The sequence below is a fragment of the Chromobacterium sp. FG89 genome (assembly GCF_057808735.1).
Genome location: NZ_JBMDIQ010000004.1, coordinates 225,336 through 283,006 on the forward strand (window position 1 = coordinate 225,336; position 57,671 = coordinate 283,006).

Consider the following 57,671-nt stretch of genomic DNA (forward strand, 5'->3'; position numbering starts at 1 on the left):
GGCGGTGTTCAGCACCACATTCGCCGTTTTGCGGCCGACGCCGGGCAGCGCCTCCAGCGCCTCGCGGGTTTGCGGCACCTCGCCGCCGTGCTTTTCCAGCAGCAGGTGACAGGTGGCGATCACGTTCCTGGCCTTGGTCTTGTACAAGCCTATGGTCTTGATGAAGTTGGCCAGCGATTCCTCGCCCAGCGCCAGCATGGCCGCCGGCGTATTGGCCACCGGATAGAGCCGGCGCGTGGCCTTGTTGACGCCGACGTCGGTGGCCTGAGCCGACAGCAGCACCGAGATCAGCAGTTCGAACGGGCTGCTGTATTCCAGCTCGGTGGTGGGATGCGGATTGGCGTCGCGCAGGCGGGTGAAGATTTCTTTGCGTTTGACGGCGTTCACGGCTTGTCCTTGTCTGCTTGTTCGCGGGCGGCGCGCATGGCGGCGGCGCGCTCCATCGCCTTGCGGATCAATTCGTTCTTGTCGGCCGCCGGCGCAGGCGCGGCGGAAACGGTCGGCGCGGCGGCGGGGGAGGCCGGCGCCGCGTTCACCGCCGCGCGCTCGGCCAGGCGTCTGGCCTTGTCCGCCTGATCGCGCGCCTTGCGCGCCTGCCGCCGTTCATAACGGACGCGGGCCTGGGCGGCGCGGGCCATGAGTCGCTCGCGCTCGCCGTCGGCCGGGTCGGCCACCGGCTCCAGGTCGATGCAGTCCACCGGACAGGGCGCCAGGCACAGTTCGCAGCCGGTGCATTCGGCGGCGATGACGGTGTGCATCTGCTTGGCGGCGCCGACGATGGCGTCCACCGGACAGGCCTGGATGCACAGGGTACAGCCGATGCAACTGTCTTCGCGTATCACGGCCAGCGCGCGCGGCTTGGGCTGCGGGCCGTCGGCGGCGAAGGGAATGATGTCCCGGCCCAGCAGTTCCGCCAGCGCCCGGATGCCGTCGTCGCCGCCCGGCGGGCAGCGGTTGATCGGATCGCGGCCTTCCGCCAGCGCCTCCGCATACGGGCGGCAGCCGGCGTGGCTGCATTGTCCGCACTGGGTCTGGGGCAGTAGGGCGTCTATCCTTTCGACGAGTGTGATCACGGGCATGCTGTGGGATTCCGCTTCAAAAACCGCTAATTATCGACGCTAGGGGCCGCGGCTTCAACTCCCGGCGCGGACTAGGCTTCGGGAGGTCCTTGCCGGCGCGCGCGCTTGAAGCGGGGAATCCGGCGTCGCCGGGGGCGCGGCGCGCGATTTTCGTAAAAAACAAAGCGGCGGGGCTTGGAGCGGCGCGCGGGTGCGCTATGGTGAAAATACTCACTTTTCCGGACCGTCCGCCATGAAAATCGCTCACAAAGCCGGCCTGATTTCCGCGCTGGTGCTGGCCGTGACCTTGTCGACCCTGTCCTGGATGCAATACCTGAGCGTTGCGGACAGCATACGCGCGGGCAAAGAGCAGGAAGTGACCCAGACCAGCCAGGTGCTGGCCGAGCAGATCGCCAATTGGCTGAACGGCAAGCTGGCTCAGATCCAGCTGATGTCGGAGACCATAGACGCCGGTTTCAGCAACGAGCGCATTTTGGAGGTTTTCCAGCGGCCCATGCTCAAGAACGAGTTCAAGCTGGTGTTCGGCGGCTTGGACAGCGACGGCAAGAGAATCTCCAACGATCCGTCCTGGAATCCCCCGCCCACCTGGGACGCCCGCAAGCGGCCATGGTATCCGGTGGCCAAGGCGGCCGCTGGCGTCGGCCTGACCGATCCCTATCCCGACGCCGCGTCCGGCGAGATCCTGATTTCGGCGGTGGCCAAGCTGACCGACAAGGGCGCGTTCAAAGGTGCTTTCGGCGGCGACCTCAGCCTGAAGTCGGTTTCGGACGCGCTGAACACCGCCACCTTCAACGGCGCGGGCTACGCCTTCCTGCTGTCCGCCGACGGCAAAATCATCAGCCACCCGGACGCCAAGCTGAACGGCAAGAGCGTTGCGGAGTTGTTCGGCGGCAAAGCGCCGGCCCTGGACGGCAAGGTGCAGGAGGTGGAGGTCAACGAGCAGCGCCTGATGGTGGCGTTTCAGCCGCTGTCGCATCTGCAGCCGGCCAAGTGGCTGGTGGGCGTGGTGCTGGACGAGGGCAAGGTGATGGCCGAGGCCAAGCAGATAGGCTGGCGCGGCTTTTGGGGCGCGGTGATAGGCGTGCTGCTGAGCATGGTCATCCTCAGCACCCTGATGCAGCAGATCCTGCGGCGCCCCTTGCAGCAGCTCAAGCAGTCGCTGACCGAGCTCAACAGCGGCAACGGCGATCTGACGCGGCGCATAGACGAAAGCTCCCGCGACGAATTCGGGGAGGTGGCGAAGGAGTTGAACCGCTTCATCGCTTATCTGCAGCGGCTGATCGGCGATATCCGCCAGATTTCCACGCGCGTCCACCACGGCGCCGAGCAAAGCGCGGAAGAGGCGCAACAGAGCAGCGGCGAGGCCAGCCGTCTGCAAAGAGAGCTGGAGCAACTGGTGGCGTCCATCGGCCAGATGGCGGAGGCGTCCGGCGAAATGACGTCCAACGCCGGCGCGGTGGCCGAGGCCGCGCGGCAGGCGCACGAGGAGACCGGCAGCCGGATGGCGCTGGTGACGCAGTCCAGTCAGGCGATACGGCGTTTGGCCGACACCCTGGAGCAGACCTCGCTGTCCATGAACGAACTGGCCGAATTCAGCAAGAACATCGAATCCATCGTCAGAGTGATCACCGGCGTGGCCGAGCAGACCAATCTGCTGGCGCTGAACGCCGCGATCGAAGCGGCGCGGGCGGGGGAAATGGGACGCGGCTTCGCCGTGGTGGCGGACGAGGTGCGCAAGCTGGCTTCGCAAACCCAGGAGGCGACGCAGGAAATCCGCAGCATGATTGAGCAACTGCAGCGCGGCGTGAACGAGGCCCGGGACAAGATGGACGAAAGCCGCGATTGCGCCAGCAACACGGTGAAGGACGCCGAGCAGATCAGCGAGATGCTGACGCGCATCCGGGACGTGATCTCCGACATCAACGCCAAGAACAGCGACATCGCCGGCGCGGTGAGCCGCCAAAGCCAGATGACGCGGGACATCAACGACAGCGCGGGCAGCATTCAGCACATCGGCCAGCGCGTCAGCGACGCGGCGCAAGTGCAGTTGCGGCATTGCCAGGGCACCGCCGCCGACGTGGCCGAACAGGACGAGATGATCGCGCGCTTCCGGCTGGAGTAGCGCTGGGACGGATAGGCGGGAGGCATGAAAAAGCCGGAGCCGCATGGCGGCCCCGGCGCGGCGAAGCCGGCGTTTATAGCGGCTGTTGCAGCTGTTGCAGGATTTGCGGGTTTTCCAGCGTGGACACGTCTTGGGTGATTTCCTCGCCCTTGGCGATGGAACGCAGCAGGCGGCGCATGATCTTGCCGGAGCGGGTCTTGGGCAGGTTCTCGCCGAAACGGATATCGTCCGGCTGGGCGATCTTGCCGATTTCGTGCGCCACCCAGTTTTTCAGTTCGGCCGCCACTTTCTTGGCTTCCTCGCCCTGAGGGCGAGCGCCCTTGAGCACCACGAAGGCCACCACCGCCTCGCCCTTGACCTCGTGCGGCTTGCCGACCACGGCGGCCTCCGCCACCAGCGGATTGGCCACCAGCGCGGATTCTATCTCCATGGTGCCCAGGCGGTGGCCGGACACGTTCAGCACGTCGTCGATGCGGCCCATGATCCAGAAATAGCCGTTCTCGTCGCGGTTGGCGGAGTCGCCTGCCAGATAGTATTGGCCGTTGAACTCTTCCGGGAAATAGGTTTTCTTGAAGCGTTCCGGATCGTTCCAGATGGTGCGCACCAGGCTGGGGAAGGGCTTCTTGATCACCAGGAAGCCGCCGCGGCCCGGGTCCACCTGAGCGCCGGACTCATCGACGATGTCGGCCATGATGCCCGGCAGCGGCAGCGTGCACGAGCCGGGTTTGGTGGCCACCGCGCCCGGCAGCGGCGAGATCTGGATGGAGCCGGTCTCGGTCTGCCACCAGGTGTCGACAATCGGGCAGCGGCCGCCGCCCACGGTTTCGTGATACCAGATCCAGGCCTCGGGGTTGATCGGCTCGCCCACGGTGCCGAGCAGGCGCAGGCTGGACAGATCGTGCTGCTTGGGCAGGTCCGCGCCCAGCTTGATCAGCGAGCGGATGGCGGTGGGCGCGGTATAGAAAATGCTGACCTTGTGCTGTTCTATCATGCGCCAGAAGCGGGAGGCGTCCGGATAAGTGGGCACGCCCTCGAAGATGACCTGGGTGGCGCCGTTGGCCAGCGGGCCGTAGCAGATATAGCTGTGGCCTGTGATCCAGCCCACGTCGGCGGTGCACCAGAACACGTCGTTGGGCTTGTAGTCGAACACCCAGCGGAAGCTGTTGGCCGCGCCCAGCAGATAGCCGGCGCTGCTGTGCTGGATGCCCTTGGGTTTGCCGGTGGAGCCGGAGGTGTAGAGGATGAACAGCGGATCCTCGGCGTTCATCCACTCCGGTTCGCATTGTTCCGGCTGGCCGCTGACCAATTGATGCCACCACACGTCGCGGCCCTCGCTCCAGGCCACCTCGTTCTGGGTGCGCTGGTAGGCGACCACGTGTTTGACGCTGTCGCAGCCGTCCATCGCCAGCGCTTCGTCCACCGTGGCCTTCAGCGGCACGCTCTTGCCGCCGCGCAGGCCTTCGTTGGCGGTGATCACCAGCTTGGCGCCGGCGTCCTGGACTCGGTCGCGCACCGCGCCGGCGGAAAAGCCGCCGAACACCACGGAGTGGATGGCGCCGATGCGGGCGCAGGCCTGCATCGCCACGACGGCCTCGATCACCATCGGCATGTAAATCACCACGCGGTCGCCCTTGCTCACGCCCAGGCTCTTCAGGCCGTTGGCGAACTGGCAGACGCGGCGGTGCAGCTCGGCGTAAGTGACGCGGGTGACCGCGCCGTCGTCGGCTTCGAAAATCAGCGCGATGCGGTTGGCGTTGACCGCCAGGTGGCGGTCCAGGCAGTTGTAGGAAACATTGAGCACGCCGTCGTCGAACCACTTGAAGAACGGCGCCTGGCTATCGTCCAGCACGCGGGTGAACGGTTTTTTCCAGGAGATCTGATCGCGCGCCAGATCGCCCCAGAACGACAGGTAATCGGCGTCCGCCTGCTCGCACAGCGTGTGGTACGCCTCGATGCCGGAGATCGTCGCCTTTTGGCGGAAATCGTCGGAAGGCGGAAAGCTGCGGGTTTCCTTGAGGACGGATTCTAGCGTGGACATAAACTTCTCCTGGATTAACGGTGTAGCGATGCCGCCGCTCCGGAACCGCTGGAGCGGCGCGGTGGGTTGTAAAGGCAGGCCGACATCCTCGGCCCGGCCTTATGTCATTGTCAATGTTTGGAGGCGCCGGACGCGCCGATGCCGGTCATCGCGCGCACGAACTGGGCTTCGAACTTGGCTTTTTCCTCGTCGGCCTGGCGGGACTTGTCCAGCACCGAGATCAGCCAGGTGGAAACGAAGGCCAGAGTCATCGAGAAGATGGCCGGGTTCTTGTACGGGAACACCGCGTGCTCGTGCTTGAGCACCTCCACCCAGACCGTCGGGCCCAGCACGATCAGCACCACCGCCGACAACAGGCCGATGAAGCCGCCGATCACCGCGCCGCGCGTGGTCAGCCCCTTCCAGAACATGGAGAGGAACAGCACCGGGAAGTTGGCCGAGGCGGCGATGGAGAAGGCCAGGCCCACCATGAAGGCGATGTTCTGTTTTTCGAACACCAGGCCCAGCACGATGGCCACCACGCCCAACACCACGGTGGTGATCTTGGACACGCGGATCTCGTCGGCCTCGTTGGCCTTGCCCTTCTTGATCACGCTGGCGTACAGATCGTGCGACACCGCCGACGCGCCGGACAGCGCCAGGCCGGCCACCACCGCCAGGATGGTGGCGAAGGCCACCGCGGAGATGAAGCCCAGGAACATGTCGCCGCCCACGGCCTCGGCCAGGTGCACCGCCGCCATATTGTTGCCGCCGATCAGCTGGGTGACGGATTTGCCGTTCTTGACCACGGTTTCCATCATGCCCGGCTGGTTTAGCACCAGCATGATGGCGCCGAAGCCGATGATGAAGGTGAGGATGTAGAAATAGCCGATGAAGCCGGTGGCGAAGAACACCGATTTGCGCGCTTCCTTGGCGTCGGACACGGTGAAGAAGCGCATCAGGATGTGCGGCAGGCCGGCGGTGCCGAACATCAGCGCCAGGCCCAGGGAAATGGAGTCGATCGGATCGGCCTTGCCCGGCGCCATGATGGCGACGCCCTTGCTATGCGCGGCCACCGCTTTTTCAAACATGACTTCCGGGCTGAAACCCACGGTGGCCAGCACCATGATGGCCATGAAGGTGGCGCCGGAGAGCAGCAGCACCGCCTTGATGATTTGCACCCAGGTGGTGGCCAGCATGCCGCCGAACAGCACGTAGCACACCATCAGCACGCCCACCATCAACACCGCCGAGCTATAGCTCATGCCGAACAAGAGCTGGATCAGCTTGCCGGCGCCCACCATCTGCGCAATCAGGTAGATGGCGACCACCACCAGGGTGGAGGTGGCGGCGAAGCTGCGCACCGGCGTCTGTTGCAAGCGGTAGGAGGCGACGTCGGCGAAAGTGTATTTGCCCAGATTGCGCAGGCGTTCCGCCACCAGGAACAGGATGACGGGCCAGCCCACCAGGAAGCCCATCGAATAGATCAGGCCGTCGTAGCCTTTTTCGAACACCATCGCGGAAATGCCGAGGAAGGACGCGGCGGACATATAGTCGCCGGCGATGGCGAGACCATTCTGGAAACCGGTGATGCCGCCGCCGGCCGCGTAAAAGTCGCTGGCGGACTTGGTGCGGCGCGCGGCCCAATACGTGACGCCCAGAGTGAAGGCCACGAAGAGCAGGAACATGATGATGGCGTGCCAGTTGGTGGCCTGTTGCTTGACATCGCCCTCAATGGCCCCGGCCGCCATGGCCAAGGAGGGCAGCAGAAGGCCGGAGACGCAGGCCAGTTGCAAGACGCGTTGCTTCATTGTTTGGACTCCTCGACGATTTGCTGGTTGAGCAGATCGAACTCGGTGTTGGCGCGGCGCACATAGATGCCGGTCAGCGCGAAGGCCGAGACGATGATCAGCACGCCGATGGGAATGCCCACCGTCATGGTGGCGCCCGCGCTGACGGGATGGCCCAGCGTGGCCGGCGAGAACGCCAGCACCAGGATGAAACCGTAGTAGATGACCAGCATGACTAGGGTGAGCTGCCAACCCAGGCTGGTTTTCTTGTGCACCAGTTCCTTGAATTTGGGGTTGGACTGCACTTTCTTGAGTATGTCCTCGTTCATTGCATCCTCCTTTGTGGTCGCGACTTGGGTTGTCGCTGCTGAAAACATAAGGGAGGTGACGGAGGCGAATCTAATCGCTTTTTTTGATGCGGAAAATTATTCAGGCCGATGATGCAGTGCAAAAAACAAATAAAATCAATAACTTGAATTAGAATTTTTGCTCTTAATTCGGCGGCGAAATAGGGCTGATCGAACCAAAAAATCCAGGCCCGGACCGGGCGTCGCCGCCGCGTCGCGCCTTGCCGCAAATGCTTGGCGGGGCCGGCGGCGGGGCATAAAGCGCTTGTTATTTAGCCGGCATTGCGCCGAAAATGGCTCGCACAAGAGAAAACCATCATCGGCCGGGCTTAGCTCAGGCCGCCGCATCCGTCGCAGACCCGCCATCATGCCGCCCATGCCTGCCGCGTACGGCGATCCGGCCCGCCGCCAAGCATCCAAGTCAGGGGAGAACATGGAAATCTATCAGTTGCGCACCTTTGTCACCGTCGCCCAGCAAGGGCACCTGACACAGGCCGCCGAATTGCTGCACCTGTCGCAGCCGGCGGTCACCGCGCAAATCAAGGCCCTGGAAGAAGAAGTGGGCATGCAATTGTTCGAGCGCAGCGCGGGCGGGGTGTCGCTGACCCGGACCGGCCAGGAATTGCTGCCGCAGGCGCAGGCGATACTGGGCGCGGCCAGCGGCATCATCAACCACGCGCGGCAATTGAAGGGCCAGCTGTCAGGCAAGGCGCGGATAGGCGTCACCCTGACGCCGGACACCTTGAAGATCGGACCCTGGGTGGCGGGCCTGGTGGAGCGTTATCCCTTGCTGGACATCCAATTGCGCCACGGCGTCACCGTGGACGTGCTGAACCTGGTGCGCAAGAAAGAACTGGACGCCGGCTTCTATCTGGGCAAAAACCCCTATGTGAACGTCTCCACCGTCAAGCTGGCGGAATTGCCGTTCCGCATCGTCCTGCCCGTCGGCTGGGCGTCGCGTTTGGCCGGCGGCGGCTTGAGGGAATTGGGCAAATTGCCGTGGATAGGCATTTCGCAGTTTTCCAGTCTTTCCAAAATCACCGCGGAGTTGTGGCGAGAACTCAACATTTCGCCTAAGAAGGTAGCGGAGTGCGATCATCTCGACGCCATCCTTGAATTGGTGGCCTCCGGGGTGGGGGTGGCGCTGGCGCGGGAAGAGGCGGCGCAGGCCTGGCAAGACGCCGGCAGGTTGACAGTGCTGCCGGATGTGCGCAAATTGGCCGAGTTGCAATTCGTCTACCCGGCGGACCGGGCGGGCGATCCCGTGTTGGAAACCTTGTTGCAAGAATTGCTGCAGGTGTGGCGTTTGCCCGCCGTTGCGGCTTAGAACCTGCTTGTGATCCGCTGCGCGTCTTCAGGGCCGCGGCGCCTTCCTTGCAAGCAGGCGCTTAGGGCGGCTGCCGCGAGATGAGGCGGCCCGCCGGGTTTGATCGAGGAGTGGCAATGACCCGTAGTTGGTTGATCGGCGCGATGGAGAGTTACCGCAGCGCAGTGGAGCGCGGCCAGCAGCGCATGCTGGACGCCCAGCACGAGGCCTGTATCGTCTGGTGGTCGGCTTTTGCGCCGGCGTATCCGATGTCCCAGGGCGATTTGGAGCGCAGGCTGGACGATACCCTGTTGGTGGGCGCCAATCTGGTGCAGGCGCAAGCGGATACTCAGCGCGATTGGATGTTGCTGACCGAGCGTTGGCTGTCCGAGATGAACCGCGACGTGCAGGCCAGGCTGGACGCCGCCAGCGACGACGCGCCCTCGCTGCACCCGCTGTGTCGCGCCTGGCAGGTGGGCAGCCTGTCCGGCACCGCCTTGTCCAAGGTTTCCCGCCAAGTGGGGCATTTCGCCGCCACCAGCCTGTCGTCCACGCCCTTGCGCGCCGCTTGCGACGCCAGGCGGGTGTGGAAGCGACAACGCTCCTGATTCTCTTTCCCATAACACTAGCGCACGCCATGCCTCGATATCCATCGAGGCATTTTGTTTTTATATCGAGTGGGGCGCTGTCTGATTTGAAGTCGGGACTGCATGGAGTGCGTGGCCTGGCTGTATTTGGTTTGATTTTTAATATTAATTAGAGTTTTATTTAAGAATTTAATTTTTTAATTCATAGGGCGTTTTGTTGGTTTATTGCTTTGTTTTTCAGTTGAAAATTTAGAGCGGGTTTTCAGGTATATTCAAGCGGTATCAGTGGTGGAACCTGTTCAAAGCTTTGCGAAGCGCGGCAGACCTTGAAACGCTTCGCGAAATTGGACAGCGCCGATTTTCAAGGAGCGGGCGATGGCGGCGGAAATGCGCGGCGTATTTAAAACATACCGGATGGACCAAGTGGAAGTGCCGGCTTTGCACAATGTGGAATTGAAAGTGGCCGCCGCCCGATTCACTGTTTTGGCCGGGCCGTCCGGCAGCGGGAAAAGCACGATCTTGCATTTGCTGGGGGGCGTGGACAGTCCCGACCGCGGCGAGGTCGTCGTCGCCGGGCAGAGCATGGCGGCCTTGAGCGACGACGCGCTTAGCGATTTTCGCGCTCGCCACCTGGGCTTTGTGTTTCAAAGCTTCAATTTGCTGCCGGTGCTGTCCGCGCTGGAAAACGTGGAATATCCGCTGCGGCTGCAGGGCGCGCCGGCGGCGCGGCGCAAAGCGCGGGCGCTGGAGATGCTGGCGGCGGTGGGCTTGGCGGACAAGGCGGCGCACCGGCCCGGCCAGTTGTCCGGCGGCCAGCGCCAGCGGGTGGCGATTGCGCGCGCGCTGGTGCACGAGCCGGCGCTGGTGTTGGCCGACGAGCCCACCGCCAATCTGGACAGCGGCACCGGCGCCGCCATCCTGGCGCTGCTCAGGCAGTTGCAGCGCGAGCGCGGCGTGGCGGTGGTGTTCTCCTCGCACGATCCGCTGGTGATCGCGGCGGCGGACGAGCGTTATCGGGTCAGCGACGGTCGGGTCCGCGCGCTGGCCGCCGGGGAGGCGCCGGCATGAATGTTCTGCAACTGGCCTGGCGCAATCTATTGCGCAATCGCCGCTGCACCTGGGCAAGCGCTTTGACCATGGCGGTGGGCATGGCGGGCGTGCTGTTGTTCGGCGGCTATCAGCGCGCGGTCCAGTACGGGCTGGAAACGGCTTTTGTCCGCAAGCTCGGCCATTTGCAGGTGCAGCATCGCGATTATCTGCAATACGGCAGCGGCAACCCGGCCGCTTACGGCATCCGCGACTACCGGCGCATCCAGCGCGAGATCGAGTCGGACCCGGAACTGAAGGACATGTTGGCGGCCGTCACGCCGACCTTGACGCTGGGCGCCATCGCCGGCCATTACGCCAGCGGCACGTCGCGCACGGTGCTGGCGCAAGGCAGCGAGCCCGAAGGCCAGAACCGCTTGCTGCGCTGGGACGCGCGCGGTTTGCGCCAGGCGGCCAAGCCGATGGCCTTGACCGGCAGCGACGCCAACGCCGCGGTGCTGGGCGGCGGCGTCGCCAAGACTCTGGGGCTGTGCCTGTCCGACGGCGACCGGGCTTGCGCGGCGGCGGCGGCGGAAGGCGAGGGGCTGCCGCCGGACCTGGCGGCCTTGACCGGGCCGGCGCGCGCGGCGGACGGCAAGCGGATCGAACTGTTGACGGCCACCGCCGCCGGCGCGCCCAACGTCGCCCGCTTGCGGGTGTTGGGCGTGGAGCGGCAGGGCGCCCGGGAATGGGACGACGTCTATGTGGGCCTGCATCTGTCGCAGGCGCAACGGCTGCTGTACGGCGAGGGAGAGCCGATGGCGACGGCGATCTTGCTGCAGCTGAAGAGCAGCGGGCAGATCGAGGCCGCGCGCCGGCGGCTGCAGCAGCTGTTTCAAGCCGGTTTGAGCGCGCAGCCGCTGGCGGCCCACGATTTCGCCGCGCTGCAGCCGCTGTACGAGCGCATCGTCGACATGTTCGGCGCCATTTTCGGCTTCATGGCGGCGCTGATCGCCAGCGTGACGCTGTTCACCACCGGCAACACCATGAATATGGCGGTGATGGAGCGCACCCGTGAAATCGGCGCGCTGCGCTCCATCGGTCTGAGACGCGGCGGCGTCCAGCGGCTGTTCTTGTGCGAGGGCGCCCTGCTGGGCGTCATCGGCGGTTTGGGCGGCCTGCTGCTGTCGCTGGGCCTGGCCTGGCTGATCAACCGCGCCGGCCTGAGCTGGCTGCCTCCGGGCGTGGTGGATCCCAGCCCCATCCTGATCCGGGTCTGGGGCGAGACGCCGCTGCTGGCTTCGTGCATGGGTGGTTTGATGGCGGTGGCGCTGCTATCGTCGTGGTGGCCGTCGCGCCGGGCGGCGCGCTGGAACATCGTCGACGCCTTGAGGCAGGCCTGAGCCGGCATGGTGGATGAGGGAAGGGAGCGGAAAATGAAGCGCGCGCGCATATTGGGCTTGGTTTTGCTGGGCTGGCCGGGTTTGGCCTGGGCCGCGCCGGACGCGCAGCAGATACTGGCCTGGAGCGACGAGGTGCGCAATCCGGGCAAGTCTTTCAGCCTGAAGGTCGACCTGCTCAGCTATAAGCAAGGCAAGCCTAGCGAAGCCAGCTCGCTGGTGTTGTATTCGCGGGCCGATCCGCGGCGCGGCCAGTTTCGCAGCCTGTTGCGCTTTGTCAGCCCCAGCCGCGACGCGGGCAAGCTGACCTTGAAAAGCGGCAAGGATTTATGGGTGTTCGACCCGGCAAGCCAGGCCAGCGTGCCGATTTCGCCGCAGCAACGGCTGCTGGGTCAGGCGGCCAACGGCGACGTGGTGACGGTGAACTGGACCCTGGACTATCGGGCCACCCTCGCGGCGGAGGAAACGGTGATGGACGGCGACCGCCAGCCGCGCGCCAGCTACAAGCTGCGGCTGAGCGCGAGGCGGCCGGACGTGACTTATCACGCCATCGAGCTGTGGGTGGATCGCGACGGTTACCGCAGCCGCAAGGCGCAGTTCTACGCCGCCAGCGGCGAGTTGCTGAAAACGGCTTATTACCGCGGCTACCGCCAGGCCCTGGGCCGGGACCGCCCCACTGAAACCGTCATCATCGACGGCCTCAATCCGCAGTGGGTAACCGTGATGCGCAAGAGCGGTTTCGCTTGGCGCGAGGTGCCCGAGGCCTGGCTGCAGCGGGATTATCTGCCGCGGTTCCGGGTGGAGTGAGTGGCGGCAGCGGCCCGCTTAAATCCGCAACAAGGCGTCGCTGTCCTCCGCGTCCATGGTGTGCGGCTCGCCCACCAGCAGCGGATCGGCCGCTCGGGCGACGCGCGCGTCCTTGTCCGGGTAGTCCAGCCGGGACAGGAAGTAGCGGATGCAGTTGAGGCGGGCCCGCTTCTTGTCGTCGGATTTCACCACCGTCCACGGCGCGTCGCCGGTATGGGTGTGGAAGAAGGTCGCTTCCTTGGCCGCGGTGTAGTCGTCCCATTTGTCCAGCGACTGTATGTCTATGGGCGACAGTTTCCAGTGCTTCAAGGGATCGTCGCGGCGGGAGATGAAGCGGCGCAGCTGTTCCTCGCGGCTGACCGAGAACCAGAACTTGAACAGACGGATGCCGCTGTTGACCAGCATGCGCTCCAGTTGCGGCGTCTGGCGCATGAACTCCAGATATTCGTGCGGATGGCAAAAGCCCATCACGCGCTCGACGCCGGCGCGGTTGTACCAGGAGCGGTCGAAGAAGACGATCTCGCCGGCGGTGGGCAGGTGTTCGATGTAACGCTGGAAGTACCATTGGCCGCGCTCGCGGTCCGACGGCTTTTCCAGCGCCACCACGCGCGCGCCGCGCGGGTTCAGGTGTTCCATATAGCGTTTGATGGTGCCGCCCTTGCCGGCGGCGTCGCGGCCTTCGAACAGGATCACGATCTTCTGGCCGCTTTCCTTGACCCAGTTCTGCACTTTCAACAGTTCGATCTGCAGAGCCTGCTTCTGCAACTCGTACTCCGGGCGGCGCATCCGCGTGCGGTAGGGGTAGCTGGCCGGCAGTTCGGCGCTGACGCTGTCCTCCGCGCTGCCTTGCGGCGCGGCGGCCACTTGCAAGGCCACCGGCTGCTGACTGACGGTTTCGATGGCTTGCACCGATTCCTGGTGCGCGCGCTCCACATTGTTGCGGCGGTGGCTGGCGGTTCGGCGCGGCGGCTTGACGGCCGGCGGCTGGGCGTCGGCGTCCGCTTCCGCGGGCAGGGGGGCTTGGGGCGGGTTTGTGTTTTGTGTCATGCAAGCTCCTTTGCGAGGGATAAAACCATGCTACTCCCATGGAAAACCGGTGTCGATGCGCGCGCTTTGGCGCGGCCGGAACACCGTTGGAGTCCGCAATGGGCGTTTTGTCACAAGGCAAAGCTTTTCATGCCGATTTCATGCATATTCATGCCATTGTGTTTTGACGGCGGAGCGGACTATGTGGGCGGTTGAGGTGAACGGGGTGTCGAAGAGCTACTGGATGGAGCAGGTGAGGGTGCCGGCGCTGGCCGATGTCAGCCTCAAGATCGCCGCGTCGCGCTTCACCGTGCTGTCCGGCCAGTCCGGCAGCGGCAAGACCACGCTGCTGAATTTGATCGGCGGCATAGACCGCGCCGACGTTGGAGAAATCGAGGTGGCGGGACAGGCGCTGAACCGTTTGAGCGATGACGCGCTCAGCGATTTTCGCGCGCGCCACATTGGCTTCATCTTCCAGAACTTCAATCTGATGCCGGTATTGTCGGCTTTCGAGAACGTCGAATACCCGCTGCAATTGCAAGGCGTGCCGGCGCGGCAGCGGCGCGAGCGGGCGCTGGAGATGCTGGCGGCGGTGGGCTTGGCGGACAAGGCGGCGAACCGGCCCGGCCAGCTGTCCGGCGGGCAGCGCCAGCGGGTGGCGATTGCGCGCGCGCTGGTGCACGAGCCGGCCTTGGTGCTGGCCGACGAACCCACCGCCAATCTGGACAGCCAGACCGGAGCGTCCATCCTGGCCCTGTTGCGCCAATTGCAGCGAGAACGCCGAGTGGCGGTGGTGTTCTCCTCGCATGACCCGCAGGTGATCGCGGCGGCGGACGAGCGTTACCTGGTCAGCGACGGCCGGGTCGGCGTCTTGAACGCGGGGGAGGCCTTGGCGTGAACACCTTGAAACTGGCTTGGCGCAATCTGCTGCGCAACCGTCGCCGCACCTTGGCGACCTTGTCCACCATGATCATAGGCCTGGTGGCGGTGCTGCTCTTCGGCGGCTACAACCGCACGGTGCAATACGGCTTGCAAACCGGCATGGTGCGCGCCGGCGGCCATCTGCAGGTGCAGCACCGGGATTACTTCCTGTACGGCAGCGGCAATCCGGCCGCTTACGGCATCCGCGACTACCGCGCGGCGATGCGGCTGATCGAGAACGATCCGGTGCTGCGGCCCATGCTGACCGTGGTCACGCCCACGCTGAGCCTGGGCGGCATCGCCGGTCATTATTCCGCCGGCGCCTCGCGCACGGTGATTGCGCGCGGCAGCGAGGTGGACGCGCAGAACCGCTTGCGGCGCTGGGACGATTACGGCTTCAACGACAAGCGCAAGCCGGTGGCGCTGACCGGCACCGCGCCGAACGCGGCGGTGATAGGCACCGGGGTGGCGCGGGTGCTGCAACTGTGCGCGGCCTTCCAGCTCAAGGATTGCGCGCCGCCGCCGGCTCCGCCGGGCGGCAAGGATCTGCCGGCCGATCTGGAGGCCTTGGCCGCGTCGGCGCCGCCGGCCAGCGTCCGCGACGATCAGATCGAACTGCTGGCCGCCACCGCCGCCGGCGCGCCCAATGTGGCCCGCTTGCAAGTGGCCAAGGTGGAGAGCCAGGGCATCAAGGAGCTGGACGATATGTATGTCGGCCTGCATCTGCGCCAGGCGCAACAGCTGGTGTACGGCCAGGGCGAGCCGATGGCCACCGCCATCGTGTTGCAGCTGCGGCACACCGCGCAGATTCCGGAGGCCGAGGCGCGTTTGCGTCAGCTGTTCGCCACCAGCTTGCGCGGCCAGCCGCTGGCGGCGCACGACTTCGCCACGCTGCAGCCGCAATACGGCCAGATCACCGGCATGTTCGGCACCATTTTCGGCTTCCTGGCGGTGTTGATCGCCTGCGTGGCGCTGTTCACCATAGGCAACACCATGAATATGGTGGTGCTGGAGCGCACGGTGGAGATCGGCACGCTGCGGGCGATGGGCCTGCGCCGCCGCGGCATCCAGCGGCTGTTCCTGTGCGAAGGCTGGCTGCTGGGCCTGGGCGGCGGGGTGCTGGGCATCGCGCTGGCGCTGTTGCTGGCCTGGCTGATCAATCACGCCGGGCTGACCTGGCTGCCGCCGGGGCAGGTGGACCCCAGCCCCATCCTGGTGCGGGTATGGGGGGAGTGGCGGATGATGGCGGTGACCGCCGGCGGTTTGATGGCGATGGCGCTGCTGTCGTCGTGGTGGCCGGCGCGGCGGGCGGCGGCGGCCAATATCGTGGAGGCTTTGCGTCATGCGTGAAACGTTTGGAATCTCTACCGGCATGAAGACGACACGCTGGGCCGCGTTGAGCGTTGCCCTGTGGGCGGCGTCGGCGCTGGCGGCGCCGGACGCGCAGACCATCCTGGCCAATAGCGACGCGGTGCGTAATCCGGAACGCTCTTTCGGGCTGGTGGTGTCCTTGGTCAGCTATAAGGACGGCAAGCAGAACGAGGCCAGCGCGCTGGCGGTGTATTCGCGCGCCGATCAGAAAAGCGGCCAGTTCCGCAGCCTGCTGCGTTTCATCAATCCCAAGCGGGACGCCGGCAAGCTGATGCTCAAGAGCGGCAACGATCTGTGGTTTTTCGATCCGGCGAGCAAGGCCAGCGTGCCGATTTCGCCGCAGCAGCGGCTCTTGGGCCAGGCGGCCAACGGCGACGTGGTCACCGTCAATCTGGCGCTGGACTATCAGGCGGCGCTGGCCGGCGAGGAAACGATACAGGATGGGGACCGCCAGGCGCGACTTTGCTACAAGTTGCGGCTGAGCGCGCGCAATCCCGGCGTCACCTACCACGCCATCGATCTGTGGGTGGACCGCGACGGCTACCGCAGCCGCAAGGCGCAGTTCTACGCCGAAAGCGGCGGTTTGCTGAAGACGGCGTATTACCGCGCTTACCAGCCGGTGCTGGGACGCGAGCGCCCAACCGAGACCGTGATCATAGACGGCCTCAATCCGCGCTGGATCACCGTGCTGCGCAATAGCCAGTTCGCCTGGCGCGAGGTGCCGGAAGCCTGGCTGCAGCGCGATTATCTGCCGCGCTTCCGGGCCGAATGACGATGCGGCGGCTGGCGTTTGGGCTGGCGCTGGTCTGCGCCGCCGCGCGGGGCGCAGACGCGCCGCCGGAGGAGGATGCGCTGCGGCTGGCCGATCAGACCCGGATGGAGGATGACAAGCCGCGGGATCTGAAGCTTCAACTGGAGGCCGCCGCCTTGTCGCCGCGGCCGGGGGAGGACGGCCAGCGGCTGTCCTTCGATCTGCGCTGGGACGGCCGGCTGAGCCCGGCCTGGCGCGGTGTGCTGGCCAACCGGCTGGATTGGCGCTTCGCCGGCTCGCCGCGGCGGGACCACGGCGTCAACACCTTGAAGGAAGCGTATCTGAGCCGCGAGTTCGGCGTCGAGACGATGATGGACCTGGGGCGTATCAATACCCGCTACGGCGTGGCCGTCGGCTACAATCCCACCGATTTTCTCGGCGCGGGCACCGTGCGCTCGGTAGTGTCCGCGGACCCGGACAGCCTGCGGCAAAACCGCTTGGGCAACGCCATGTTGCGCTGGCAGAAACTGTGGGACCGCGGCTCCTTGACCGCGATCTGGTCGCCCAAGCTGGGGTCGGGGCCGAATCCGGACGGCGCCAGCCTGGACTGGGGCGCCAGCAATCCCCGGCAGCGGCTGCTGTTGGCCGGCAGTTATCGCTTTGCGGAGAACCTCAATCCGCAATGGCTGCTGTTGCAGGAGCAAGGCCGTTCGCCTCAGCTGGGCTTCAATCTGTCGCGCGTGCTCGGCAACGCCACCGTGGTCTATCTGGAATGGGCCGGCGGCCGGCAGCGGACCGATTGGAGGCAAAGCCTGGGACGGCCGGATTCGGCCTGGCGCAATCGCCTGTCCGGCGGTTTGAGCTGGACCGGCGCCAACAAGCTGAGCCTGACGCTGGAGGGACAGCAGGACGGGGCGGCGCCGGACCGGGACGAATGGCGCGCGCTGCGCGCGAGGCCCGCGCTCTACGCCGCCTATCGGGCGGGGGTGGGCGCCGGCGGCGGCCTGCCCACCCGGCGCGCCGCCTTGCTGCGCGCGCATTGGCAGGATGCGCTGGTGGACGATCTGGATGTGACCGCGATGCGCAGCTTCGACCTGGTGGACCACAGCGGCATGAACTGGGCGGAGGCCCGCTATCACCTGGGGCCGGCGGATCTGGCCCTGCAGTGGCAACGCTTCGACGGCGCGCCGGACAGCCGTTACGGCGCCAGCCCGGCGCGGCGGGTCTGGCAAGTGCTGTTCGACTATTTCTTCTGAGCGCCTGTTCACGATCCGCCGCGCTGCGGCGAAGCCTTGCAAACCCCTTCGAAATTCCCGTGCCTCGTACGGCTATTCCATTTTCTCCGCCGCAGCGCCCTGTCTCGTCCCGGCTCGCGACCGCGCGGACAGCCCTGAGTCGGCGCGCGCGATGACCGCCGCGTCGCGGGAAGGCATGGCGAGCGGCGGGGAAAGCAACCATAGTGATCTGTGGGCGACGCGATGTCGCTAGGCGTCGATAGGATCCTGACGGAGGGGGACGGGCATGGGCATGAACACGGCGGCCGCTTTGCAAACGTATCTGCGTTCCTGGAATACGGCGGGCTGCCTGCACGGCGTGGCCGCCGTCTCGCTGGCCGACGGCGAACGGGTGGCGGTGGCCGGCGGCATGGCCGATCCCGGCCTGGGCGTGGCCAACGAGAAGGACACCGTGTTTCGCATCGGCTCGCTGAGCAAGAGCTTCACCGCGGCCGCCTTGCTGCAGCAGGTGGCCCAGGGGCGGCTGGAGCTGAGCGACAGCCTGGAGCGCTTCTTCCCCGATTTCCCCAATGCGGCGGGCATCAGCCTGCATCAATTGCTGAATCACAGCGCCGGCACCGCCAATTTCACCAGCGCGGCCGAGTATTGGCCGACGCGGATGCGGCTGGCGCACCGGCCGCAGGAACTGCTGGACTGGGCGCACGCCTTGCCGCCGGCCTGCCCGCCCGGCATCGCCCACGCTTACAGCAATACCGGCTATTTGTTGCTGGCGGCCATTGTGGAGCGGGTCGCGGATCAGGACTTCGCCAGCTATCGGCAGCAATACCTGTTCCGGCCGCTGGGCCTGGAACGCACCTATGTCGACGACGGCCGCGTCATCCTGCCGCAAGCCGCGCGCGGCCTGCATCCGGGAGCGCCGTGGCGCTACGCGGAACCTATGGACATGTCGGTGGCCTGGGGCGTTTACGATCTGGCCTCCAGCGCCGGCGATCTGTGCCGCTGGCTGGAGGCCCTGCAGCGGGGAGAGGCGTTGCCGGCCCGGCTGGCGGCCTTGATGCTGGACGTGGGGGCCTTGGAGTACGCCTACGGGTTTTACGGCGAGGACTGGACGCTGGCCGGCCGCCGGCAGCGGCTGGCCCAGCATTTTGGCGACGTCAACGGCTTCTTCGCCTTCATGAGCGTCTTGCCCGGCGGCGGCGGCGTGGTGGCGCTGACCAACGCCTTCGGCTCGCCGGTGGAGCGTTTGGGCAGGGATTTGGCGCGCATCGCCAGCGGAGAAACGCTGGAAGCGCTGCCGCCGCCGGGACGGCAGCAGCCGGACGAGCAGTTGTTCGTCCCCGGTCGCTATGAGAACGGGGAAGGGGCGTGGCTGGAGTTGTTTTACAACGAGCACGGCTGCTATGCGCGCAGTCCGCGCCGTTACGACCTGCCCATCGCCTACCCGTTGACGGTGACGGCGCAGACGCCGCAACTGGCGCGCGCCGCCGTGCTGCCGGAGACCTTGTTGATAGAGGAAGGGACCTTGCAATGGTGCGACGCGGAGGGGGTGACCAGGCGTCTGCGGCGGCAGTAGGTGGTTTGTCCGGCGGGATGGCGTGGTCTATCGTGAGAACAGACAAAACCAAGCCAGCTTTCGAGTCGAGGCCGAGAATTGACGGACTTTAAACAAGGGGCGCGGGGGTGGCGTTTCCGGGCCTTCCTCGCTGTCTTTCCATGGCGCGCGTGCGGGATGGGGGTTCTGGTGCCCTTGCTGGCCCTGTCCGCGCAATGGCTGTTGTGGGACTGGGTCCGCCCTTACGCCTGGTTCCTGTTTTATCCCGCCGTCTTCCTCTCCGCCATGCTGGGCGGGCTGGCCGGCGGCCTGGTGGCCACCGCCTTGTCGGTGCCGTTGGTCTGGTATCTGTTCATCCCCCCGCAATGGAGCTTCGCCATCGCCCGGCCGGCGGATGCCGCCTCCATTGTCCTGTTCGCGCTGTGCGGCTTGATGTTGAGCCTGTTCAGCCAGCGCCTGATCAGCCGCCGCTCGCGCTGGGCGGAGAGCGAACTGACGCGTCAGCAGGCCTTGTTGCACGCCATCATCGACAACTCCACCGCGGTGATTTTCGTCAAGGACATGGACGGCCGCTATTTATTGGTCAACCAGCGCTATCCCGAGTTGTTCCATATCAGCGCGGAGGCCATGCGCGGCCTGCGCGACGAGGATCTGTTCCCGCCGGAGGTGGTGGCCAGTTTGCGCAGCGCCGACTTGGAGGTGTTGAGCAGCGGGCAGGCGCGCGAATACGAGGAGACGGTGCCGCAGGACGATGGCCCGCACACCTATCTGGTGTACAAGTTTCCCCTGCGCGACGCCAAGGGGCGAGCCTACGCGGTGTGCGGCATCGCCTCCGACATCAGCGCGCGCAAGCGCGCCGAGGCGGAACAGAGGCAGCGGGAGGAGTGGCTGCGGGAAATGAGCGCCATCGCCCGGGTGGGCGGGTGGTGGTTCGATCCCGCCAGCGGGGACGGCGGCTGGACCTCGGAAGTGGCCCGCATTCACGATCTGCCGGCAGACGAGCCGATCAACACCCGCATTGGACTGAGTTTTTTCCACGGCGAAGACAGACAGCGCATCGAGGAGGCCGTGCGCCGGGTGGTGGAGGAAGCCGAACCCTATGATCTGGAGTTGCAACTGCTGAGCGCAAGCGGCCGGCGCAAATGGGTGCGCGTGTCCGGCAGACCGGTGCTGGCGGACGGCAAGGTGGTGTCGGTGCGCGGCGCGATGCAGGATGTGTCCGAGCGCAAGGCCATGGAAAACGCCTTGCTGGAGAGCGAGGAAAGACTGTCGCTGTTCATCGAGCACGCGCCGGCGGCGCTGGCGATGTTCGATCGCGACATGCGTTATCTGGCCGCCAGCCGCCGCTGGCTCGACGATTACCGTTTGGACGGCGAGACGCTCATCGGCCGGTCCCACTATGAGGTGTTTCCGGAGGTCCCCGCCGTCTGGCGGGAGGTGCATCGGCGGGCGCTGGCCGGGGAGGTGATACGCGAGGAGGAGGACCGCTTTCTGCGCCTGGACGGCGCGGCGCAGTGGCTGTGCTGGGAAGTGCGGCCATGGCATGCGCGCGACGGCGCCATCGGCGGCATCGTGATCTTCACCGAGGACATCACCGTCCGCAAATCCATGGAAGAAGAGCGCCACCGGCTGGCGGAAGCGCTGGATCAATCGGCGCAACCGGTGGTGATGACCGACGCGGCCAAGAACATCTTGTACGTCAACGCCGCGTTCGGCGAACTGATGGGTTATCCGATGGGCGATTTGCTGGGCTCGTCGATCTCCCGCTTCATCCCGAACGACCCGGCAAGGAGGACGGAACGGGCGGCGCTGGAACGGCAGGTGGTGGAACAAGGGCGCTGGAGCGGCGAACTGGCCCGCGTCGCCCGCAACGGCGAAATCATCCCGGTGTACGCTTCCGTCACCGCCATGCACGATCTGTCCGGCGCGTTTTGCGGCTTTTTCGGCACCTATAACGATTTACGGCCGTTGCGTGAAAAAACCCAGGCGCTGGCCAGCGCCGAAGCGCGGTATCGCAGCGTGCTGGATCATGCGGCCGACGCGGTCTTGGTGGCGGACGCGGAAGGGCGTTATCAGTACGCCAATCTGCAAGCCTGTCAGCTATTGGGCTATGAGGAAGCGGAAATCCTGGCGATGCGGGTGGGCGATTTCAGCGTCGACTCCGCCGCGGGCGACGCGCAGTCCTTGTTCCGGCGCCTGCTGTCCGACGAGCAGCTGAGCGCCGAGATGCTGTTGCGGCGCAAGGACGGCGCCGAGGTGCCGGTGGAAGTGAACGCGATCCGCCTGCCGGACGGCGGGGTCTACGGCGCTTTCCGCGACATCACTCTGAGACGGCAGGCGGCGGAACGGATACGCCAACTGTCGATGGCGGTGGAACAGAGCCCGGAGAGCGTCGTCATCACCGATCTGGAGACGCGGATCGAATACGTCAACGAAGCCTTTGTCCGCAATACCGGCTACAGCCGGGAAGAAGTGATGGGGCGAACGCCCAATCTGCTCAAGTCCGGGCTGACCCCGGCGGAAACCTATGCCGAACTCTGGGAGGCGCTGCGGGCCGGCAAGCCGTGGAAAGGCGAGCTGTTCAACCGGCGCAAGGACGGCAGCGACTATGTGGACTTCGCCCATATCTCGCCTATCCGTCAGCCGGACGGCAGAATCAGCCATTATCTGTCCTTGCAGGAGGATATCAGCGAGAAAAAACGCCTGGGCCTGGAACTGGACCAGCATCGTCATCATCTGGAAGAGTTGGTGGCGATGCGCACCGCCGAGGTGCGCGCCACCAGCGCCAAACTGCAAACGACCCAGTTCGCCATGGACAGCGTGGGCATAGGCATACATTGGGTGGACGTCGCCAGCGGGCGGCTGATCTACGTCAACCGCTACGCGGCGCAATTGCTGGGCTACGACATCGAAGACATGCTGCGCCTGAACGTGTCCGACATCGTGCCCGACACCACGCCCGACCTTTACGCGCGCACCGTGGAGCGCCTGCGGCAACAGAGCCGGGCGCAGTTCGAAACCTGGCAAAGAACGCGGGACGGGCGGCTGGTGGCGGTGGAGATGATTTTGTACTATTTGCCGGACACGCCGGGCGCCTCGGACACAATCATCGGTTTCGTCACCGACATCACCCGGCGGAAGGAAACCGAGCAGGCCCTGGTGCGCGCCAAGGAGGACGCGGAAGCGGCCAATCTGGCCAAGAGCGCCTTCGTCGCCAATATGAGCCATGAAATCCGCACGCCCTTGAACGCCATCATCGGTTTCACCCACTTGCTGATGCGCACCCAGCCGCGGCCGGAGCAGCAGGCCAAGCTGGAAAAGGTGCTGGTGGCCAGCGGACATCTGCTCTCCATCATTAACGACATTCTGGACCTGTCCAAGATCGAGGCCGGCAAGTTGTCGCTGGAGCGGACCGACTTCTCCGTCGGGGCGTTGTTCGACCATGCGCGGTCGCTGATCGACGAAGCGGCGCAGGCCAAGGGCTTGCGCGTGGAGATCGATTACGCCGGCGTGCCGCCGTGTCTGCGCGGCGATCCCACCCGCCTGCGCCAGGCCTTGCTCAACTACGCCGGCAACGCGGTCAAATTCACCGAGCGGGGCACGATAGCCCTGCGCGCCCGGCTGCTGAGGAGCGAGGGCGAGCGCCTGCTGCTGCGCTTCGAGGTGCGCGACACCGGCATAGGCATTCCCGCCGACAAGCTGGCCGGCCTGTTCCAGGCGTTTCAGCAGGCGGACGATTCCACCACCCGCAAATACGGCGGCACCGGCCTGGGGTTGGCGATCACCCAGCGGCTGGCGGCCTTGATGGGCGGCGAAGTGGGGGTGGAAAGCCGGGAAGGACAGGGCAGCGTGTTTTGGCTGACCGCCTGGCTGACCCTGGGGCGGAGCGTGGCGGTCGAGCCCGCCGGCGTGGAGCCTGACGAGGTGGAGGCCGAACTGCGCTTGCGCGCGGACGCGCGGGTGCTGGTGGTGGAGGACGACGTCATCAATCAGGAAGTGGCGCTCTGGCTATTGGGCAGCGTCGGCCTGAGGGCCGAGCTGGCGAGGAACGGCCGCGAGGCCGTGGAGTGCGCCGCCGCGGGCGAATACGATCTGGTGCTGATGGACGTGCAGATGCCGGAGCTGGACGGCTTGGAGGCGACGCGCCGGATCCGGGCCATGCCGAGCTGGGAGCGGGTCCCGATTCTGGGCATGACCGCCAACGCCTTCGACGAGGATCGCCAGCGTTGCCTGGAGGTCGGCATGAACGACTTCGTGGCCAAGCCGGTGGACCCGGAACAGCTGTTCGGCTTGCTGCTGAAATGGCTGCCGTCGATGATTCCGCCCGAGAGGATCCGCGTCGATCCGACGCCGGAAAGCGGGCGCCGGGAACAGTTGATGAGGCTGCCCGGCGTGGACCTGGAGGCGGGCCTGCGCATCGTCGGGGACGACCTGGAGCGTTTTGAGCGCTTGCTGCGCAAATTCGCGGGCATGCACCGCGACGACTTGGCCAGGCTGCAGGGCCTGGCGCGGGCCGAGGAGGGCGAGGAGGCATGCCGTATCGCCCATTCGCTGAAAGGCGCCGCCGGCTCCTTGGGGCTGGTCCGCATCCAGACCGAGGCCGCCGCGCTGGAAGCCGTCTTGCGGCAAGGGCGGCTTGAGGAGGCCATGCCCGGCATGCAGGCGCTGGGCCTGGAGCTGGCGGCCTTGTGCGCGGCCCTGGACGCCTTGCCGGCAATGGCATAAGCGCGCCAGATTCTGGCCTTTTCATGCAACTTGGCGCAGCTTATTGAGTCAATCAATAGGATGAAGTCATTTTTTCCGATGGCCGGCGGCCATTCCGGTCGCCGGCCGGGCGCGAAGATCCGACCTGGCGTTGGACGCGAGGCAGGCTGGCGCCGATGCGCCGAGGACGCGGAAGGTTTCTCTACATGAATATCCCTTTAGGCACTATCGAAGGCTTCTACGGCAAGCCGTGGAATTGGGCGCAGCGGGAGCTGCTGGTCACCACGCTGGCGGCGCACGGCTACCGTTTCTATCTGTACGCGCCGAAAGCGGACGCGTATCTGCGCCGCCAGTGGCAGCTGGACTACCCGGCGGAGCAGGAGGCTAGGCTGGCGGCGTTCGCCGCTCATTGCCGGCGGCAGGAGGTCGGTTTCGGCATGGGGCTGAGCCCGTACGAAGCGTATCTGGATTTCAACGACGAGGCCCGCCAGGCGCTGGCGCGCAAGCTGGAGCAACTGCAGCGCATCGGCGTCAGCCAACTGGCCATCCTGTTCGACGATATGCGCGGCGATCTGCCCGATTTGGCGGAGCGCCAGGCGGAGATCGTCGCCTGGGTGCGGCAGCGCTGCGCGGTGGAGCGTTTGTTGGTCTGCCCCAGCTATTATTCCAGCGATCCGGTGCTGGACCGGGTGTTCGGCCAGCGCCCGGCCGGCTATCTGCAGCAACTGGGCCAGTGGCTGGCGCCGGACATCGATATTTTCTGGACCGGCGAAGAGGTGTGCTCGCGCGAAATCTCGCCCGGACACCTGTTGCAAGTGGGCAAATGGCTGGGCCGCAAGCCGGTGTTGTGGGACAACTACCCGGTGAACGACGGCGCGCGGATGTCGCAATACCTGCACCTGCGCGGTTTCACCGGGCGGTCCGCGGCCAACGCCGAGCTGCTGGCGGCGCATGGGATCAATCCGGCGCAACAAGCCGCGCTCAGCCTGATTCCCGCGCTGACGCTGGCGGACAGCTACCGCTTGGGGCCGCGCTATCAATACGGCGCCTCGATGCGCCGGGCGGCCCAGGTGGTGGCCGGCGAGGAACTGGCCGACATGCTGTGGCGGGATCTGCTGCTGCTGCAGGACGTGGGGCTGGATCAACTGGGCGAGCGCGCGGCGGAACTGCGCGCGCGTTACGCGGCGGTGGAGCACCCTTGCGCGCGCGAAGTGGTGGCCTGGCTGGATGGCGAGTATCGGATCAGCGAGCTTGAGGTGCAGACTCAGTAGGGAGGCTACTTGGCGTTACATGCCTTTACAACTGACTAACAGACGGGGGCGGGCCGGGACGCCTAGGATGAGCAGCAAGGAAACACCAAAGCCTGGCGTCGCGGCCGCACTGAGCAGACGGACGCCCCCCTGACCCGACTGGAGAATGTCATCATGAAAAAACTGAGCCTGATCGTACTGTCCGCCGCTTTCGCCCTGAGCTCCGCCGCCGGTTTCGCCGCCGAAGCCGCCAAGCCGGCTTCCGCCCCGGCCGCCAAAGCCGCGCCCGCCGCCAAGAAAGCGCAGCACAAGGCGGTGAAGAAGCACGCTTCCGCTCCGGCGCAGAAAGCCCAGGCGGCCAAGGCGGAAGCCTCCGCCCCGGCCAAGGCCGCCAAGAAGCCGGCGCAGCACAAGAAGCACGTCGCCAAGAAAGCCCACAAACAAGCGGCCTCCGCTCCGGCTCAGAAAGCGCAAGCGGCCAAGGCGGAAGCTTCCGCTCCGGCCAAGGCCGCCAAGAAACCGGCGCAGCACAAAAAGCACGCCGCCAAAAAGACCCACAAGAAAGCCGCGGCTTCCGCAGCCAAGTAAGCTGAAAGAGGCCGCGCTCAGCGCGGCCCGAACGGGGACGAAGGGAGGCTCAGGCCTCCCTTTTTGCATGCTCGCGGCGTGGATCGGGCGCCGTCCGGCCGGGCGGAATCAGCCCGCCGGCGCGGTGGCGGGGGGCTGCACGGTGTTGAGCAGCGGGGCGCAGGGATCGGGCCGCTCGCGCCAGAAGCGGCGTTCCAGCTCCGCCGCCGGCAGCGGTTTGCTGAACAGATACCCTTGCAGGGTATCGCAGAACATATACGTCAACGCGGTGGCTTGTTCGTCGGTTTCCACGCCTTCCGCCACCACCCGGAGCTGCAGCGAATGGGCCAGCGCGATGATGGCGCCGGTCAGCGTCATCGCGTCCTGATCGTTCAGCATCGCGCGGACGAAGGACTGGTCGATTTTCAGCTCCTGGGTGGGCAGCTTGGCCAGATAGGACAGCGAGGAATAACCGGTGCCGAAATCGTCGATGGAAATGCCCACTTGCATGTCGCGGATGCGACGCAGCGTTTCGCCGCAGGTGTTCAGATTGTCCAGCACCACGGTTTCGGTGATTTCGATGTCTATGCCCGGCACGGCGGCGCCTTCGCTCAAGGCCTGTTGCAACTGTTCGGAGAAATCGGCCTGGCGCAGTTGCAGCGGGGAGACGTTGACCGCGATGCGCGGCGCCGGATAGCCGGCCTCCAGCCAGCGCAGATGGTCGCGCGCGGCCTGACGCAAGGCCCAGACGCCCACCTCCAGGATCAGGCCGGTTTCCTCCAGCAAGGGGATGAATTGCGCCGGCGACACCAGGCCGCGCTCCGGGCTCTGCCAGCGCAGCAGCGCCTCCACGCCGACGATCTGCCGCGACACCGCGTCCACTTTGGGCTGGTAGTGCAGCACGAACTCCTGGCGCTCCAGCGCCAGACGCAGCCGGTTTTCCAGCTCCAGCGTCACCGCGGCGCGTTCGCTCATCTCCTGACGGTAGAACAAATAGCGCTCATTGGTGCTTTGCGCCAGCTTGAGCGCGGCTTCCGCGTTCTCCAGCAGGCTTTCCGCGTCGGCGCCGTCTTCCGGGAAGATGGCGATGCCGAATTTGGCCGACACGCGCAATTGCTTGTCCAGGATGGCGATGGGCTGGGCGACGCAGTGTTCCTGCAACTGCATCACCTGACGCGCGATGTCCTCCTCGCTCTTGACCTCGGGGATGATCAGCGCGAAGCGGTCTATCTTGACGCAGGCCAGCAGCCGGGCCTCTTCGGTAAACGACTCCAGCCGCGCCGCCAGCAGGCGCAGCACCTGGTCGCCGGCCCAGCGGCCGTAGACGTCGTTGATGGATTTGAAGTGCTCGATGTCGAGGAAGATCACCGCCAGGCGGCGCTGTTCATGGTGGCTGGAGCTGATTTGCTGCGCCAGGCGCTCGTGGAACAGGCTGCGGTTAGCGAGGCCGGTCAGCTCATCGTAGTAGGACAGGAAGTGCAGCCTTTCCTCTTTTTCGATGTGATCCAGCGCGAAAGCGATGTCGCCGGCCAGTTCGGCCAGCAGCTGCATTTCCTCGTGGTCGAAGGCGTTGGCTTCGTTGGAGCACAGCGTCAGCGAGGCGGCGCGTTGTCCGGGCAGCGGCAGCGGCAGGCAGGCCAGCGAGCGGATGCCTTGCGCCAGCAATTGCTCGCGCGCCGCGTAGGGCAGCGGCGAGCCAAGCTGATTGCAGACGATGTTGCCGCCGCTGGCGATGGCGGCGGCGGACAGTTGCAGCAGCGCGTCGGCGTTGGGAGGCGGCTCGGTCTGTCCTTGCAGCGCGGCGATGCGGTGTTCGCCGTCGCTCCGGTCCAGCATGCTGATCCAGACCAGTTTGAACGCGCCGCTCTGGGTGGCGATGCGGCAGGCTTCGCGAAACAGTTCCTGGCGGTCGTGGCAGCGCACGATCAACATATTGATGCCGCTGAGGATGGCGTAAACGCGGTTGAGCCGTTCTATGCGCAGCCGCAGCATGGAGTGTTGCAAGGTGATGGCCAGTTGCTGGGCGAAGGCCCGGGCGATCTCCAGATGCTCGAAGCCATGCTGGGCAACCTCCTGGAAGGCCAGGTTCAAGGAGCCCAGCAACTGCCCTTCCGCCATCAGCGGCAGCCGCAGATAGGCGCGCACGCCGTGGCTGCGCAGCCATTTGACCAGCGCCGGCGGCTGCGCCAGCGTGGTGATGTCGTGCATGAAGCTGGGCTGTCCGCGCTTGAGCTGTTCCAGATCGCTCAAGCCATAGCTGGAGAAGGGGAAGCGGCTGTCGATCGGGATCTCGTCCTTGGCGTCGCACTCCAGCGCCAGGAAGATGGTTTCCTCGTGCCTCCAGTCGAACACCGTGGCCGACGCGCCCCAGAACGGCACCAGTTGCGTCAGCATGCGCAAGGCCTCCTGCGCGGTTTGCTGCGGGCTGGCGGCGGACAGCAGGGTCAGGCCCATGTCTCGCAGCGACTCCAGTTGCTGGCTGTGGCGTTTGAGCTCCTGTTCGGTTTTCAGCCGCAGGGTGATGTCGCGCATGATGGCGGTGTAATACTTCTGGCCTTCCACCTCCAGCTGGGACACCGAGGCTTCTGCGTAGAACTCGCTGCCGTCGGCGCGCAGCCCGCGCACGCCGCCGGCCGGCGCCAGGCTGCGGCTGACCGGGCCGTTCTGACCGAAGCCGTGGATCAACTGAGCGTGGCCGGGCCGGAGCGCTTCCGGCACCAGCATGTCTATCTGCCGGCCCAGCACCTGCTCGGCGCGATAGCCGAAAGCCTGTTCCGCCGCGGGGTTGAACAGGATAATGTTCAGATCGGCGTCGATGGTGACGATGGCGTCCATCGCGGTGTTGATGATGCCGGCGCGTTGCATCTCGCTGAGGCGGATCGCCGTGACATGCGTTTGCAACTGGTCCAGCATCAAGTTGAACTGGCGCGACACCGCGCGCAATTCTTGCGGCCCCAGTTCCGGGGCGCGCGCCTGCGCGTCGCCGTCGGCCACCGCTTGCGCGGTTTCGGCCAATCGGCGCGCCGGCCGGGTCAGCGCGCGGCTGAAGCTTTGCGCCAGCAAGCCGCAGAGCAGCAAGGTGACGATGCCGCTGGCCGCGCTCCAGCGCAGGCGGCTGTAGTAGGGCGCGAGCACCACTTGTTCCGGCAGCGCGGCGATGATCAGCCAGTTGGCCTGGGAGAATTTGCGGTAGGAGTAAAGCCGCGACACCCCGTCGCGGCCGACGCCCAGTTCGAAGCCGGAGGCGTTGCCGCGGATGCGAGCGATGGTGCGGGCGACGTTGATCGAGGGTTTGCCGTGCCACAGCGCGGGATCGGGGTAACGCAACAGAAAAGCCGCTTGCGAGCTCAGCACCGCGATGGTCAGCTTGCGGTCCAGCGTCGAGGGCAAGACCTGGGCCTGCAGCGTCAGCAAGTCCATTTGCACGGTCAGCAGACCAATGGGCCGGCCTTGCTCGTCGCGCACCGGATAGCTGGGCATTATCACCCAGCGCTGGGTGGCGGGCTCCAGCAAGGGCTCGCTGAGCATCAGTCCGGGCGCCGCCAGCGCGCGCTGGAACCAGTCGGCCTTGGTCGGCGGCGTTCTGACCGCGGGATTGGACGCGTGGCTGCAGACTTGCAGGCCGGTGGCGCTGCTGAGCGTCAGTTGGGTGGCGGAGGGAAAGCTCAGCGCGATGTCGCGGAACGCGACGGCGCATTCGTCGAAGTCGAAGCGACGTATCGGCGTCCGCCTGCTCAACTGCGCCAGCACGCGTTCCAGTTCCGTGATCTTGCTCGCCAGCGCCTGGTCCACCTGGTCGGCCAGCACGCGGGTCTGATCCTGAGCGGCGTCGCGCATGTCGCGGGCCGATTCGAAGGCGCCGATGCCGATCAGCGCCGCGGCGGGCAGCAGGCAGGCCAGCGCGAACAGCAGCAACTGAGCGCGCAAGCCCAGTCCGCTGACGAAGGACAGAATGCGGTTCAGGCCTGCGCGCATGTGGCGGGTACTCTCCGGGGCTGGGGATACTCAAAAATTAGTTCCTGTCGCCGGAGGGGGCAAGTCATATGTATGCCAAATGCGTTGCCTGGGCCGCAGGCGTGCGGCCGCCCCCGCGCAAGCCTTGCCAGACAAGGCTTTCACGGGGGAAACCCGGTGCTAAGTACTTACACTTAGACGGCTGGGGAGGGCGGCTTCCGACGCTCAGAGGAACATGCCGCCGGAGGCTTCCACGCGCTGACCGTTGACCCAGGCGGCGCCGTCGCTGAGCAGGGTGGCGATGGCGCCGCCGATGTCGTCGGGGCGGCCGACGCGCCCCAGCGCGGTTTGCGCGGCGATATGGGCGTTGACCTGTTCGTTGTCGCGCACCAGGCCGCCGCCGAAGTCGGTTTCAATCGCGCCGGGGGCGATGACGTTGACCGCGATGCCGCGCGGCCCCAGCTCCTTGGCCAGGTAGCGGGTCAGCACCTCCACGCCGCCCTTCATCGCCGCGTAGGCGGCGTAGCCGGGCAGGGCGAAGCGGGTCAGGCCGGTGGAGACATTGAGAATGCGGCCGCCGTCTACGATCAGCGGCAGCAAGGCCTGGGTCAGGAAGAACGGGCCTTTGAGCTGGATATTCATCAGTTGGTCGAACTGTGCCTCGCTGGTGTCGGCGAAGGCGGCGTGGATGCCGATGCCGGCGTTGTTGACCAGAAAATCGAAGTCGGCGCGTCGCCATTGCTCGGCCAGCGTCTGGCGCAGCCGCTCGGCGAAGGCGGCGAAGCCGGCGCTCTGGCCGACGTCCAGCGCTAGCGCGGCGGCCTGGCCGCCCAGTGCTTGGATCTCGGCGACCACCGCCTCGGCGTCGGCGGCGCGGCTTTGGTAGGTGATGACGACGTCCACGCCCTGGCGCGCCAGGTGCAGGGCCGCGCTTTTGCCCAGGCCGCGGCTGCCGCCGGTGATGACTGCGATTTTCTTGCTCATGGGAATCTCCTGTAGGGGGCGGGTGCAGGCTTGGACCCGATGAGCTCAGTTTATTGTATGGTTTTTGATAAACAAATATGATTATTTAAATTATAGTGTTCGTATATTAATAACAATTGGTGGCGGCATGAACAAGCTGGAAGCGATGCAGATTTTTGTCCGGGTGGCCGAGTTGTCCAGCTTCACGCAGGCGGCGGACAGCTTGGGCCTGCCCAAGGCCAGCATCTCGGTGGCGGTCAAGCAGACCGAATCCTGGCTGGGCGCGCGCCTGTTGCACCGGACCACGCGCAAAGTGCAGATGACCCAGGACGGGCAGGCTTTTTACGAGCGTTGCAAGGACGTGTTGGCGGACATGGACGAGTTGCAAAGCATGTTCCAGCGCGGCGAGGAGGCGCTGGGCGGGCGGCTGAGGGTGGACATGCCCAGCGGCGTGGCGCGCTACCAGGTATTGCCGAGGCTGGACGAATTCCTGCAGCGCCACCCGCGTTTGGAGCTGGAACTGAGCAGCACCGACCGCAAGGTGGACATCGTGCGAGAAGGTTTCGATTGCGTGCTGCGCGTGGGGGAGCTTGGCGACTCCAGCCTGGTGGCGCGGCCGCTGGGGCGTTTCCGCCAGCTCAATTGCGCCAGCCCGGCTTATCTGGCGCGTTACGGCGTGCCCGTAAGCCTGGATGAGCTGGCGCGGCATCGGCTGATCCATTATGTCTCCACCCTGGGCACGCGTCCGGCCGGCTGGGAATGCCATGACGACGACGGCAGCCGCTGGCTGAGCATGGCCGGCAGCGTTATCGTCAACAACGCCGAGGCCTATCAGGCGGCCTGTCTGGCCGGCCTGGGGCTGATTCAGGCGCCGGAGTCCGGCGTGCGCCATTTGCTGGACAGCGGCGAACTGGTGGAAGTGCTGCCGGACTACCGCGCCGCGCCGATGCCGGTCACGCTGTTGTACGCCCACCGCCGCAACCTGCCGCGCCGGGCGCAGGTTTTCATGGATTGGCTGGCGGAGGCGCTGGCGCCGCATCTTGTGTGAATCGGGCGCAAACATGGCGGCGCAGGGACAAGCTGCCCTATCATGGAGGTCGGTCAACCATTTTAGAACCTGTTTACGATCAGCTGCGCGTTGGCGATACGGCGTTGAAAACCCCTTCGAAATGCTCATGTACCGTGTGTACATTCCGCTTTCTCAGCGGTTTTCGCCTTGTCTCGCCTTAGCTCGCGAGATCGTAAACACGTTCTTACTTCGTCATATTCCCGCCATGATTGTTAGATCCACTTCTTCCTGGCTGCGCCTGTTGTTTGTCTGGCACGGTTCGGTGCTGCCGCGCATCATGCCGCGCTTGCTGCTGGTCTTTTTCATTTCCATCGCCGCCGCCGCCGTGCGCGGCTGGTGGCTGAGCGAACACGCGGACTCCGCGCTCAGCATTCCCGCCTTTACCTTGATGGGGGTGTCGCTGGCCATCTTCCTGGGTTTTCGCAACTCGGTCAGCTACGAGCGCTTTTGGGAGGCGCGCAAGCTGTGGGGCAGCTTGCTGATCGTCAACCGCTCGCTGGCGCGGCAGGTTCTGTCGCTGGCGCCGGACAATGCGGACGCGCGGCGTCTGATAGACGGCTGTTGCGCCTTCGCCTACGCGCTCAAGGCGCAGTTGCGCGGCGACGACGCCGACGCCCATCTGCGCCGTTTGCTGCCGGAGGAGATTCTGGACAAGGCGTTGGCGGCGCGCTTCAAGCCGGCGCTGATCCTGTCCTGGCTAGGGCAATTGGCCGCGCGCATGCGCGGCGACGGCGTGTTGGGCGATATGCAATGGCATGCGCTGGACCGTAATCTGAACTCGCTGTCGGAAGTGCTGGGCGGCTGCGAGCGCATCGCCTCCACGCCCATTCCCTTCACGTACCGGGTGCTGCTCAACCGCACCGTCACGGTGTACAGCCTGCTGCTGCCGGCCGGCCTGGTCACCAGCATAGGCTGGCTGACGCCGGCGATCGCGGTCTTCATCGCCTACACCTATCTGGCGCTGGAAGTGATAGGCGAGGAGCTGGAGGAGCCGTTTGGCAAGGAGGGCAACGACCTGCCGCTGTCCGCGCTCTGCCACGGCATCGAAGCCTCCTTGCGCGAGATGCAGGGCGAGGAAGTGGCGGCTCCGGCGCCGTCGCAGCAGGGTATTTATCTGTATTGAGCCATCGAGCCATATAGCTTAGAACGTGTTTACGCTCTAGCGAGCTAAGGCGAGACAAGGCGTACTCATCGTGCCGCATCTCACGAAGCGCAGCAGGTCGTAAACAGGTTCTTACAGCGCGGCCAGCTCGTCCAGGCTGATGATGCGGGCTATCGTCGCCAGTTGGCGCATCGAGGTCTGATGCTCTTCCTCGCTGGCGGCGGCGCAGCCGTCCTCCAGCACCAGCACCTGGTAATCGCGGTCGTGAGCGTCGCGCGCGGCGGCCTGCACCGCCCAAGTGCTGCTGACGCCGGACAGGATCAGGCGTTCGATGCGATGGGCGCGCAGCACCGCTTCCAGCGAGGTGGCGTAGAAGGCGCTGACGCGCGGCTTGATCACGATGGCGTCTTCCGGCCTTACGTCCAGCTCCGGGTGGAAGGCGGTGCCGGGGCCGGACAGATCCAGCGCGCCGAATTCGTGAGCGCGGCCGAACAGCGGCGAGGCCTTGGGTTGTTCCACATAGGAGGGCGCGAAGCCCACTTTCACCTGCGCCACCAGCCAGCGGCGGCGGCGCGCCTCGGCGATGGCCTGGTTGGCGGCGGCGATGACGCCGCGTTGACGCGCGTGCTCGGCGCAGCGGGCGACCTTGCCGCCGTCCATCATGATGTCACGGATATAGTCCAGTCCGATAAAAGCGGTGTTCATCGCTGAGTTCCTTATGGCGTATTGATCAAGACCGGCGAACGGCCGGCGTTTCAGCCGCGGCCAGTTCCGCCAGCAGCTCGCCGGCGGCGAGTAGCAGTTCCAGGCGCTGCGGCGGCAGTCCGGCCAGAGCGGCGCGCAGCCAGTCGTCTTTGCGCAGGCGGTGAGCGTCAAGGACCTGGCGGCCGGCGTCGCTTAGGTGAATCCGGACTTTGCGGCCGTCTTCGGGGTCGCCGGCGCGCAGAATCAGACCGCCGGCGTCGAGTTCGCGCAGCAGGCTGGCCAGGTTGGAACTGCGCAGCTTTTCCGCGCGGGCCAGCGCAGACGGCGTTGCGGCGCCGTCCGCGCGTTCGATGCTGGCCAGCAGCGAAAGCTGGGCAAACGGCAGTTCGTCGTCCTGGGCCTCCTGGCGTAAACGGCGCGTCAAGGCCATCAGTTGCAGGCGCAGCCGGGACACGGCCTCCGCCGGGATCGATGAGTTAGGCATTTTTCTATTTTAACATAGCTATGTTTGTATAGATAAGTCGGCGAGAAAACGGCGCCGCCAGCGACGCCGAGGCCGGCTCTAGCCTTGTTTCTGACAGTTGCTCATCCAGCGTATGCCGAAGCGGTCCACCAGCATGCCGAAGCGGGCGCCCCAGAAGGCGTCGTGCAGCGGCTCGTTGATCTGGCCGCCCTGAGCCAGGGCTTCAAAGATCGCGGTCTGCTCCGTCTCGCTGTCCAGCATGAAATTCAGCGTGATGTTTTCACCGATGGCGGGCGTGCGGCCCGGCATGCCGTCGGAGGCCATGAAATGAACGCCTTCGGCTTTGAACTCGGCGTGCAGAATCTTGTTCTTGGCCTCGTCCGGGCTGGGGAAGTCCGCGTCGCCGAAGCGCATGAGCGCCACGATTTCGCCGTTGAAGCATTGGCGGTAGAAGGCCAGCGCCTGTTCGCACTGGCCGTGGAAGTTGATGTAGGGCAGCAGGGTTTTCATCAGGGAGACTCCTGGTGGGTGGGGAGGGGCGGCCGTGTTTCAGGCTTGCAGGCATTGCCGCAGCGCATTGTTGACGGCTTCCACCGTTGCCGGCCGGGTCAGGCGAGCGGTTTCCTGGCCATGGCGCAGGAAAATCAGCGTAGGCCACAGCTTGACGCGGTAGCTGCGTCCCAGGCGGCGGCCCGGCCCGTCTTCGATTTGCAAATGACGGACGTCGGGATAGGCCGCCAAGGCTTGTCGAATCAGAGGCTGAGCCGCCTGGCAGTGGCCGCACCAGGGCGCGCCGAATTCCAGCACGGTGACGCCGGGCTGGGCATCCAGTTCGGCGCGTTCCGGCGCCGGGTCGCGATAAAGCTTGTCCATGGTCAGGCTGGGGCAAGGGTGGATTTTAAATATGCCAAAGGACTTGCGTATTTGCCAGCGCCGTGATGAGAGGGCTGGCGGGGCGGGCTTGCCAAAGCCGGGCAAAACCGCGACGATGCAGGCCGTTTCATCAATGGCTCGGGGTTTGAACTCATGAAATCGCGCAATGTTTCCGGCGGCTTGGTGTATTCCACCGAACACGGCCGCATGTGTCCGCAGTGCGGCTTTGCCGTCGCCCAATGCCAATGCGGTAAGCAGGAGGCGCCGGCCGGCGACGGCGTGGTGCGGGTGCGCAGGGAAACCAAGGGCCGCAACGGCAAGGCGGTCACCGTGATTCAGGGCGCGCCGTTGAACGCGCTGGAACTGGCGCAGCTGGGCAAACAGCTGAAAAACGCCTGCGGCAGCGGCGGCACGGTCAAGGACGGCGTCATCGAGATCCAGGGCGATCATTGCGAGCAGGTGCAGAGTTTGCTCAAGCAGCGCGGCTGGACGGTGAAGCGCGCCGGCGGCTAGACGCGCTCCAAAGCCTGTAGCGCCTTGTCGGGGACGAGGCGGCGGGCATGCTTTTCACCGTACGGCCCTGCCGCTTTTTCAGCGGCAGGGCCTTGTCTTGCGCTGGCTTGCGAGGTTTTGGAACAGCGGCTTGGGATTGCGCCGGAATGAAAAAGCCCGCGGCGTGCCGCGGGCTGGGTGGGGCGATGGGGCTTAGGCCGGCTGCGCCTGCCGCTGCGGGCTGGGGCTGAGCGGCGTCCGTCGCTGCAGCTCGGCGGCGAATTGCGCGCCGAATTGTTCCAGGTACTGGCGTTGCAGCAGGCATTCATGCGGCGCGTTCACCTCGTACTCAATCAGCTTGCCGGAGACGTAGGGCTGCCAGAGCGACGGCTGCTGGTCTTCGGGGCGCAGGATGTCGGTGGTGGCGCGGATGAAGATCAGGTCGCCGTCGTAACGCTGGTAGCGGCAGCGGGCGAGCAGTTCCAGCATCAGCTTGGAGTCGTTCACCAGCCGGGTCAGAAACTCCTCGCCGACCTGGCTGCCGCCCAGAACTTCTTCCATTGCGCTCTTCAGCCCCTTGATGCCGGCGCGCGGCGCGCCGACGATGGCCCGGGTCATGCGGGTGATGATGGTGGCGTCGTCCAGTTTCAGCGAGGCTGGCCCGCCCTGCAGCGGATAGCTGTCGAACATGCACAGGAAGCTGACTTCGTGGCCGTCGGCCTGCAGCATGGCGGCCAGGCGCAGCGCCAGATTGCCGCCCACCGACCAGCCCGCCAGCTGATACGGCCCCTGCGGCTGCACCGCCTGGATGCGTTGCCGGTACTCCTCCGCCAGTTCGTCCAGCGATTCGACGACGCGTTCCGGGTCGCGCAGTATCGGCGACTGGATGGCGTACAGCGGCTGGTCCTCGGGCAGGAAGGGCAGCAGGCCGGCATAGGGCCAGGCGATGCCGCCGCCCGGGTGAATGCAGAACAGCGGCGGGCGGCCGCCCTGGGCGCGCAGCGGCAACATGGCGTCGAAAGGATCGCTGAAAGCGGCGGGCCGTTGCAGGCGCAGGGCCAGCTGGCGCGGCGTGGGGGCGGCCAGGAAGTCGGCGATGCCCAGCGAGACGCCGAAGGTTTCCCTGACCCGGTTGATCAGTTGCAGCCCCAGCAGCGAATGGCCGCCCAGCGCGAAGAAGTTCTGATTGGCGTAGACCTCGCCGCATTCCAGCGCCGTTGCGAACAAGCGGCACATGATTTCCTCTTCAGGCGTGCGCGGCGGAGCCTGTTCGCCGTCGTCCAGCAGCGTCGGCGTCGGCAGCTCGCCGGTGGCCAGCTTGCCGTTGGGCGTCAGCGGGAAGACGGGCACCACCATGATGACGCTGGGGATCATATGATGCGGCAATTGCTGGCTCAGCGCCTGTTTCAGGCCTTCGCTGTCCAGGTCCAGCTGTTGGTTGGCCACATAGCCGACGATGGCCGGGCCGTGGGGCAGGTCCCGCAGCAAGGCGACGGCGTCCTCTACGCCGCTGCAGCCCAGCAGGGCGTTCTTGATTTCGTCCAGCTCGATGCGCAGCCCGCGCAGCTTGATCTGATTGTCTTGGCGGCCCTGATAGTGGATGCGGCCGGCGTGGTCGAAGAACACGCGGTCGCCGGCCCGGTACATGGTGTCGGCGGGGTCCAGCAGATCGGGAACGAAGCCTTTGGCCGTCAGCTCCGGGCTGTTGCGGTAACCGCGGGCCACGCCGGGGCCGCCGATGAACAGATCGCCCCAGGCGCCGGGCGGCAGCAGCCGCTGCCGCGGGTCCACCACATAGAGCCGGGTATTGGCGGTGGCGGGTCCGATGGACAGGTCGCCGTCGCCGTAGTCGGCGTTGATCGAGGTGGCGAAGGAGGTTTCGGTCGGTCCGTAGACATTGAGCAGGCGGCAGTGGGAGAAGCGCGCCAGCAGCGCCGGCGTGCAAGGCTCGCCGCCCAGCATCAGGACGGTGTCTTGCGGGAAGTCCTCGGTCTGGTGGTAGGCCAGCAGGCTGGGCGTCATGACCACGAGCTTGATGTTTTCCCGTTTGACCAGCGCGGCCAGCGGTTTGCCGGGCGCGCTGGCGACTTTGTCGCAGATGACCAGGGTGGCGCCGGCCAGCAGCGTCATCATGATTTCCAGCACCGACATGTCGAAGCCGGCGGCGATGAATTGCAGCACGCGCTGGCCGGCTTGCAGCCCCGCCGCCCGGATGGCGGTGTCGGCGATGGGCACCAGGTTGCGGTGGCTCACTTCCACGCCCTTGGGCTTGCCGGTGGAGCCGGAGGTGTAGATCAAATAGCCGGGCGCGGCGGGGTCTACGCGGGGAAGCGGTAGGGTGGCCGGCGGCAGCGCGTCCAACGCCGCGGCGTCCAGGAGCAGCTGTTTTTCCGGCGCGATCCCTGCCTTGACGGCGCCGCCGCCGGCGACGATGACCGCGGCCGGCGAGGCGTCGGCCAGAATGTATTCGATGCGGGCTTCCGGCAGGTCGGGGTCCACCGGCACATAGCCTGCGCCCAGCTTGAACAGCGCAACGGCCGCGACCGCCCACTCTATGCTGCGCGACACGATGACGGCGACATCGTCCCCGGGGCGCACGCCGCGCGTCAGCAGCAGGCTGGCCAGGCGGTTGGCGCGCTCGTCCAGCTCGGCGTAGCTGAGTTCGCGCTCTCCCTGGCGCAGCGCCGGCCGATGGGCGTGGCTTAGCGCAGAGGCGGCGAAGGCGTCGGCGAAGACCGGTTGCGCGTCGGCGCGCGCCGGCAGCGGATAGCGGCGTTCTCGTTCGCCCGGCAGCAGCAGTTGGTAATCCGCGGCGAGGGTTTCCGGGTTGGCGACGAAATGCTCGAGCAGCAGGATCATCCGCTGATAGTGCAGTTCCAGCGCCTCTAGCGGGTAGAGATCGGCGTTGGCGTTGAAGCCTATCTCCAGCCGCCCGTCGGCGTTGCGGTCGAAAATGTCGATGCCGAGATGATCGGCCGGACCGTTGGCGACATTCTGCACCGTGGCTTCGCAGCCGTCGAAGCTCACTTCCTGGTCATAAGCCACGATATTGAGCAGGGTGTTGAACAGAGGCTTGTGACCGCGTTCCGCGTACAGGTCGCGGATCATGGCCTCCGAGCGGTAGCCCTGATGCAGCAGATGGCGGCGCAGCTGGCGCTGGATGTCCGCCGCAACCGACAGCACCGTGGCCTCCGGCGCGAAGGAGATGCGCAGCGGCAGGATGTTGGCCACCATGGCCGGAATCTCGCGCAGGGCTTTCAGCTGACGGGCCGCCACCGGCATGCCCACCGCCAGTTCGCTCTGGCCGGTCATGCGGTGCAGATAGGTGGCGCAGGCCGCCAGCAGCAGGCTGGACAGACGCAGGCGGTGTTGGCCGGCGGTTTCCCGCAGCCCGTCCACCGCCGCGCCGGAGAAGGCCTTGCGCAGGCGGTTCAGCTTGCGCAGGGGCGCGTCGCCGGGGACCAGTTGGGTGGCGTCGGGCAGGTCCAGGCAGTATTGGCGCCAGTAAGACTGATCCTTGAGATAGGACTCGCTCTGGCGATAGGCCTGCTCCGCCTCGAACACCTGGCTCAGCGGCTGCGCCGGCAGCGCTTCGATGGCTTCGCCGCGCGCCAGCCGGACATAGCAATCGGTGATGTGCTTGAACAGGATGGCGTGGCCGAAACCGTCCACCACCAGATGGGAGCCCAGCTCTATCATGCGGTGGCGACGGTCGCTCAGTTTGACGATCAGATAGCGGATCAGCGGTTGTCGGGCCAGGTCCATATCGTCGGCCAGCAAGCCGTTCAGCATGGTGGCGTAGGCCTGCTCGGGGTCCGCTTCGGCCGATAGGTCGTGCCAGGAGAAATAGGCGTCGTGCAATTCGGGGCGCAGGTGTTGCCGGTATTGGCCGGTGACCGCGTCCGTCTCGAAGGCGGCGCGCAGGGTTTCCACTTGTCTGCACACGGTCTTGATGGCCTGTTCCAGCAGCGGGGCCTGCAAGTCGCCGGTGAATTCGATCACATCGCACAGGTGATAATGGAGATTACGGCCTTCCTGGCCGATGGCCAGGCAGACTTCCTGCTGGGCGGCGCTCAGCGGGCAGATCGATTTATCGTCTAGCATAATGTTTCCAATATGGTTTTTACAGTTATTGGTATTTATTTAAAATAAAGTTAAGGGCGAATGAAGGCGCGACAAAAAAGAAGGACGCGTCGCCGCTATCGTTGCGGCTTTAGTACGGGATGGGTTTTACGGGCGGCGGATAGGCCCGGAGAGGGGCGGGTCGGTTGGCGACGCCGTGGATTGGCGTGGCTGACGGAGTACGGTGCGCGATGCGGCGTTTTTCATGGGTGCCCTGCACATGTCGTATAAGACAGGCCGAATATGTCGTTTTGATAATACGTGGAAATTATATCAATACGGCATGAAATTGACACAGTAAAATTCACTCGACATATGTCGGCGAAGTGGATTTGTCTCATTTGTGCAAACGCACATTTTGAGAGCGTCGATATCGGCTCAAGTACAGCCAAAGCTAGACACGGCAGGCGCTTAATGTTCCGAGATAGTACGATGCGGCGCAGCAAGCTGCGCCCTGGCTTGGCGGCGGACAGGGGCGGCGGGAGGGAGATGCATGCCGATTGGCGAACAGAGGAGGACGCTGACGCGCTTGCCAGCGCGGCGTTCAAGTCCGGCTTGCCTCCGGTCCGGATAAGCGGGGCGGGCGGGGGTTAGGGAGAAACAGCAAAGAAAAAGACCGAAATCCGGCGCCATCCGCTGACGGCGCCCTGTATTTCGGTCTTGTTTGACAGTGACAATCCGGTGTTTAGAACGGAATGTCGTCGTCCATGTCGTCCAGTTGCTTGGGCGCCGGGCGCTGCTCCTGGCGGCGCGGCGCGGGCGGGGCTTCCTGGCGCGGGGCCGGGGCGTTGTAGCCGTAACCGTCGTCCATGCCGCCGCCGCTCATGCTGCCGCCGGAACCGCCCATTTCATTGCGGCCGCCCTGCAGGCTCAGTTCATTGACGCGCACGTCCGGGGACAGGCGTTTATTGCCTTCTTTGTCCTGCCATTCGCGCAGGGTCAGTTGGCCGTAAACAGTTACTTGCTGGCCTTTTGCCAGGTAGTTCTTCAGCGATTCACCGCGCTTGCCCCATACCTGGCAGCTGAACCAGTTGGTGCTCTTGCGCTCGCCAAAGCCGATGTCGCTGGCTACGCGGAACGACAGTACCGGCTCACCGCTGGGGGTGTAGCGCAGTTCGGCGTCGGCGGCCAGACGGCCGTCAAAGGTGATGCTGTTCATCAGATGTCTCCGAATAAAAATCTAAATATTTGGCCTGTCGCCGCAGCTCAGAACGTGGCTCCGATCAGGCGCTGCACCGTCGCCTCGTCCCACTGCCGCTGCGATACCTTCAGGTAGGCCACGCGGTCTTCCAACACGACCACGGCTTCATGCACGCCGGTCACGCCGGCCAATTGGCGGGACAGATCGCCGGCGTCGCCACGCCAGTCCTCGCCGATGTGATACATCACCGAGCGCACCGGCTTGGGCGGCCGCATGGCCAGCGACCACAGCAGCCAGGTGAGCATCAGCAGGCTGGTGAAGCCGAACACGCCGGCCGGACCGTAGCGGGTGTACAGCCAGCCGCCGACGGCCGCGCCCAGGAACAGGCCAAGGGATTGGGCGGTATTATACACGCCAATCGCGGTTCCCTTGGCATCCGCCGGGGCGATCTTGGAAATCAAGGACGGCAGCGTGGCTTCAAGAATATTGAAGGCGATGAAATACAGGCCCAGCCAGGCCACGATCTGCCAGAAGCTGTCCAGCGCCATCGCCATGCCCAGTTGGGCGGCGGCCATCAGCGCGATGGCGCCGACGAAGACCTGCTTGAGCCTGGCCTTTTTCTCGCCGTAGATGATGGCCGGCACCATCAGCAGGAAACCGATCACCGTCACCGGCAGATACACCTGCCAGTGCTGGGTCTTGTCCAGATGCGCGGTCTTGATCAGCGCGAAGGGGATGGTGACGAACATCGCCATCTGCGCCGCGTGCAAGGCGAAAATGCCGTAATTGAGCTGCAGCAGCTGCGGGTCTTTCAGCACCGCCGGCAGCCGTTTGGCGTTGGCCTCGGTGTCGGAGTGGAAGCGCGAACTGACCGGGTCCGGAATGATCAGCCAGACGCCGATCAGCGCGGCCAGCGACAGCACGCCGGTGAGCGCGAAAATGCCGTTGACCCCGATGTATTTGGCCAAGAGCGGCCCCAGCACCAGGCTGGCGGCGAAGGTGGTGCCGATGGACATGCCTATCATCGCCATCGCCTTGGTGCGGTTTTCCTCGCGGGTCAGGTCCGCCAGCAGCGCGGTGATGGCGGCGGAAATGGCGCCGGCGCCCTGGATGACCCGGCCCACGGTCAGGGTGGCGATGTCGTGCGCGCCGGCGGCGACGAAGCTGCCCAGCGCAAACAGCAGCAAGCCGCCGTAAATCACCTTCTTGCGGCCTATCTTGTCGGAGAGCATGCCCAGCGGCAGTTGCAGCAGGGCCTGGGTCAGGCCGTAGCTGCCCAGTGCGATGCCGATCAGCGTGTGATTGTCCGCGCCTTCCAGGGTTTGGGCGTACAGGGCGAATACCGGCAGGATCAGGAACATGCCCAGCATGCGCAGGGCGTAGATGCCGGCGAGGCCAAGGCTGGCCCGGAGTTCTGTTGCGTTCATTCTTGTGTGCGTCGTTTGTGTTGCTGGCGGGCTGCGGCCTGCGGGCCGCGCCCCATGGTTCTAGTAACGGTCCGGCGCCGTTCCGGATGACGCCGCGCGTTAAAGACTGGTGGAGTCAGACTTGCCAAGTCAGGTATATTAACAGGTTCCCTGACCGACGGTGAGTTACGCTCCAATATGGACAGCATTCGCATTCGCGGCGCACGCACGCACAATCTGAAGAACATCAACCTGGATTTGCCCCGCCACCAATTGATCGTGATTACCGGCCTGTCCGGCTCCGGCAAATCCTCGCTGGCCTTCGACACCCTGTACGCGGAAGGGCAGCGCCGTTACGTGGAAAGCTTGTCCGCCTATGCGCGCCAGTTCCTGCAATTGATGGAAAAGCCGGACGTGGACCTGATCGAAGGTCTGTCGCCGGCGATCTCCATCGAACAGAAGGCCACCAGCCACAACCCGCGTTCCACCGTGGGCACCGTCACCGAAATCCACGACTACCTGCGTCTGCTGTACGCGCGCGTCGGCGAGCCGCACTGCCCGGAGCACGGCGTGCCGCTGTCCTCGCAAACCGTCAGCCAGATGGTGGACCATGTGCTGGCCTTGCCGGAGGAAAGCCGGGTGATGATCCTGGCCCCGGTCATTGTCGGCCGCAAGGGGGAGAATCTGGACCTGTTCGAAGACCTGCGCGCCCAGGGCTTCGTGCGGGTGCGGGTGGACGGCGAAGTGTTTGAAATCGACGCCGTGCCCAAGCTGGACAAGAACAAGAAGCACACCATAGAAGTGGTGATAGACCGCCTGAAAGTGCGCGAGGACATGAAACAGCGGCTGGCGGAAAGCTTTGAAACCGCGCTGCGCCACGCCGAGGGCCGCGCCATCGCCGTGGAGATGGACAGCGCCAAGGAACACTGGTTTTCCGCCAAGTTCGCCTGCCCTGTGTGCTCCTACAGCCTGCCGGAGCTGGAGCCGCGGCTGTTCTCCTTCAACAACCCCATGGGCGCCTGCCCCAAATGCGACGGCCTGGGCGAAATCACCTTCTTCGATCCGCGCCGCGTGGTGGCGCATCCGGAACTGAGCCTGGCCGCCGGCGCGATCAAGGGCTGGGACAAGCGCAACCAGTTCTATTTCCAGATGCTGATGGCGCTGGGCGAGCATTACGGTTTTTCCGTGGCTGAACTCGCCTTTGAAGACCTGCCGGAAAAAGTGCGTAACGTGGTGCTGCACGGCTCCGGCCGCGACAGCATCGAGTTCAGCTATATGTCGGAGAAGGGCACCAAATTCAGCCGCGCGCATCCGTTTGAGGGCATCATCCCCAATCTGGAGCGCCGCTACCGCGAAACCGACTCCTCCGCGGTGCGCGAGGAACTGGCCAAGTACCAGAACAACCAGCCCTGCCCGCACTGTCAGGGCTCGCGGCTGCGCCTGGAGGCGCGCCATGTCTTCGTCGGCGACAAGACGCTGTACGAGATCAACCAGATGCCGCTGAAGGATACCGCCGGCTTCTTCGCCCAACTGGCTTTCAGCGGCCAGAAACAGGCGGTGGCGGAGAAAATCGTCAAGGAGATCAGCGAGCGGGTGTCCTTCCTCAATAATGTGGGCCTGGACTACCTGAACCTGTCCCGTTCCGCGGACACCCTGTCCGGCGGCGAGGCGCAGCGCATCCGCCTGGCCAGCCAGATCGGCTCCGGCTTGACCGGGGTGATGTATGTGCTGGACGAGCCGTCCATCGGCCTGCATCAACGCGACAACGACCGCCTGCTGGCCACCTTGATGCGGCTGCGCGATCTGGGCAATAGCGTGATCGTGGTCGAGCACGACGAAGACGCCATCCGCGCCGCGGACTACCTGGTGGACATGGGGCCGGGCGCCGGCGAGCACGGCGGCGAAGTGCTGGTGGCCGGCACCCCGGCGGAAGTGGCCGCCTGCGCCCATTCCGTCACCGGCGATTACTTGTCCGGCCGCCGCCGCATCGCGCTGGGCGGCGAGCGCCGCGAGGTGGATCCGGAGCGCATGCTGCGCCTGATCGGCGCCAGCGGCAACAACCTCAAGGACGTCACCCTGGACCTGCCCTTGGGCATGCTGGTGTGCATTACCGGCGTGTCCGGCTCCGGCAAGTCCACATTGATCAACGACACCCTGTACAAGATCACCGCGCGCGAACTCAACGGCGCCAGCGAAGAACCGGCGGCCTACCAGGACATCCAGGGCCTGAAGCAGCTGGACAAGGTGATCAACGTAGACCAGAGCCCGATCGGCCGCACCCCGCGCTCCAACCCGGCCACCTACACCGGGCTGTTCACCCCCATCCGCGAGCTGTTCGCCGGTGTGCCGCTGTCGCGCGAGCGCGGCTACGGGCCGGGGCGCTTCTCCTTCAACGTCAAGGGCGGCCGCTGCGAGGCCTGCCAGGGCGACGGCGTGATCAAGGTGGAAATGCACTTCCTGCCGGATGTCTACGTGCCTTGCGACGTATGCCACGGCAAGCGCTACAACCGCGAAACCCTGGAAGTGCAATACAAGGGCAAGAGCATTCACGAAGTGCTGGAAATGACGGTGGAACAGGCGTTGGACTTCTTCAGCGTGGTGCCCACCGTGGCGCGCAAGCTGAAAACGCTGATGGACGTGGGCCTGGGCTATATCCGCCTGGGGCAGAGCGCCACCACCCTGTCCGGCGGCGAGGCCCAACGCGTCAAGCTGGGACTGGAATTGTCCAAGCGAGACACCGGCCGCACCCTGTACATCCTGGACGAGCCCACCACCGGCCTGCATTTCCATGACATCGACCTGCTGTTGCAAGTGCTGCACCGCCTGCGCGAAAGCGGCAACACCGTCGTGGTGATCGAGCATAATCTGGACGTGGTCAAAACCGCGGACTGGCTGATCGACCTGGGGCCGGAAGGCGGCGCCGGCGGCGGCCAGATCATCGCCACCGGCACGCCGGAACAAGTGGCGGCCAATCCGGTCAGCCATACCGGGCGCTATTTGCAGCCTTTGTTGCAGCGCGAGCAAGGCTGATGGCAATCAAGTACAATGCGCGGATAGACAGCTTGCTGTTATAAAGAAATACCGGCGGCGGCAAGGGGCGAACAGCGTCGCCAGCCCAGCTGGACGGCGCGTCGCCCAAGGGCCATCGCATCAAAAACAATATGAGGAAGTCATGCTGACTTTAGGCAAGATCGATCACATCCACATTCGTGTGACTGACGTGCCCAAGGCCCTGAAATGGTATCAGCGCGTGCTGGCCATGGCCCCGGACCCGCGCTATAAGCACATGCGCGAAGGCCCGCACGGAGCGGTGATGTTGGCCAACGCCAACGGCGCGGTGCGCCTGGCGGTGAGCGAAGACAAGAGCGGGGCGGCCAATCATCAGGGCGACATCGCCTTTGTGGTGAGCGGCCAGGATTTTCTGGAGTGGATAGACCAGCTGGCCGGCGAGCGCGTCACCAATCGCGACGGCCAGACCATCGCCCGGGACTCCGTGCGCGACCATCGCTTTTTCTGCTCGCTGTCCTTCGTCGATCCCTTCGGCAATCCGTTCGAGATCGTCAGCTACGATCACACTTGGCTGGTGGGCAAGCTCAAGCTGAACGAACAACTGGAGTGATAACCGTCATCCGCAACTAAAACCGCCGGTCTTGCACCGGCGGTTTTTTATGCGCTCAAGACAGCGCGCCCTCCTGGCGCAGCACTTGTTCCAGCGCGGCGAAGCAGGCGGGGTCGATGGCGCTGCCCAGGTGCCGGCGCATGATGTCCAGCGTTTGCGGCGCGGGGGTGGCCGGGTGGTAGGGGCGTTCCGCGTTGATGGCGTCGAAGATGTCCGCGGCGGTGATGATGCGGGTTTCCAGCGCGATGGCGTCGCCGGACAGGCCGCGCGGGTAGCCGCCGCCGTCCGGGCGCTCGTGGTGGGCGCCGGCCACCCAGGCCAGTTCGGCGAAGTGTTCGATGCGGCCCAGGATGGCTTCGGTGTAAGCGGCGTGGCGTTTGATCGCCTCCCATTCGTCCGCCTCCAGCTTGCCGGGCTTGTCCAGTATGGTGTTGCTGACGCCCAGCTTGCCCACGTCGTGCAGGAGCGCGCCGCGTTTCAGCCAGCGTCGCCGTTCCTGGCCCAGCTCCAGTTCCGCGGCGATCTGGTCGGCGTAATGGCCCACTCTTTGGCTGTGGCCGGCGGTGAACGGGCTTTTGGAATCCACCACCTGGCCGAAACCCTCGGCGATCTCGTCCAGATAGTCCTCGTCCAGCGGCACCGCGTATTGGGCCGGCTCCAGCCTCAGCACCGCCTGGTCGATATCGTCGGCCTCCAGCTGCCGCCAGAAGTCCGGCCGGGCGCCTACGCGGCGGAAGGCGGCCACCAGTTCCGGATCGAACCAGCCGCCGGCGCGGCGCAGCGCCTGCTCCAGCGCCGCCTGGCGGCCGTGGGTGATGTGGAACACGTCTATCACCTGGGCCAGCAGCGCGATGCGCGAATTCAGCGGAATGGCGTCGCCGCGCAGCCCCAGCGGCCGGCCGGAGCCGTCCCAGTGTTCGTCCAGCGATTGAATGCCACGTGCCACGTTTTCATTGAAACGCAGTTGGCGGGCGATGTCGGCGCCGCGGTGGCAGCGGGTATTGATCAGTTCGTCCGCCATTGTCCTGCCGTGGCGCAGCACTTTGAGAACGGAGGCCGCGCGCCGCGCCCAGCCCTCGCTGTGGGTGCCGGTGTTCTTGAACACAAAGCCCAGCAGCTGCGGCAGGCCGGCGCCCACTTGCTTGAAGTCTTGTTTGAAGCTGCGATCGTCGGTCTGGTAGAGCTCGCAAATGCGCGCCGCGTTGCTGCTGCAGCCCAGGTCCTTGAGCAGGATGGCGTAGTACAAATCCCATAGCCGTTGCGGCGGCAGGCCTATGCATTGGCCGATATGCATGCCTATCCAGCAGCTGCGGATGCAATGGCCTTCGGGCTGGCCTTCGGTGATGTCCAGCGCGTAGCTCAGCGAGCTGATCAGTTCGGACAGCTTTAGGGTGGCGGCCATGGGCGCTCCACGGAATTGAGGCGGGTAGGGAGACGGCGGGAACCTGCTTGGCTCCGCTCACGCCATCTCGCAGAGAGCCAGAGACAAGGCGCGCAAACGCAGGCCGTGCATCAACGGCGAGTCGGCCTCTTTGTGAGCGGCCCCATCTTCTTTATCCTCGGCGGAGCGCGCTTTTTCAATCCCGCCGCGCCGGCGCGCGTTCGCGGCTCAGCCGCGCGATGGCGTCCACCAGCCGCGCTTCAATGTCCTGGTCCAACGGCAAGCGCTCGCTGGCCAGTTCCGCCAGCCGCGGATGGGCGCCTACCTGCACCGAGTGGCCGGCGTCCAGGAACATGCTGACATCGTTGCTGTCGTTGCCGAAGCAGATCAGCTCCTCGGCGGCGATGCCGCATTGGCGCAGCGCGGCCATCTTGCTGACGCCGGCGGCGGTGATGTCGAAGATCTGTTCGTCGGAATGGTGGTGCAGCTCCACGCCGGCGTGGGCGTCCAGTTCCCGGCGCAGGCCGGGGACGTCGGCGCAGGCGGTGATCAGCAGCTTGGCCGGCTGGCGAATGTCTTCGGCGCCGACATGGCTGGCCAGCTTGCCGGGGTCCACCTTGTTGAGGAAGGGGTGGCTGGCGTCGCCGTTGTAGTGGTAGTTCCAGCTCAGGTCCACCAGATAGGACGCGGCGAAGCGTTGCGCCAGTTGGGTGACGTCGGCGAACACCGGGTCCGGGATGGGGTTCAGCCGGTGCAACTGGCCTTGCCGATGGCTCATCGCGCCGTTGGCGCCGATGATCAACACATCGTGGAAGCGGGCATCCAGCAAGGGCAGGATGTCGCGGTAGGGGCGGGCGGAAGCGAAGCCCAACTGGTGGCCGTGCCGGCGCAGGCTGTCCAGCGCGTCCTGGATGGCCGGGCTGATGGTCCTGCCGTTGAAGCAAATGGTGCCGTCGATATCAAAGATGAAGTGCATGGGGTCTCGCTGCGGGAAGGTGGCGACGGCTGGTTTTTAGCGCCGTTTTATGATGTTTGTATTCTAACTGTCTTGGCAACTCGGGTGAAGCCGCCGCGCTGAATCGAATGCCTCCGGACTTGTCGGCGAGCGGTATCGCCCACATTTTCCTTTTATGACTGTTCAACCTGGAGAGTGCCGCGCATGAGCCAAAACGTTTGTCTGGATCCGTTGACCGCCGCCGATTTTTCCGCCCTGGCCGAACTGGCCGGCGAGATCTGGCATCAGCATTTCATCAGCATGATCAGCCGCGAGCAGATCGAATACATGCTGGCCGGCCGTTATGTGCCGGAAAAGCTGTCCGCCTATCTGGACGCGCCGGACCGCTGGTTTGGCCTGTTGAGGCTGGACGGCAGGCTGGTGGGTTATTGCAGTCACGCGCTGACGGCGACGCCGGGGGAGATGAAGCTGGAGCAGCTGTATCTATTGGCGGAGACGCGCGGCCGCGGCCTGGGCGCTTATATGCTGGACGCGGTGGAGCGGGCGGCGCGGCAGCGCGGCTGCCATACCCTGGTCTTGACGGTGAACAAGCACAATGCCGGCGCCATCGCGGTGTACAAGCAGCGTGGTTTCACCTTGCGGGAGCAGGCGGTGTTCGACATCGGCAATGGCTTTGTGATGGACGATGACGTGATGGAGAAGCGCTTGGCTTGAAGGCCGCTGCGTAGTCTTCAAGAGTAGCCAACTGAAGGGCGCAAGGCGGAATGCCTTGCGCCTTTTCCGTTTAGGGGCCGGATTCAGAACCTTAGGGTTCTGTCACGGGTCTCCTCCTGCCACATTGCCTCCAGATAGCTGTGGTACTCATCGGCAATCCAGCCGGCGGCGTGACACAGGCCTTTAAGTTGTACTAGATCCGGGCGCGGCAGCGCGATCTGCTGGCGCATGCTGACCAGCAGCGGGCGCAGTAAATCCAACGCTTCCAGGCCGTTGGCCAGCGCGTCCGCGGTTTCTAGTTTGGAGAGGGGGGCTGCGGGGAGGGGATGTTTATCCATGATGAACTCCTGACATGGCGTTCCGAGGTCACTTTAGCGGTGCGTTCGGAATAGGGCTGAGAAGCCGCGACTGACGAGCGCGGGTTTCGCCTGACAGGTGTGTTCAGCACCAAGGCGGAATCTAGCAGCGTGCTAGTGGACGGTCAATGCCGCGGGGCATTGCCGGCCGTGTGGAATTGCTGTGTTGGACTTGTCGGGATTAGGTTGTCTTTGCGCGCAGCCCATCTTGGCGGGCGCTGATGCTTGGAGACGCAAACATGAATCCTTGGCTATTGCTAATGTGTTCCATTGTCGCGGAGGTGGCGGGTACGCTGCTTCTGAAGGCGTCTCATGGGCTGACGCGGCTATGGCCAACCCTATCGATGGGCGTGTGTTATCTATTGGCGATCTGGCTGATGGGCTTGGTGAGCAAGAAGCTGGAAATCGGCCTGACTTATGCGGTATGGGCTGGGGTGGGCACGGCCGCCACTGCCTTGCTGGGGGTGTGGATTTTCAACGAGGGCGCTTCCTTTATGAAGGTGCTGGGCGTGGGCTTCATAGTTGCCGGCGTGGTGTTGTTGAATTTGAGCCAGAGCGCTTGAGGGATGGGGGGTAGCAAGGGCAAGCTGCCTAGCTTGCCCTTGTCGCGTCAGGAAGCGCTTAGGTGCCGCAGAAGGTCCGATACCCCTGCGCCACTTCCGGCGCGGCCGGCAGCGTGTAGCGCTCCAGGCCGGCGCGTTCGGTGAACGGTTGACGCAACACGTCCAGCAGCGCCAGCGTCGGGCCCATGTCGCCGTGGTCGCTGGCGGCGGCCAGCGCTTCTTCCACCAGGTGGTTGCGCGGGATGTAGAGCGGGTTGGCCTGGCGCAGCGCGGCGGCGCGTTCGGCGGCGGCTTGCGGTTCGGCGTCCAGCCGCTGGCGCCAGCGCGCCAGCCAGGGCGCGGCGGCGGCAGGGTCGTTGAAGAGCTGAGTCAGTGCCTGGTCTTGGCCTTCGGCGGCGTTGGCCAGCCGGCGCCAGGCCAGGGTGTGGTCGGCGTCCTGGCGCGCCAGCAGCGCCAGCCAGTCTTCGGCCAGCTCCTGGTCGATGTCCTGCGCCTGGCTCAGGCCCAGTTTGCGGCGCGCCTGTTGCAGCCAGTGGGCCTGGTAGCGCTCGGCGAAGTCTTCGATGACGGCGGTGGCCGCCGGCACCGCGTTCTTGGGCTCGTCCGGGTCCAGCAGCGGCAGCAGGGTTTCCGCCAGCCGGGCCAGGTTCCATTGGGCGATGGCCGGCTGGTTGCCGTAGGCGTAGCGGCCGCCGCTGTCGATGGAGCTGAACACGGTGGACGGATGATGGACGTCCATGAAGGCGCAGGGGCCGTAGTCTATGGTTTCGCCACTGAGCGCCATATTGTCGGTGTTCATCACGCCGTGGATGAAGCCGGCGTGCATCCAGCGGGCGATCAGTTCCGCCTGGCGTTCCGCCACCGCTTGCAGCAGCGCCAGATAGGGCTGCTCGGCGCCGGCCAGTTCGGGGTAGTGGCGCGCCAGGGTGTAGTCGGCCAGCCGGCGCAGCATGTCGCGTTCGCCGCGGAGGGCGAAGTACTGGAAGGTGCCGACGCGCAGATGGCTGGCGGCGACGCGGGTCAGCACCGCGCCGGGCAGCGCTTGTTCGCGGTAGACGGTTTCGCCGGTGGCGGTCACGGCCAGCGCGCGGGTGCTGGGGATGGCGAGCGCGTGCATGGCTTCGCCGATGATCAGTTCGCGCAGCATCGGCCCCACCGCGGCCTTGCCGTCGCCGCGGCGGGAGAACGGAGTGCGGCCGCTGCCCTTGAAGGCGATGTCGCGGCGTTGGCCGTTGCGGTCGATGACTTCGCCCAGCAGCAGCGCGCGGCCGTCGCCCAGCGACGGCGACAGGCCGCCGAACTGGTGGCCGGCATAGGCTTGGGCCACCGGCTTGGCGCCGGCCGGCAAGGCGGCGCCGGAGAAGGCGGCGGCCAGCTCGGCGGCGTCGGCCTGGGCGCTGTCCAGGCCCAGCTCTTGCGCCAGTTCGGCGTTCCAGTACAGCAGGGCCGGCGCGGGCGGGAACTCGGGCTTGACCGGCGCGCAGGCGTCGGGCAGGTCGCGGGCGTAGCTGTGGTCGAAGTCGATGTGGATCATGGCGGGCTCGCTGGGCGGGGTATGGGATTGAGACGCCGGCGGCGGGGCAAAGTGCCCGGCCGCCGGCCGGCAAAAAGCCGCCCGTGGGCGGCTGGATTTAACGACTGCGGCCCTTGCCGGCCGGTTTGCTGCCGGGTTTCGCGGGCTTGCCGCGTCCGGCCGGCGCTTGGCCGGCGCCGGGCTTGGCCATGGCTTTGGCCTGCGCGGGCTTGCCGCGTTGTCCGTGACCGGCGGGGGCGGCGGCGCGCTGGCCTGGGGCCTTGTTGCGCGACAGCGGCGCGCCCATGCGGTGGCGCACGGCGGCGGCCTTGTCGCCCGGCGGCGTCGGCGGAATCAGGCAGTGCTTGCTGTGGCCGATCAGGTCGCTGCGGCCCATCTGAATCAGCGCGTCGTGGAGGATCTGCCAGTTGTCCGGGTGGTGGTAGCGCAGGAAGGCCTTGTGCAGCTTGCGGCGGTAGCCGTCGCGCACCACGTCCACTTTTTCCGAGCTGCGCGACAGGCGCTTGAGCGGATTGCGGCGGGTGTGCCACATGGTGGTGGCCATCGCCATCGGCGTGGGGGTGAAGGTTTGCACCTGGTCCAGGCGGAAGTTGTTCTTCTTCAGCCACAGCGCCAGGTTCATCATGTCTTCGTCGCTGGTGCCGGGGTGGGCGGCGATGAAGTAGGGGATCAGATACTGTTCCTTGCCGGCCTGGCGGCTGAAGCGTTCGAACAGTTCCTTGAACTTGTCGTACGCGCCCATGCCCGGCTTCATCATCATGGACAGCGGACCGTCCTCGGTGTGTTCCGGGGCGATCTTCAGATAGCCGCCCACATGGTGCTGCACCAATTCCTTGATGTACTCGGGCGAACGCACGGCCAGGTCGTAGCGCAGGCCGGACTGGATGTTGATCTTCTTCACGCCCGGCAGCGCGCGCGCCTTGCGGTAAAGCTGGATCAGGTGGCTGTGGTCGGTGTTCAGGTTTTCGCAGATGTCCGGGAACACGCAGGACAGCTTCCTACAGGAGCGCTCGATCTTCGGGTCCTTGCAGGAGAGGCGGTACATATTCGCGGTCGGGCCGCCCAGGTCCGAGATATGGCCGGTGAAGCCCGGGGTCTTGTCGCGGATTTCCTCGATTTCCTTGAGGATGGACTCCTCGGAACGGCTCTGGATGATGCGGCCTTCGTGCTCGGTGATGGAGCAGAAGGTACAGCCGCCGAAACAGCCGCGCATGATGTTGACCGAGTACTTGATCATTTCCCAGGCCGGGATATTGGCGTCGCCGTAGCTGGGGTGCGGGTTGCGGGCGTAGGGCAGGCCGTAGACGTGGTCCATTTCCTCGGTGGAGAGCGGAATGGGCGGCGGGGTCAGCCACACGTCGCGCTCGCCGTGCATCTGTACCAGCGCGCGGGCGTTGCCGGGGTTGGATTCCAGGTGCAGGGTGCGGCTGGCGTGGGCGTACAGCACCGGGTCGTGGGCCACGGCCTCGTAGGCCGGGATGCGGATCACGGTCTTGGCGCGTTCGGCGCGGCGCTTGGCCAGGCGTTCTTCGCGGGATTCGATGCGGATCACCTGCGGCTTGGACGGGTCCTGATCCTTGGTGGCTTCGGCCGCCTGTTCCGGGATTTCCTGGTAGGGGTTGAGGTGGACGTCCACCTTGCCCGGCAGGTCCACCACGCTGGAGTCCATTTCCTGCCATTCTTCATCCGGGCGCCAGCCGTGCGGCACGATGAAGGCGGTGCCGCGCACGTCGCGGATCTCGCTCAGCTTCTCGCCCCTGGCTGCGCGGTGCGCCACTTCCACCAGCGCGCGTTCGGCGTTGCCGTACAGCAGCAGGTCGGCCTTGGAGTTGATCAGCACCGACGGGCGCACTTTCTCGCTCCAGTAGTCGTAGTGGGCGATGCGGCGCAGGCTGGCCTCGATGCTGCCCACCATCACGCCCACGCCGGGATAGGCCTCGCGGCAGCGCTGGGCGTAGACGGTGACGGCGCGGTCCGGGCGCTTGTTGGCCGCGGCGTGCGGGGTGTAGGCGTCGTCCGAGCGCGGGCGGCGGTCCGCGGTGTAGCGGTTGATCATGGAGTCCATATTGCCGGCGGTGACGCCGAAGAACAGATTGGGCTTGCCCAGCTCGCGGAAGGCGTCCGCGGAGTGCCAATCCGGCTGGGCGATAATGCCCACGCGGAAGCCCTGGTCTTCCAGCAGCCGGCCCACCAGCGCCATGCCGAAGCTGGGGTGGTCGATATAACCGTCGCCGGTGATCAGGATGATGTCACAGGAGTCCCAACCCAGCTGCTCCATTTCGGCGCGGGTCATCGGCAGGAACGGGGCGGCGCCGAAGCGGCTGGCCCAGTACTTGCGGTAGGAGGTGATCGGTTTGGCGGCGTGTGCGGTCGTCATGCTGGCAAAAGGCTGAAGTTCAGACAACCCGCTATTATGCCATAGTTGCCGCTTGCTTGTGGATTAAGCGCTTGTTTTTTATTGGAAATTGCCTTGGTTGCAGTAGGGTTTTGCCGCAAGGGCGGTTTTGCCCATCAAAATCAAGGCGCTGCGCGCCCTGGCCGCAGGAACGGGGCGCCGGGGTTCCCGCATGACATTCCCCGGCCGCAGGCGTATCCTAGCGGCCCGCTTGCAGGGCCGGTAAACGGCTTGGCGGGGCGGCCGCTTAGGGCCTGTTCAAAGTCTGTTGCGCTTCCGTGAGACGCGGCAGGGTGAGCGCCGCTGCGAAATGCTCCCGTGCCACGAGCGCATGCCGCTTTCTCAGCGATTTTCGCCAAGTTATGTCTCGCGCGTGCTCGCGGGACTTTGGACAGGTTCTATAGACGCGGCCGAGGGTGAGCGACTTGTAAAGCGGGTCTGGCCTCGGGCCAGTCGGCTTTGTCAGCCGCTCCTTGCCGCGTGGAAATCATTGTTTCAGCTAGGAGCTCAGATGACGAGCCAGATCGTATGGGTGGACGGCGCGGCGCAAGGCCGCTATGTGGATGAGTTGGAGCAGGGCAAGGTCTTGTATCTGCCCAGCTTTGATTTCAAGCTGCTGGCCGAGGAGGGCCGCTTGCTGGACCCGGCCGTCGCCGATCCCAAACGCAAGAACATCAGCCTGGAGCCGGACAACGGCGCCTTGCACGGCGTGGTGGGCGGCGCGGAACGGGAGGCGGAGGTGCGCGGCTTGATCGCGCGCTACCAGCGGGCCGCTGCGGATCTGGCCGCGCGCTTGTTGCCGGAATATCAGGGCAAGCTGCGCGCGGCGCCCACCAGCCTGCGGCTGATGCGGGTGGAGGACCGTCGGACGTCCTGGCGCAAGGACGACAGCCGGCTGCATGTTGACGCGTTTCCGTCCCGTCCCAATTACGGCGAACGCATTCTGCGGGTGTTCTGCAATATCAACCCCAATGGCGAGCCCCGGGTGTGGCGGGTGGGCGAACCGTTCACCGATATGGCGCGGCGCATGTTGCCGCGGGTGCCGCGGCAGTGGCCGGGTTCGGCGGCCTTGTTGGCGGGCTTGAAGATCACCAAGCGCAAGCGCAGCGCTTACGATCACATCATGCTGCATCTGCACGACGCGATGAAGGCGGACCTGGATTATCAGCGCCAATGTCCGCAGGAAACCATGCCGTTCCCGCCCGGTTGCGCCTGGGTCTGTTTCTCGGATCACGCGTCGCACGCGGTGATGTCAGGCCAGTTCATGCTGGAGCAGACTTTCTGGTTGCCGGTGGCGGAGATGGCCCAGCCGCAGCAGTCGCCGCTGGCCTTGCTGGAGCAGTTGTCGGGCCGGGCTTTGTTGTAAGGCGGCCAAAGGCGGGGCGGGCGAGGCCGGTCCGCTCCCAGCGGGGGCGAAATCGGTTACAATCTTCGATTAGTCATAAACTCGCACCGCACAAAACAATGAGCACGGAAAACAACGCGCCGGTTGTCAGCAACTTCATCCGCAACATCATTGACGAGGACCTGGCCTCCGGCAAGCACAGCAGCATCGTCACCCGCTTTCCGCCGGAACCCAACGGCTTCGCCCATATCGGCCACGCCAAGGCCATTTGCCTGAACTTCGGCCTGGCCGAGGACTACCAGGGCAAGTGCAATCTGCGCATGGACGACACCAATCCGGAGAAAGAGTCGCCGGAGTACGTGCAGTCCTTCATCGACGACATCAGCTGGATGGGTTTCAAGTGGGACGGCGACGTGCGCTTCGCTTCCGACTACTTCGACCGCCTGTACGGTTATGCGGTGGAGCTGATCCAGGCCGGCAAGGCCTATGTGGACGATCTGTCCGCCGAGGAAATGCGCCAGTACCGCGGCAGCCTGACCGAGCCGGGCAAGAACAGCCCCTACCGCGAACGCAGCGTGGAGGAGAACCTGGACCTGTTCTCCCGCATGAAGAACGGCGAGTTTCCGGATGGCAGCAAGACGTTGCGCCTGAAGATAGACATGTCTTCCGGCAACATCAATCTGCGCGATCCGGCCATCTACCGCATCCGCCGCGCGCATCATCACCGCACCGGCGACAAGTGGTGCATCTACCCGATGTACGACTACACCCATTGCATTTCGGACGCCATCGAAGGCATCACCCACTCCTTGTGCACGCTGGAGTTCGAAGACCATCGTCCCTTGTACGACTGGGTGCTGGACAATATCAGCATCGGCTGCCATCCGCGCCAGTATGAATCGTCGCGCCTGGAACTGCTGTATACGCTGACCTCCAAGCGCAAGCTGCTGGCGCTGGTCAACGAGGGCGCGGTGAGCGGCTGGGATGATCCGCGCATGCCCACCGTGGCCGGCATGCGCCGCCGCGGCTACAGCCCGGCGGGCATCAAGCTGTTCGCTCAACGCATCGGCGTGTCCAAGAGCGAAAACATCATCGACATGACCATTCTGGAAGGCGCGGTGCGCGAGACGCTGGAAAACGATTCGCCGCGCGTGATGGCGGTGGTGAATCCGCTAAAAGTGACGCTGAGCAATTACGATGCCGCCGTCACCGCCAGCCGCAGCGCGCCCTTCCATCCGCATCATCCTGAGTTCGGCGAGCGCGAAGTGCCGATCGCCCGCGAGATCTGGATTGAGCAGGACGACTTCGCCGAAGTGCCGCCGCCCAAGTGGCAGCGCCTGACCGTTGGCGGCGAAGTGCGCCTGCGTTACTCCTACGTGATCAAGTGCGAGGAAGTGGTCAAGGACGCGGCAGGCAAGGTGGTGGAACTCAAGTGCAGCATCGACCACGACACGCTGGGCAAGAACCCGGAAGGCCGCAAGGTCAAGGGCGTGATCCACTGGGTGTCCGCCGAGCACGCGATTGAGGCCGATGTGCGCTGGTACGAGCGCCTGTTCACAGAGCCGCGTCCGGACGCGGTGCGCGGCGAGGACGGCGAATATCTGGACTTCCGCCAGTTCCTGAACCCGGAATCGCTGAAGCTGGTGCCGACCTATGTCGAGGCCTCGGTGCTGCAGGCGGCGCCGGAGTCCCGCTTCCAGTTTGAACGCCTGGGTTATTTCGTCACCGACCGTTACGAGCATCAGCCGGGGGTCAAGGCGGTGTTCAACCGCAGTGTGGGCCTGAAGGACAGCTGGAGCAAATAAGCTTGGGCGCCCGGCCGGAAGCTGTGCGCGTCCGGCGAGGGAATGACTTTCAGCAATGGCGGGCCCGCGGGTCCGCCATTTTTGCGGCGCGCATGCATTCCAATAAAAACCAAGGATCAACGATGAAACTATCCGTGAAACCGCTTGCCCTGTCCCTGCTGGCCGCCGGCCTGCTCTCCGCCTGCGCCGCCACGCCCGGCAAGGGCAATTATGTCGAAGACAAGACTTACAAGATCACCATCCTGCACACCAACGACCACCACGGCCGTTTCTGGCCCAATAGCGACGGCGAATACGGTCTGGCCGCGCAGAAGACCCTGGTGGACCAGGTGCGCGCCGAGGTCAAGGCCGACGGCGGCTATATGCTGCTGCTGTCCGGCGGGGACATCAATACCGGGGTGCCGGAGTCCGATCTGCAGGACGCGGAGCCGGATTTCCGCGGCATGAGCCGCATCGGCTACGACGCGATGGCGGTGGGCAACCACGAGTTCGACAAGCCGGTGCCGGTGTTGATGAAACAGCGCAAGTGGATCAACTTCCCCATGCTGTCCGCCAACATCTACCAGGACGGCAAGCGCATGTTCGACCCGTACGCGATGTTCAATCTGGGCGGGGTGAGGGTGGCGGTGCTGGGCCTGACCACCGACGACACCGCCAAGATGGTGAACCCGGAGCAGGTCAAGGGCATCGAGTTCCGCAGCCCCATCGCCGAGGCCGGCAAGCTGGTGCCCGAGCTGCGCCAGCAGGCCGACATCGTCATCGCCGCCACCCATATGGGCCATTACACCGACGGCCAGCACGGCGTGAACGCGCCGGGCGACGTGGAGATGGCCCGCGCGGTGAAGGGGCTGGACCT

Annotated in this window: 44 protein-coding genes (2 of these 44 cut by a window edge); 24 read left to right on the plus strand and 20 right to left on the minus strand. The window is 65.3% G+C overall.

Translation table 11 applies throughout. The features are described from left to right. Together nth and rsxB are read right to left on the minus strand one after the other, a co-directional pair. Window positions 1–387, minus strand: partial view of an endonuclease III gene (gene nth, locus ACODRW_RS05980; RefSeq protein WP_048413849.1) — the 5' portion only. It extends 261 nt beyond the left edge of the window; 387 of the gene's 648 nt are visible here — the first part of the coding sequence; the start codon lies at window positions 385–387; its stop codon lies off the left edge, out of view. Continuing rightward, window positions 384–1,079 (minus strand): electron transport complex subunit RsxB, encoded by a 696-nt coding sequence (gene rsxB, locus ACODRW_RS05985; protein WP_235089400.1) that lies wholly within the window; start codon window positions 1,077–1,079, stop codon window positions 384–386. The genes nth and rsxB overlap by 4 nt, the downstream gene beginning before the upstream one ends. Window positions 1,080–1,311: 232 nt before the next feature. Here rsxB and ACODRW_RS05990 point away from each other — a divergent pair, with 232 nt between their 5' ends. After that, window positions 1,312–3,201: a methyl-accepting chemotaxis protein gene (locus ACODRW_RS05990; RefSeq protein ID WP_107800218.1), complete on the plus strand. Its 1,890-nt coding sequence runs from the start codon at window positions 1,312–1,314 to the stop codon at window positions 3,199–3,201. Window positions 3,202–3,274: 73 nt separating this feature from the next. On the opposite strand, the gene acs is transcribed toward ACODRW_RS05990, so the two are convergent. From acs to ACODRW_RS06005, 3 genes are all read right to left on the minus strand, one after another. Then, window positions 3,275–5,239, minus strand: coding sequence for an acetate--CoA ligase (acs, locus tag ACODRW_RS05995; RefSeq protein ID WP_107800217.1), 1,965 nt, complete (start codon window positions 5,237–5,239; stop codon window positions 3,275–3,277). Between the two features lie 110 nt (window positions 5,240–5,349). Next, a complete protein-coding gene (locus ACODRW_RS06000; RefSeq protein WP_107800216.1) occupies window positions 5,350–7,029 on the minus strand; it encodes a cation acetate symporter in 1,680 nt (559 codons plus the stop codon). Next, window positions 7,026–7,337 carry a DUF485 domain-containing protein gene (locus tag ACODRW_RS06005; protein ID WP_107800215.1) on the minus strand — a complete coding sequence of 104 codons (312 nt, stop codon included), beginning with the start codon at window positions 7,335–7,337 and terminating at the stop codon, window positions 7,026–7,028. The genes ACODRW_RS06000 and ACODRW_RS06005 overlap by 4 nt, the downstream gene beginning before the upstream one ends. A 451-nt stretch (window positions 7,338–7,788) precedes the next feature. Here ACODRW_RS06005 and ACODRW_RS06010 point away from each other — a divergent pair, with 451 nt between their 5' ends. The 5 genes from ACODRW_RS06010 (at window position 7,789) to ACODRW_RS06030 (ending at window position 12,481) form a co-directional block, all read left to right on the plus strand. Further along, window positions 7,789–8,682 carry a LysR family transcriptional regulator gene (locus tag ACODRW_RS06010; protein WP_235089397.1) on the plus strand — a complete coding sequence of 298 codons (894 nt, stop codon included), beginning with the start codon at window positions 7,789–7,791 and terminating at the stop codon, window positions 8,680–8,682. 116 nt (window positions 8,683–8,798) lie between these two features. Continuing rightward, window positions 8,799–9,269: a hypothetical protein gene (locus ACODRW_RS06015; RefSeq protein ID WP_146176693.1), complete on the plus strand. Its 471-nt coding sequence runs from the start codon at window positions 8,799–8,801 to the stop codon at window positions 9,267–9,269. Between the two features lie 354 nt (window positions 9,270–9,623). Further along, the gene (locus ACODRW_RS06020; protein WP_253314135.1) at window positions 9,624–10,316 is read left to right on the plus strand and encodes an ABC transporter ATP-binding protein; all 693 of its coding nucleotides are present in this window, start codon (window positions 9,624–9,626) and stop codon (window positions 10,314–10,316) included. Then, window positions 10,313–11,677 (plus strand): ABC transporter permease, encoded by a 1,365-nt coding sequence (locus ACODRW_RS06025; protein ID WP_488905354.1) that lies wholly within the window; start codon window positions 10,313–10,315, stop codon window positions 11,675–11,677. Before ACODRW_RS06020 ends, ACODRW_RS06025 begins: the two co-directional genes overlap by 4 nt. A 33-nt stretch (window positions 11,678–11,710) precedes the next feature. Continuing rightward, window positions 11,711–12,481 carry an outer membrane lipoprotein-sorting protein gene (locus ACODRW_RS06030; RefSeq protein WP_488905355.1) on the plus strand — a complete coding sequence of 257 codons (771 nt, stop codon included), beginning with the start codon at window positions 11,711–11,713 and terminating at the stop codon, window positions 12,479–12,481. Window positions 12,482–12,499: 18 nt separating this feature from the next. On the opposite strand, the gene ppk2 is transcribed toward ACODRW_RS06030, so the two are convergent. Beyond that, entirely contained in the window at window positions 12,500–13,351 is an 852-nt protein-coding gene (gene ppk2 / locus ACODRW_RS06035; protein ID WP_199226031.1) for a polyphosphate kinase 2, read from the minus strand. 358 nt (window positions 13,352–13,709) lie between these two features. Between ppk2 and ACODRW_RS06040 the strand changes: the two genes are divergently transcribed. From ACODRW_RS06040 to ACODRW_RS06075, 8 genes are all read left to right on the plus strand, one after another. Beyond that, window positions 13,710–14,405, plus strand: coding sequence for an ABC transporter ATP-binding protein (locus ACODRW_RS06040; protein ID WP_488905356.1), 696 nt, complete (start codon window positions 13,710–13,712; stop codon window positions 14,403–14,405). Beyond that, window positions 14,402–15,778: an ABC transporter permease gene (locus tag ACODRW_RS06045; protein ID WP_488905357.1), complete on the plus strand. Its 1,377-nt coding sequence runs from the start codon at window positions 14,402–14,404 to the stop codon at window positions 15,776–15,778. Before ACODRW_RS06040 ends, ACODRW_RS06045 begins: the two co-directional genes overlap by 4 nt. A gap of 22 nt (window positions 15,779–15,800) precedes the next feature. Beyond that, complete coding sequence (locus ACODRW_RS06050; RefSeq protein WP_227107654.1) at window positions 15,801–16,571, plus strand: outer membrane lipoprotein-sorting protein; 771 nt, start codon at window positions 15,801–15,803, stop codon at window positions 16,569–16,571. A 2-nt stretch (window positions 16,572–16,573) separates the two neighbouring features. Beyond that, window positions 16,574–17,806, plus strand: coding sequence for a hypothetical protein (locus ACODRW_RS06055; RefSeq protein WP_488905358.1), 1,233 nt, complete (start codon window positions 16,574–16,576; stop codon window positions 17,804–17,806). A gap of 265 nt (window positions 17,807–18,071) precedes the next feature. Next, window positions 18,072–19,358: a serine hydrolase domain-containing protein gene (locus tag ACODRW_RS06060; RefSeq protein ID WP_107800205.1), complete on the plus strand. Its 1,287-nt coding sequence runs from the start codon at window positions 18,072–18,074 to the stop codon at window positions 19,356–19,358. A 156-nt stretch (window positions 19,359–19,514) separates the two neighbouring features. Beyond that, window positions 19,515–24,062, plus strand: a complete 4,548-nt coding sequence (locus tag ACODRW_RS06065) for a PAS domain S-box protein (protein ID WP_488905359.1) — start codon at window positions 19,515–19,517, stop codon at window positions 24,060–24,062. 185 nt (window positions 24,063–24,247) lie between these two features. Continuing rightward, window positions 24,248–25,312, plus strand: a complete 1,065-nt coding sequence (locus tag ACODRW_RS06070; RefSeq protein WP_227107658.1) for a beta-N-acetylglucosaminidase domain-containing protein — start codon at window positions 24,248–24,250, stop codon at window positions 25,310–25,312. Window positions 25,313–25,465: 153 nt separating this feature from the next. Beyond that, window positions 25,466–25,879, plus strand: coding sequence for a hypothetical protein (locus tag ACODRW_RS06075; RefSeq protein ID WP_227107660.1), 414 nt, complete (start codon window positions 25,466–25,468; stop codon window positions 25,877–25,879). Window positions 25,880–25,987: 108 nt separating this feature from the next. Here ACODRW_RS06075 and ACODRW_RS06080 read toward each other — a convergent pair whose 3' ends face one another. Both ACODRW_RS06080 and ACODRW_RS06085 read right to left on the minus strand, forming a co-directional pair. After that, on the minus strand, window positions 25,988–29,833 hold the full coding sequence (locus ACODRW_RS06080) for an EAL domain-containing protein (protein WP_488905360.1): 3,846 nt from the start codon (window positions 29,831–29,833) through the stop codon (window positions 25,988–25,990). A gap of 204 nt (window positions 29,834–30,037) precedes the next feature. Further along, window positions 30,038–30,796 carry an SDR family NAD(P)-dependent oxidoreductase gene (locus tag ACODRW_RS06085; protein WP_488905361.1) on the minus strand — a complete coding sequence of 253 codons (759 nt, stop codon included), beginning with the start codon at window positions 30,794–30,796 and terminating at the stop codon, window positions 30,038–30,040. A gap of 127 nt (window positions 30,797–30,923) precedes the next feature. Here ACODRW_RS06085 and ACODRW_RS06090 point away from each other — a divergent pair, with 127 nt between their 5' ends. Both ACODRW_RS06090 and ACODRW_RS06095 read left to right on the plus strand, forming a co-directional pair. Further along, complete coding sequence (locus tag ACODRW_RS06090) at window positions 30,924–31,823, plus strand: LysR family transcriptional regulator (protein ID WP_488877676.1); 900 nt, start codon at window positions 30,924–30,926, stop codon at window positions 31,821–31,823. Window positions 31,824–32,049: 226 nt separating this feature from the next. After that, a complete protein-coding gene (locus tag ACODRW_RS06095) occupies window positions 32,050–32,967 on the plus strand; it encodes a bestrophin family protein (RefSeq protein ID WP_107800197.1) in 918 nt (305 codons plus the stop codon). Window positions 32,968–33,078: 111 nt separating this feature from the next. Here ACODRW_RS06095 and ACODRW_RS06100 read toward each other — a convergent pair whose 3' ends face one another. The 4 genes from ACODRW_RS06100 to ACODRW_RS06115 all read right to left on the minus strand — a co-directional run bounded on the left by ACODRW_RS06100 (window position 33,079) and on the right by ACODRW_RS06115 (window position 34,987). Continuing rightward, window positions 33,079–33,651: a cysteine hydrolase family protein gene (locus tag ACODRW_RS06100; RefSeq protein ID WP_107800196.1), complete on the minus strand. Its 573-nt coding sequence runs from the start codon at window positions 33,649–33,651 to the stop codon at window positions 33,079–33,081. 25 nt (window positions 33,652–33,676) lie between these two features. Then, entirely contained in the window at window positions 33,677–34,135 is a 459-nt protein-coding gene (locus ACODRW_RS06105) for a MarR family winged helix-turn-helix transcriptional regulator (protein WP_488905362.1), read from the minus strand. Window positions 34,136–34,213: 78 nt separating this feature from the next. Continuing rightward, window positions 34,214–34,624: a VOC family protein gene (locus tag ACODRW_RS06110; protein WP_107800194.1), complete on the minus strand. Its 411-nt coding sequence runs from the start codon at window positions 34,622–34,624 to the stop codon at window positions 34,214–34,216. A 39-nt stretch (window positions 34,625–34,663) separates the two neighbouring features. Next, entirely contained in the window at window positions 34,664–34,987 is a 324-nt protein-coding gene (locus ACODRW_RS06115; protein WP_107800193.1) for a thioredoxin family protein, read from the minus strand. Window positions 34,988–35,140: 153 nt separating this feature from the next. Between ACODRW_RS06115 and ACODRW_RS06120 the strand changes: the two genes are divergently transcribed. After that, the gene (locus ACODRW_RS06120; protein WP_235089373.1) at window positions 35,141–35,500 is read left to right on the plus strand and encodes a translation initiation factor Sui1; all 360 of its coding nucleotides are present in this window, start codon (window positions 35,141–35,143) and stop codon (window positions 35,498–35,500) included. Window positions 35,501–35,692: 192 nt separating this feature from the next. On the opposite strand, the gene ACODRW_RS06125 is transcribed toward ACODRW_RS06120, so the two are convergent. The 3 genes from ACODRW_RS06125 to ACODRW_RS06135 form a co-directional block, all read right to left on the minus strand. Continuing rightward, entirely contained in the window at window positions 35,693–39,583 is a 3,891-nt protein-coding gene (locus tag ACODRW_RS06125; RefSeq protein ID WP_488905363.1) for an amino acid adenylation domain-containing protein, read from the minus strand. A 703-nt stretch (window positions 39,584–40,286) separates the two neighbouring features. Continuing rightward, window positions 40,287–40,760, minus strand: coding sequence for a single-stranded DNA-binding protein (locus tag ACODRW_RS06130; RefSeq protein ID WP_488905364.1), 474 nt, complete (start codon window positions 40,758–40,760; stop codon window positions 40,287–40,289). Between the two features lie 47 nt (window positions 40,761–40,807). After that, on the minus strand, window positions 40,808–42,169 hold the full coding sequence (locus ACODRW_RS06135; RefSeq protein WP_253314424.1) for an MFS transporter: 1,362 nt from the start codon (window positions 42,167–42,169) through the stop codon (window positions 40,808–40,810). A 177-nt stretch (window positions 42,170–42,346) separates the two neighbouring features. Between ACODRW_RS06135 and uvrA the strand changes: the two genes are divergently transcribed. After that, window positions 42,347–45,178, plus strand: a complete 2,832-nt coding sequence (gene uvrA, locus ACODRW_RS06140) for an excinuclease ABC subunit UvrA (protein WP_488905365.1) — start codon at window positions 42,347–42,349, stop codon at window positions 45,176–45,178. A 142-nt stretch (window positions 45,179–45,320) separates the two neighbouring features. Next, window positions 45,321–45,767 carry a VOC family protein gene (locus tag ACODRW_RS06145; RefSeq protein ID WP_081545504.1) on the plus strand — a complete coding sequence of 149 codons (447 nt, stop codon included), beginning with the start codon at window positions 45,321–45,323 and terminating at the stop codon, window positions 45,765–45,767. Between the two features lie 55 nt (window positions 45,768–45,822). On the opposite strand, the gene ACODRW_RS06150 is transcribed toward ACODRW_RS06145, so the two are convergent. Then, window positions 45,823–47,169: an HD-GYP domain-containing protein gene (locus ACODRW_RS06150; RefSeq protein WP_488905366.1), complete on the minus strand. Its 1,347-nt coding sequence runs from the start codon at window positions 47,167–47,169 to the stop codon at window positions 45,823–45,825. A 175-nt stretch (window positions 47,170–47,344) separates the two neighbouring features. Then, window positions 47,345–48,124 carry an HAD-IIB family hydrolase gene (locus ACODRW_RS06155; protein ID WP_488878492.1) on the minus strand — a complete coding sequence of 260 codons (780 nt, stop codon included), beginning with the start codon at window positions 48,122–48,124 and terminating at the stop codon, window positions 47,345–47,347. A 183-nt stretch (window positions 48,125–48,307) separates the two neighbouring features. Here ACODRW_RS06155 and ACODRW_RS06160 point away from each other — a divergent pair, with 183 nt between their 5' ends. Further along, on the plus strand, window positions 48,308–48,817 hold the full coding sequence (locus ACODRW_RS06160; RefSeq protein ID WP_488905367.1) for a GNAT family N-acetyltransferase: 510 nt from the start codon (window positions 48,308–48,310) through the stop codon (window positions 48,815–48,817). Between the two features lie 83 nt (window positions 48,818–48,900). Here the strand turns inward: ACODRW_RS06160 and ACODRW_RS06165 are convergent, their stop codons facing one another. After that, window positions 48,901–49,155: a hypothetical protein gene (locus ACODRW_RS06165; RefSeq protein ID WP_486636887.1), complete on the minus strand. Its 255-nt coding sequence runs from the start codon at window positions 49,153–49,155 to the stop codon at window positions 48,901–48,903. 257 nt (window positions 49,156–49,412) lie between these two features. Between ACODRW_RS06165 and ACODRW_RS06170 the strand changes: the two genes are divergently transcribed. Continuing rightward, window positions 49,413–49,736 (plus strand): DMT family transporter, encoded by a 324-nt coding sequence (locus ACODRW_RS06170; protein WP_488905368.1) that lies wholly within the window; start codon window positions 49,413–49,415, stop codon window positions 49,734–49,736. Between the two features lie 58 nt (window positions 49,737–49,794). Here ACODRW_RS06170 and ACODRW_RS06175 read toward each other — a convergent pair whose 3' ends face one another. Together ACODRW_RS06175 and ACODRW_RS06180 are read right to left on the minus strand one after the other, a co-directional pair. Continuing rightward, window positions 49,795–51,270: a protein adenylyltransferase SelO gene (locus ACODRW_RS06175; protein ID WP_488905369.1), complete on the minus strand. Its 1,476-nt coding sequence runs from the start codon at window positions 51,268–51,270 to the stop codon at window positions 49,795–49,797. Window positions 51,271–51,367: 97 nt separating this feature from the next. Then, on the minus strand, window positions 51,368–53,647 hold the full coding sequence (locus tag ACODRW_RS06180) for a YgiQ family radical SAM protein (RefSeq protein WP_227103965.1): 2,280 nt from the start codon (window positions 53,645–53,647) through the stop codon (window positions 51,368–51,370). A gap of 529 nt (window positions 53,648–54,176) precedes the next feature. Here ACODRW_RS06180 and kdoO point away from each other — a divergent pair. The 3 genes from kdoO to ushA all read left to right on the plus strand — a co-directional run. After that, a complete protein-coding gene (gene kdoO / locus ACODRW_RS06185; RefSeq protein WP_488905370.1) occupies window positions 54,177–55,031 on the plus strand; it encodes a Kdo hydroxylase KdoO in 855 nt (284 codons plus the stop codon). 98 nt (window positions 55,032–55,129) lie between these two features. Continuing rightward, window positions 55,130–56,815, plus strand: coding sequence for a glutamine--tRNA ligase/YqeY domain fusion protein (locus ACODRW_RS06190; protein ID WP_107800179.1), 1,686 nt, complete (start codon window positions 55,130–55,132; stop codon window positions 56,813–56,815). Between the two features lie 122 nt (window positions 56,816–56,937). After that, window positions 56,938–57,671, plus strand: the start of a protein-coding gene (ushA, locus tag ACODRW_RS06195; RefSeq protein WP_488905371.1) for a bifunctional UDP-sugar hydrolase/5'-nucleotidase UshA. Its footprint extends 913 nt past the window's final position; the window shows 734 of its 1,647 coding nt (coding positions 1–734); the start codon lies at window positions 56,938–56,940; its stop codon lies off the right edge, out of view.

Bases quoted from the DNA above. Each gene is read 5' to 3' on its own strand.
- rsxB (WP_235089400.1), bottom strand. From the start codon at position 1,079: ATGCCCGTGATCACACTCGTCGAAAGGATAGACGCCCTACTGCCCCAG.
- ACODRW_RS05990 (WP_107800218.1), top strand. From the start codon at position 1,312: ATGAAAATCGCTCACAAAGCCGGCCTGATTTCCGCGCTGGTGCTGGCC.
- acs (WP_107800217.1), bottom strand. From the start codon at position 5,239: ATGTCCACGCTAGAATCCGTCCTCAAGGAAACCCGCAGCTTTCCGCCT.
- ACODRW_RS06000 (WP_107800216.1), bottom strand. From the start codon at position 7,029: ATGAAGCAACGCGTCTTGCAACTGGCCTGCGTCTCCGGCCTTCTGCTG.
- ACODRW_RS06005 (WP_107800215.1), bottom strand. From the start codon at position 7,337: ATGAACGAGGACATACTCAAGAAAGTGCAGTCCAACCCCAAATTCAAG.
- ACODRW_RS06010 (WP_235089397.1), top strand. From the start codon at position 7,789: ATGGAAATCTATCAGTTGCGCACCTTTGTCACCGTCGCCCAGCAAGGG.
- ACODRW_RS06015 (WP_146176693.1), top strand. From the start codon at position 8,799: ATGACCCGTAGTTGGTTGATCGGCGCGATGGAGAGTTACCGCAGCGCA.
- ACODRW_RS06020 (WP_253314135.1), top strand. From the start codon at position 9,624: ATGGCGGCGGAAATGCGCGGCGTATTTAAAACATACCGGATGGACCAA.
- ACODRW_RS06025 (WP_488905354.1), top strand. From the start codon at position 10,313: ATGAATGTTCTGCAACTGGCCTGGCGCAATCTATTGCGCAATCGCCGC.
- ACODRW_RS06030 (WP_488905355.1), top strand. From the start codon at position 11,711: ATGAAGCGCGCGCGCATATTGGGCTTGGTTTTGCTGGGCTGGCCGGGT.
- ACODRW_RS06040 (WP_488905356.1), top strand. From the start codon at position 13,710: ATGTGGGCGGTTGAGGTGAACGGGGTGTCGAAGAGCTACTGGATGGAG.
- ACODRW_RS06050 (WP_227107654.1), top strand. From the start codon at position 15,801: ATGAAGACGACACGCTGGGCCGCGTTGAGCGTTGCCCTGTGGGCGGCG.
- ACODRW_RS06055 (WP_488905358.1), top strand. From the start codon at position 16,574: ATGCGGCGGCTGGCGTTTGGGCTGGCGCTGGTCTGCGCCGCCGCGCGG.
- ACODRW_RS06060 (WP_107800205.1), top strand. From the start codon at position 18,072: ATGGGCATGAACACGGCGGCCGCTTTGCAAACGTATCTGCGTTCCTGG.
- ACODRW_RS06065 (WP_488905359.1), top strand. From the start codon at position 19,515: ATGGGGGTTCTGGTGCCCTTGCTGGCCCTGTCCGCGCAATGGCTGTTG.
- ACODRW_RS06070 (WP_227107658.1), top strand. From the start codon at position 24,248: ATGAATATCCCTTTAGGCACTATCGAAGGCTTCTACGGCAAGCCGTGG.
- ACODRW_RS06075 (WP_227107660.1), top strand. From the start codon at position 25,466: ATGAAAAAACTGAGCCTGATCGTACTGTCCGCCGCTTTCGCCCTGAGC.
- ACODRW_RS06080 (WP_488905360.1), bottom strand. From the start codon at position 29,833: ATGCGCGCAGGCCTGAACCGCATTCTGTCCTTCGTCAGCGGACTGGGC.
- ACODRW_RS06085 (WP_488905361.1), bottom strand. From the start codon at position 30,796: ATGAGCAAGAAAATCGCAGTCATCACCGGCGGCAGCCGCGGCCTGGGC.
- ACODRW_RS06090 (WP_488877676.1), top strand. From the start codon at position 30,924: ATGAACAAGCTGGAAGCGATGCAGATTTTTGTCCGGGTGGCCGAGTTG.
- ACODRW_RS06095 (WP_107800197.1), top strand. From the start codon at position 32,050: ATGATTGTTAGATCCACTTCTTCCTGGCTGCGCCTGTTGTTTGTCTGG.
- ACODRW_RS06100 (WP_107800196.1), bottom strand. From the start codon at position 33,651: ATGAACACCGCTTTTATCGGACTGGACTATATCCGTGACATCATGATG.
- ACODRW_RS06105 (WP_488905362.1), bottom strand. From the start codon at position 34,135: ATGCCTAACTCATCGATCCCGGCGGAGGCCGTGTCCCGGCTGCGCCTG.
- ACODRW_RS06110 (WP_107800194.1), bottom strand. From the start codon at position 34,624: ATGAAAACCCTGCTGCCCTACATCAACTTCCACGGCCAGTGCGAACAG.
- ACODRW_RS06115 (WP_107800193.1), bottom strand. From the start codon at position 34,987: ATGGACAAGCTTTATCGCGACCCGGCGCCGGAACGCGCCGAACTGGAT.
- ACODRW_RS06120 (WP_235089373.1), top strand. From the start codon at position 35,141: ATGAAATCGCGCAATGTTTCCGGCGGCTTGGTGTATTCCACCGAACAC.
- ACODRW_RS06125 (WP_488905363.1), bottom strand. From the start codon at position 39,583: ATGCTAGACGATAAATCGATCTGCCCGCTGAGCGCCGCCCAGCAGGAA.
- ACODRW_RS06130 (WP_488905364.1), bottom strand. From the start codon at position 40,760: ATGAACAGCATCACCTTTGACGGCCGTCTGGCCGCCGACGCCGAACTG.
- ACODRW_RS06135 (WP_253314424.1), bottom strand. From the start codon at position 42,169: ATGAACGCAACAGAACTCCGGGCCAGCCTTGGCCTCGCCGGCATCTAC.
- uvrA (WP_488905365.1), top strand. From the start codon at position 42,347: ATGGACAGCATTCGCATTCGCGGCGCACGCACGCACAATCTGAAGAAC.
- ACODRW_RS06145 (WP_081545504.1), top strand. From the start codon at position 45,321: ATGCTGACTTTAGGCAAGATCGATCACATCCACATTCGTGTGACTGAC.
- ACODRW_RS06150 (WP_488905366.1), bottom strand. From the start codon at position 47,169: ATGGCCGCCACCCTAAAGCTGTCCGAACTGATCAGCTCGCTGAGCTAC.
- ACODRW_RS06155 (WP_488878492.1), bottom strand. From the start codon at position 48,124: ATGCACTTCATCTTTGATATCGACGGCACCATTTGCTTCAACGGCAGG.
- ACODRW_RS06160 (WP_488905367.1), top strand. From the start codon at position 48,308: ATGAGCCAAAACGTTTGTCTGGATCCGTTGACCGCCGCCGATTTTTCC.
- ACODRW_RS06165 (WP_486636887.1), bottom strand. From the start codon at position 49,155: ATGGATAAACATCCCCTCCCCGCAGCCCCCCTCTCCAAACTAGAAACC.
- ACODRW_RS06170 (WP_488905368.1), top strand. From the start codon at position 49,413: ATGAATCCTTGGCTATTGCTAATGTGTTCCATTGTCGCGGAGGTGGCG.
- ACODRW_RS06175 (WP_488905369.1), bottom strand. From the start codon at position 51,270: ATGATCCACATCGACTTCGACCACAGCTACGCCCGCGACCTGCCCGAC.
- ACODRW_RS06180 (WP_227103965.1), bottom strand. From the start codon at position 53,647: ATGACGACCGCACACGCCGCCAAACCGATCACCTCCTACCGCAAGTAC.
- kdoO (WP_488905370.1), top strand. From the start codon at position 54,177: ATGACGAGCCAGATCGTATGGGTGGACGGCGCGGCGCAAGGCCGCTAT.
- ACODRW_RS06190 (WP_107800179.1), top strand. From the start codon at position 55,130: ATGAGCACGGAAAACAACGCGCCGGTTGTCAGCAACTTCATCCGCAAC.